The 57,671-nt window shown below is 40.2% G+C and carries 44 protein-coding genes, 1 tRNA gene and 1 rRNA gene (1 of these 46 running past the window's edge); 18 read left to right on the top strand and 28 right to left on the bottom strand.

Annotation, left to right across the window (positions count from 1 at the left end; translation table 11 throughout):
- From BUC20_RS07605 to BUC20_RS07550, 12 genes are all read right to left on the bottom strand, one after another.
- Positions 1-371, bottom strand: the 5' end (the start) of a protein-coding gene (locus BUC20_RS07605; RefSeq protein ID WP_073229702.1) for a SusC/RagA family TonB-linked outer membrane protein. It extends 2,740 nt beyond the left edge of the window; the window shows 371 of its 3,111 coding nt (coding positions 1-371); its start codon is at positions 369-371; the stop codon falls past the left edge of the window.
- Between the two features lie 102 nt (positions 372-473).
- Positions 474-1,664, bottom strand: coding sequence for an ROK family transcriptional regulator (locus tag BUC20_RS07600; protein WP_073229700.1), 1,191 nt, complete (start codon positions 1,662-1,664; stop codon positions 474-476).
- Between the two features lie 231 nt (positions 1,665-1,895).
- On the bottom strand, positions 1,896-3,215 hold the full coding sequence (locus tag BUC20_RS07595) for a monooxygenase (protein WP_073229698.1): 1,320 nt from the start codon (positions 3,213-3,215) through the stop codon (positions 1,896-1,898).
- 31 nt (positions 3,216-3,246) lie between these two features.
- On the bottom strand, positions 3,247-3,831 hold the full coding sequence (locus tag BUC20_RS07590; RefSeq protein WP_073229696.1) for a redoxin family protein: 585 nt from the start codon (positions 3,829-3,831) through the stop codon (positions 3,247-3,249).
- 68 nt (positions 3,832-3,899) lie between these two features.
- Entirely contained in the window at positions 3,900-5,501 is a 1,602-nt protein-coding gene (locus BUC20_RS07585; protein ID WP_073229694.1) for a SusD/RagB family nutrient-binding outer membrane lipoprotein, read from the bottom strand.
- A gap of 19 nt (positions 5,502-5,520) precedes the next feature.
- Entirely contained in the window at positions 5,521-8,880 is a 3,360-nt protein-coding gene (locus BUC20_RS07580) for a SusC/RagA family TonB-linked outer membrane protein (protein ID WP_200800908.1), read from the bottom strand.
- Between the two features lie 103 nt (positions 8,881-8,983).
- The gene (locus tag BUC20_RS07575) at positions 8,984-10,192 is read right to left on the bottom strand and encodes an ROK family protein (RefSeq protein WP_073229690.1); all 1,209 of its coding nucleotides are present in this window, start codon (positions 10,190-10,192) and stop codon (positions 8,984-8,986) included.
- A gap of 196 nt (positions 10,193-10,388) precedes the next feature.
- The gene (gene lepB, locus BUC20_RS07570; protein ID WP_073229688.1) at positions 10,389-11,585 is read right to left on the bottom strand and encodes a signal peptidase I; all 1,197 of its coding nucleotides are present in this window, start codon (positions 11,583-11,585) and stop codon (positions 10,389-10,391) included.
- Between the two features lie 6 nt (positions 11,586-11,591).
- On the bottom strand, positions 11,592-12,332 hold the full coding sequence (gene dapB / locus BUC20_RS07565; protein WP_073229686.1) for a 4-hydroxy-tetrahydrodipicolinate reductase: 741 nt from the start codon (positions 12,330-12,332) through the stop codon (positions 11,592-11,594).
- A gap of 121 nt (positions 12,333-12,453) precedes the next feature.
- Positions 12,454-13,083: a DUF5683 domain-containing protein gene (locus tag BUC20_RS07560; RefSeq protein WP_073229684.1), complete on the bottom strand. Its 630-nt coding sequence runs from the start codon at positions 13,081-13,083 to the stop codon at positions 12,454-12,456.
- Positions 13,083-14,003 (bottom strand): ParB/RepB/Spo0J family partition protein, encoded by a 921-nt coding sequence (locus tag BUC20_RS07555; protein ID WP_073229683.1) that lies wholly within the window; start codon positions 14,001-14,003, stop codon positions 13,083-13,085. The genes BUC20_RS07560 and BUC20_RS07555 overlap by 1 nt, the downstream gene beginning before the upstream one ends.
- A 10-nt stretch (positions 14,004-14,013) precedes the next feature.
- Entirely contained in the window at positions 14,014-14,817 is an 804-nt protein-coding gene (locus BUC20_RS07550; protein WP_073229681.1) for a ParA family protein, read from the bottom strand.
- 183 nt (positions 14,818-15,000) lie between these two features.
- On the opposite strand from BUC20_RS07550, the gene BUC20_RS07545 reads away from it, so the two are divergent.
- Positions 15,001-15,522, top strand: coding sequence for an NADPH-dependent FMN reductase (locus BUC20_RS07545; RefSeq protein WP_073229679.1), 522 nt, complete (start codon positions 15,001-15,003; stop codon positions 15,520-15,522).
- A gap of 16 nt (positions 15,523-15,538) precedes the next feature.
- Here BUC20_RS07545 and BUC20_RS07540 read toward each other — a convergent pair whose 3' ends face one another.
- The gene (locus BUC20_RS07540; RefSeq protein WP_073229677.1) at positions 15,539-15,994 is read right to left on the bottom strand and encodes a substrate-binding domain-containing protein; all 456 of its coding nucleotides are present in this window, start codon (positions 15,992-15,994) and stop codon (positions 15,539-15,541) included.
- 144 nt (positions 15,995-16,138) lie between these two features.
- Between BUC20_RS07540 and BUC20_RS07535 the strand changes: the two genes are divergently transcribed.
- Positions 16,139-17,671 (top strand): ABC transporter substrate-binding protein, encoded by a 1,533-nt coding sequence (locus tag BUC20_RS07535; protein ID WP_234994477.1) that lies wholly within the window; start codon positions 16,139-16,141, stop codon positions 17,669-17,671.
- Positions 17,672-17,730: 59 nt separating this feature from the next.
- Here the strand turns inward: BUC20_RS07535 and BUC20_RS07530 are convergent, their stop codons facing one another.
- From BUC20_RS07530 to BUC20_RS07505, 6 genes are all read right to left on the bottom strand, one after another.
- Positions 17,731-20,181 carry a TonB-dependent receptor gene (locus BUC20_RS07530; protein ID WP_073229674.1) on the bottom strand — a complete coding sequence of 817 codons (2,451 nt, stop codon included), beginning with the start codon at positions 20,179-20,181 and terminating at the stop codon, positions 17,731-17,733.
- Between the two features lie 137 nt (positions 20,182-20,318).
- The gene (locus BUC20_RS07525; RefSeq protein ID WP_073231714.1) at positions 20,319-22,667 is read right to left on the bottom strand and encodes a glycoside hydrolase family 3 N-terminal domain-containing protein; all 2,349 of its coding nucleotides are present in this window, start codon (positions 22,665-22,667) and stop codon (positions 20,319-20,321) included.
- Positions 22,668-22,824: 157 nt separating this feature from the next.
- Positions 22,825-24,252, bottom strand: coding sequence for an alpha-L-fucosidase (locus tag BUC20_RS07520; RefSeq protein ID WP_073229672.1), 1,428 nt, complete (start codon positions 24,250-24,252; stop codon positions 22,825-22,827).
- 251 nt (positions 24,253-24,503) lie between these two features.
- A complete protein-coding gene (gene leuS, locus BUC20_RS07515; protein WP_073229670.1) occupies positions 24,504-27,311 on the bottom strand; it encodes a leucine--tRNA ligase in 2,808 nt (935 codons plus the stop codon).
- Positions 27,312-27,374: 63 nt separating this feature from the next.
- Complete coding sequence (locus BUC20_RS07510) at positions 27,375-28,652, bottom strand: chloride channel protein (protein WP_084528667.1); 1,278 nt, start codon at positions 28,650-28,652, stop codon at positions 27,375-27,377.
- Between the two features lie 123 nt (positions 28,653-28,775).
- Complete coding sequence (locus tag BUC20_RS07505) at positions 28,776-29,192, bottom strand: lipocalin family protein (protein WP_073229668.1); 417 nt, start codon at positions 29,190-29,192, stop codon at positions 28,776-28,778.
- 309 nt (positions 29,193-29,501) lie between these two features.
- Between BUC20_RS07505 and BUC20_RS07500 the strand changes: the two genes are divergently transcribed.
- The 9 genes from BUC20_RS07500 to BUC20_RS07460 all read left to right on the top strand — a co-directional run bounded on the left by BUC20_RS07500 (position 29,502) and on the right by BUC20_RS07460 (position 38,005).
- Positions 29,502-30,380 carry a cell division protein FtsX gene (locus tag BUC20_RS07500; protein ID WP_073229666.1) on the top strand — a complete coding sequence of 293 codons (879 nt, stop codon included), beginning with the start codon at positions 29,502-29,504 and terminating at the stop codon, positions 30,378-30,380.
- Positions 30,380-30,604, top strand: coding sequence for a DUF3098 domain-containing protein (locus BUC20_RS07495; RefSeq protein ID WP_073229664.1), 225 nt, complete (start codon positions 30,380-30,382; stop codon positions 30,602-30,604). The genes BUC20_RS07500 and BUC20_RS07495 overlap by 1 nt, the downstream gene beginning before the upstream one ends.
- A 7-nt stretch (positions 30,605-30,611) precedes the next feature.
- On the top strand, positions 30,612-31,406 hold the full coding sequence (locus BUC20_RS07490; protein ID WP_073229662.1) for an undecaprenyl-diphosphate phosphatase: 795 nt from the start codon (positions 30,612-30,614) through the stop codon (positions 31,404-31,406).
- 76 nt (positions 31,407-31,482) lie between these two features.
- On the top strand, positions 31,483-32,232 hold the full coding sequence (truB, locus tag BUC20_RS07485) for a tRNA pseudouridine(55) synthase TruB (protein WP_073229660.1): 750 nt from the start codon (positions 31,483-31,485) through the stop codon (positions 32,230-32,232).
- A 6-nt stretch (positions 32,233-32,238) separates the two neighbouring features.
- On the top strand, positions 32,239-33,105 hold the full coding sequence (locus tag BUC20_RS07480) for a YitT family protein (RefSeq protein ID WP_073229658.1): 867 nt from the start codon (positions 32,239-32,241) through the stop codon (positions 33,103-33,105).
- Between the two features lie 109 nt (positions 33,106-33,214).
- Positions 33,215-34,150, top strand: a complete 936-nt coding sequence (locus tag BUC20_RS07475; RefSeq protein ID WP_073229656.1) for a bifunctional riboflavin kinase/FAD synthetase — start codon at positions 33,215-33,217, stop codon at positions 34,148-34,150.
- Positions 34,151-34,209: 59 nt separating this feature from the next.
- Complete coding sequence (locus BUC20_RS07470) at positions 34,210-34,572, top strand: hypothetical protein (RefSeq protein WP_143166742.1); 363 nt, start codon at positions 34,210-34,212, stop codon at positions 34,570-34,572.
- Between the two features lie 59 nt (positions 34,573-34,631).
- Positions 34,632-36,857: a cation:proton antiporter domain-containing protein gene (locus BUC20_RS07465; protein WP_073229652.1), complete on the top strand. Its 2,226-nt coding sequence runs from the start codon at positions 34,632-34,634 to the stop codon at positions 36,855-36,857.
- Between the two features lie 110 nt (positions 36,858-36,967).
- Complete coding sequence (locus BUC20_RS07460) at positions 36,968-38,005, top strand: DUF2157 domain-containing protein (protein WP_073229650.1); 1,038 nt, start codon at positions 36,968-36,970, stop codon at positions 38,003-38,005.
- Positions 38,006-38,010: 5 nt separating this feature from the next.
- Here the strand turns inward: BUC20_RS07460 and BUC20_RS07455 are convergent, their stop codons facing one another.
- Both BUC20_RS07455 and uvrA read right to left on the bottom strand, forming a co-directional pair.
- Positions 38,011-38,631 carry a lysine transporter LysE gene (locus tag BUC20_RS07455; protein ID WP_073229648.1) on the bottom strand — a complete coding sequence of 207 codons (621 nt, stop codon included), beginning with the start codon at positions 38,629-38,631 and terminating at the stop codon, positions 38,011-38,013.
- Between the two features lie 14 nt (positions 38,632-38,645).
- The gene (uvrA, locus tag BUC20_RS07450) at positions 38,646-41,447 is read right to left on the bottom strand and encodes an excinuclease ABC subunit UvrA (RefSeq protein WP_073229646.1); all 2,802 of its coding nucleotides are present in this window, start codon (positions 41,445-41,447) and stop codon (positions 38,646-38,648) included.
- Positions 41,448-41,705: 258 nt separating this feature from the next.
- On the opposite strand from uvrA, the gene BUC20_RS07445 reads away from it, so the two are divergent.
- The 4 genes from BUC20_RS07445 (at position 41,706) to recA (ending at position 44,532) form a co-directional block, all read left to right on the top strand.
- Positions 41,706-42,281, top strand: coding sequence for an RNA polymerase sigma factor (locus tag BUC20_RS07445; protein ID WP_073229645.1), 576 nt, complete (start codon positions 41,706-41,708; stop codon positions 42,279-42,281).
- A gap of 99 nt (positions 42,282-42,380) precedes the next feature.
- Positions 42,381-42,572 carry a hypothetical protein gene (locus BUC20_RS07440; RefSeq protein ID WP_073229643.1) on the top strand — a complete coding sequence of 64 codons (192 nt, stop codon included), beginning with the start codon at positions 42,381-42,383 and terminating at the stop codon, positions 42,570-42,572.
- Between the two features lie 143 nt (positions 42,573-42,715).
- Positions 42,716-43,384 (top strand): endonuclease III, encoded by a 669-nt coding sequence (gene nth / locus BUC20_RS07435; RefSeq protein WP_073229640.1) that lies wholly within the window; start codon positions 42,716-42,718, stop codon positions 43,382-43,384.
- 131 nt (positions 43,385-43,515) lie between these two features.
- Positions 43,516-44,532, top strand: a complete 1,017-nt coding sequence (gene recA, locus BUC20_RS07430; protein ID WP_073229638.1) for a recombinase RecA — start codon at positions 43,516-43,518, stop codon at positions 44,530-44,532.
- Between the two features lie 153 nt (positions 44,533-44,685).
- Here the strand turns inward: recA and BUC20_RS07425 are convergent, their stop codons facing one another.
- Positions 44,686-44,868: a hypothetical protein gene (locus BUC20_RS07425; protein ID WP_073229635.1), complete on the bottom strand. Its 183-nt coding sequence runs from the start codon at positions 44,866-44,868 to the stop codon at positions 44,686-44,688.
- An 18-nt stretch (positions 44,869-44,886) separates the two neighbouring features.
- On the bottom strand, positions 44,887-45,888 hold the full coding sequence (tsaD, locus tag BUC20_RS07420) for a tRNA (adenosine(37)-N6)-threonylcarbamoyltransferase complex transferase subunit TsaD (protein ID WP_073229632.1): 1,002 nt from the start codon (positions 45,886-45,888) through the stop codon (positions 44,887-44,889).
- 116 nt (positions 45,889-46,004) lie between these two features.
- Between tsaD and BUC20_RS07415 the strand changes: the two genes are divergently transcribed.
- Positions 46,005-50,390, top strand: coding sequence for a translocation/assembly module TamB domain-containing protein (locus tag BUC20_RS07415; protein WP_234994476.1), 4,386 nt, complete (start codon positions 46,005-46,007; stop codon positions 50,388-50,390).
- 8 nt (positions 50,391-50,398) lie between these two features.
- On the opposite strand, the gene BUC20_RS07410 is transcribed toward BUC20_RS07415, so the two are convergent.
- The 3 genes from BUC20_RS07410 to BUC20_RS07400 all read right to left on the bottom strand — a co-directional run bounded on the left by BUC20_RS07410 (position 50,399) and on the right by BUC20_RS07400 (position 53,618).
- Complete coding sequence (locus tag BUC20_RS07410) at positions 50,399-51,610, bottom strand: bifunctional 3,4-dihydroxy-2-butanone-4-phosphate synthase/GTP cyclohydrolase II (protein WP_073229627.1); 1,212 nt, start codon at positions 51,608-51,610, stop codon at positions 50,399-50,401.
- A gap of 157 nt (positions 51,611-51,767) precedes the next feature.
- On the bottom strand, positions 51,768-53,207 hold the full coding sequence (locus BUC20_RS07405) for an LptF/LptG family permease (RefSeq protein WP_073229624.1): 1,440 nt from the start codon (positions 53,205-53,207) through the stop codon (positions 51,768-51,770).
- Between the two features lie 30 nt (positions 53,208-53,237).
- Positions 53,238-53,618, bottom strand: a complete 381-nt coding sequence (locus tag BUC20_RS07400) for an START-like domain-containing protein (RefSeq protein ID WP_073229621.1) — start codon at positions 53,616-53,618, stop codon at positions 53,238-53,240.
- Positions 53,619-53,723: 105 nt separating this feature from the next.
- Here BUC20_RS07400 and BUC20_RS07395 point away from each other — a divergent pair.
- Both BUC20_RS07395 and BUC20_RS07390 read left to right on the top strand, forming a co-directional pair.
- A tRNA-Met gene (locus tag BUC20_RS07395) sits at positions 53,724-53,797 on the top strand.
- A 466-nt stretch (positions 53,798-54,263) separates the two neighbouring features.
- Entirely contained in the window at positions 54,264-55,220 is a 957-nt protein-coding gene (locus BUC20_RS07390; protein WP_073229617.1) for a hypothetical protein, read from the top strand.
- A gap of 9 nt (positions 55,221-55,229) precedes the next feature.
- Here the strand turns inward: BUC20_RS07390 and BUC20_RS07385 are convergent, their stop codons facing one another.
- Positions 55,230-56,993, bottom strand: a complete 1,764-nt coding sequence (locus tag BUC20_RS07385; RefSeq protein ID WP_073229615.1) for a S8 family peptidase — start codon at positions 56,991-56,993, stop codon at positions 55,230-55,232.
- Positions 56,994-57,395: 402 nt separating this feature from the next.
- Positions 57,396-57,507, bottom strand: a 5S ribosomal RNA gene (gene rrf / locus BUC20_RS07380).
- Positions 57,508-57,671: the final 164 nt, after the last annotated feature.

Here is a 57,671-nt window from a genome sequence, read left to right as displayed (position 1 = left end):
TGCATCGCGTATCCCAAAGATTTCTTTTCTCTTTTAATACCCAATGCGGTCACTACGACCTCATTCAGCACTTTTTCATCATCCTGAAGGATCACCGTCAGGGTTGCAGATTGTCCTACTGCCACTTCTTTGGTGGATAACCCAATGGAAGTAAAAGTAAGTATTGCACCTGGCTTCACTGAAATCGTGAATTTTCCATCACCATTGGTAGAGCTGCCATTTTTAGTGCCCTTTTCAGTAACACTTACCCCAGGAATGGGCAAGCCCGACTTCTCCGTCACCGTTCCTGTAACTTTTTGTTGGGCATACGCTGATATTGTTATTGCGCTCAATAGCAGAACTGCCACACACTTTAAGTACATGTGTTTCATTTTCAATAAAATTAATTGTTAAAATTTAGGTTAATTGACTCGTATTGCATTGGTATTTAAAAGGTTTTAGCTCATCCCTAAACTAAAAGCCGTATTTGTATTCTAATTAAAATTACAGTTCTCTATAACCAGTGTTGCTGCCCCTAACAGTCCTGATTCTTTTGATATTTCGGAGACTTGAATGTCTGTGTATTCCGCCAGTCTTGGAATACAAAACTCGTTAATAGCTTGTTGTACCGGGGCCATAATTATTTTACTGGCAACAGCCGCCCGACCGCTCAAGACAATTAATTTCGGATTGATGATGTGAATTAAAGTGGCCAGACCTTTTCCGATCAGGAAAGCAGCATCAGACAGAATGGAAACGGCAAGCGGGTCTCCACCTTTAGCCGCATCCAGAAAATGATCTCCGGCTAACTTAGTTTCATCCAAAAACAACTGCTCCAGGCTTGAATTTACACCTGAGCTGATCTTGGCCTTAGCCTTGTCGACCAATACGAGGATAGAGGTATCTACCTCCAGGCAGCCTCTTTTACCACAGGAACACAGCTTATTACTCTCTGATAACGGAATATGACTGAATTCACCTGCATAGCCGCTATGTCCTCTGAACAAGGTACCATTGATCACCATTCCCAGTCCGATGCCCCATCCGATATTAACGACCATGACATCTTTAATTCCCTTACCAGCTCCGAATTTCAATTCCGCCAAAGCGATGATACTCGAATCATTGTCTATGAAGACAGGGATTCCCAATGCCTTGGTTAAATAACTCCTCAGGTTACCATCGCCCTCTACCTTGAAAAAAGTATGGTTGATTCCAAAATCTGCATTCACAAAGCCAGGCATACCTATCCCCACACCGAGAATTTCCTCCACAGGAATCCCGGAATTGGAAATATAGTTCTTTAAAAATTGTATCAGTATTTTAGTACCGTTAGGATATTCACTAAGCGATAGTTTCATTGTTTCCGGTGCCATTTGCACCTGATTCAGTAAATCATAGATGACCACCTGGGTAACCAGCTGATCCATTGATACCGCAATTGTATACCGGTGTTTTTTTTGATTCAACAGAAAAGTAAGCGCCCTTCTTCCACCGGTCGAAGGAGCCAGACCAGATTCCAGTACATACCCTTCTGCTACCAGATCGTTTACTGTCGTTGTAACTAAAGGAAGACTCTTATTAGTTAACTTGCTTAACTCCGTTAAGGTAAGCATGTTATTGTAATACAAGCACTTGATCACCTCCCTACGGAGCTGATGGTATTTTTTCTTTGTCGCAGTCACAAGTTTCGGTTTGTCGGCCCAAACTTAAATATTTTTTCGATAAACACAGTTAACTTATTAAAATAATTTTTAAGTGTATAAGAAAAAATACATTCAAATAAAAGGAAATTGAGATGACAAAAAAAATCCAGGATATTCATATGAAATATCCTGGATAAAATTTACGTTGTAATTAAAGATGAGTTATCGTTAATCCTGCTTATCTACCTAAGCAACAATTATTTCCTGTCGCTATTTATCATCCAGGACAAGCGTTTCATCACCTTCCTTATAAGGAAGAAAGACCATCACCAGTGTCATCATCTCATCAGTAGACTTCATATCTTTCGCGGAGAATACCATTTTGGGTGGATGATTGGGATTATTGGGATTTTCCTTTGTATTGTCGTAAGTTCCTTCGATCGTAAGAATTGCCCCTTTAGGGATTTTCACCAGTTTTTTTAACCTGTAAATCTCCTGCCATCTGAAGTCCCATGAAGGAATAGAAACCAGTTTAATCGTATCTCCTTGTGGTGATACTGCATAGGCCTTAAAATCTTTACCCAACAGGTGCATATGTGGCCATACATATAACAACGACTGATCTTCAGGTGTGGTAATCTTAAGATTAAACTTTCTGACAGAATCTGCAGGGATCATAAAATAAGGTTCAATAGACTTTTCTCCTATTCCACCGGAACCTAAACTGATCACACTGACCTTTCTGTTTATTGGGGTCTTTTTATAAAAGAAGTTGATTCCCGAGATGTCTTCCATATCCACAGCTGCTGGCGCATAATGGATGGTCAATAAAACCACGCCTCTTTTGGGCATGATCCATCCCATATCGTTTGGATAGGATTCAAAAGAAGTTCCCGGAATCCAGCCCCCGTAATAAGTCATTGTTTTTTTAAACGGGAAATACATGGCATATTTTGTCCGGTCGTCATCGGTCAGGTTCAGGTAATCATCCCCCTGGTTGATGTCAATTCCATCTTCTACCGGGTGAACGGCAAAATTAGCATGATGAATGATTTTTTTGTTACTGGACTCAAATTCTATTGCCTCCACATTTTGCATCTGAGCCTGTTCAAAAGGGATTTTGAACACGATGAAGCGCTCTTTGTTATCTCCCTTCACCAGAAAAGCTTTTTTCATTTTGATCACATAATCAGGCTTCCTGTGCAACTGTGTTTCTGTCGCACTTAAGGAAAGTGTTTCTGATTGCCCCTTACCGGCCTTCCCTTCAGGAGCCTTTTGATCCACCCATGCTGCGATCAATTGTTTCTCATTTTCTGAAAGAGAGCGGTCATTTTGAAAATCCCGGTAATGGGTGTCAGGTTTCCAAGGTGGCATATATCCCGACTGGGTAACTTTTTTAATGAAACCCGCTCTTTTGGCTACATCCTGATACGTAAGTAATGAAAAAGGGGCGGCATCCCCGGGCCGGTGACAAGGGGCACATTTGGTCTTTATAATCGGAGCTATATGCTGGTAATAAGTAATTTTCTGGGCGGAAACAGCTGTATTAAGCAGCAGTACCAGGCTAATTATCAAAGTATATTTTTTCATTCAAATGTTTTTTTGGCTGGGATTCGGTGAGCTATAAATCATTAATCAGGCAGCCAACAGGCTTGGTTTCCTTATAACTACTTGTTTTTGCAGTTATGAGTTGCGATAAGGCATCATCTAAATAGTTTTCGGTGATCACCTGTCGTTTTTTTCCCAGACTCACGGCCCAATTGTCAATCAAACCTCTGTAAGTGATTGCCCCCATGCGATTGATGACCAGCACTTCAGGCGTAGTTGTTCCTTTAATGTATTTGGTGAGTGAATGATTTTTATCAATTAAAACCGGAAAATTAACCTTGTATTTCCGGCTAAATTCGTCCACTTCTTTTGCGGTATACGCTGCTCCGGGAATGATTCCATAAAATGCGACACCAGGATATTTAAGCTGAAGTTTAGCCGTTACCGGGGCGTAGTTTTGACACAATGGACATTCTGGAGACAACAGTAACAATACGGTTAATTTTTCAGAGGTCAGACTGGTGTTTTTTCCATTCTTATCCATCAAATGAAAAGAAGACAGTTTAGACCAGGACAATATCTTGGGGCCTATAGTTGCTGAAATGCTCATTGCTCCTGCAAACCATAAGATCAGTACGATCGATTTATTAGATTTCATAGCCGTTGAAAATAGAAAGAACTCCGGATTGCATCCGGAGTTCCTTAAAATTAATGATTTTTCATTGATTATTTTTTATCCCACCAAACACGGCCGAAAGGATCATTTGGCCCCTGTCCGAAGTCGGGATTAGTAGCCATTTCCGCAAATGCCGCCTGTTGGTTGCTAAAGTTTAAATTTGATGGAAGCAAATTCGTCAGACCAGCTCTTCTGATCAGTTTTAGCTCAGAACCATTTGCCTTTAAAGCTGACCATGCCAGAACGGAAGTTGTATTCGGGAATCCTGTACGTTTCCACCATGCCCATGCTTCTAATGGCTGTCTGAAAAAGTCAAGATAAGCTTGAACAGCAATCTGTTCTGTTGCTTTCGAAGCATCAAATTTTACTCCTGTGGCATTGTAATAAGCATCAATTTCGGGTGCTTTTACTTCTACATAGTCACTGATTTTTGCATCCAAAGCTCTTTCATTATAAAACTGAACAGATGCATAAACTCCTTTTTTATACCAATCTTCAGCCACATCAGATGTGATATTTCTTGCGGCAAGATCTGCACGTATAAAGCAATATTCAGGATAAGTAAGTATAGGAAAAAAGCCTTTCCCTTTCCCATCCCGAAACCCATCATTCTCATCGAAATTTGGGGTAAACAAACGATGTTGTAATTCTGACAAAGTATCTTTCACCTTGTAGAGCGCGGCATTCTGAGGAAGTTTGGCGTCATCCGGACTTGGAAAACTGCCTACATATAGCGTATCCTTATTAGTTCTGTAATAGATTCTCAATCTTGGATCCTTTTTAGTCACCATAAAATCAACAACAGGTTTTGCGGCAACGAAATTATCCGGATTCCAGTTGGAGCCTGCATCTGCATAAGTCGGACCAACCTTAACCATCCAGGAATCTACGTTACCTGCCATTTGTACATTATCAGCTAAGACTTCAGTTGCGATCGCTTTTAGTTTAGCCGGATCGACCTTGATTAAACGAAGCGCTACTTTCAAACGAAGCGCATTAGCTGCTTTGATCCAATTGGTCACCGCACCATTAAACATTGGATCATTACCACCAAGATCCACCTGTCCGGTTGCTCCTGATCTTAAAGCTGTAACCGATGCTTTCAGCTGCGCGTCAACGGTTGCAAAAACCTCACTTTGCTTATCGTATTTTGGTGTAAAAGTGCCCCCATAACGTCCCTGAAATGCTTCAGTATATGGAATACTTCCATTGATATCACTGGTATAAAATGCATAATAACTCAGCAGTATCTGGCTGATCGCGCGAGCATTATTATGTTTTGCTTTTTCTGCTTCAGGCATCGCATCAATTGTATTAATACCATCAACTAAAGCAGCACCAACATTATTATAAAAATTCCCATAACGGGTATTAAATTGTGAGCCTACATTGTTAAAGTTTGCTGAATTCCCAGTAGTAAGTGTTGCATACTGCATCCATAAATTTGCAGCACGATAGACATCTGCAAAATACTCAAAGTCATTTGGTATGCTCGAAGATGCTTTTAAGAACTGATCTCCAGGTTTAACGCTATAGAGTGTTTCAGGATTTAAATTGGCATCCACAAAGGCCTGTTTCTTACATGACACCGCTGATATCATGACTACCAATAGTAGTGATAGATATTTTGTGTTTTTCTTTATATTTTTCATGTCAATATTTTTAATTTGATTAAAACGCTGCTTTTATGTTAAACCCTAAACTCCTTACATAAGGCCATCCCCCATATTCAGCAAAAGCACCTGCCCTATTGCTAAATATACCTTCCGGATTAATTCCATTTTTAGCAGTTTTATACAGATAGCCCAAATTTCTACCCGTCAGTGTTACCCTAAGGCTATTGATTTTGAAATTTGAAAGTAACTTTTTAGGTAAAGAATAACCCACAGACACTTCTCTTAAGGCTACCCATGTGTTTTCGAATACAGAATATTCCCTGATACCACTAGACCATTGGCTTAAGTTCTCATAATAAGCATAAGCAGGAATCGGCTGCAATAGCCCTTTACTGACCGCCTCTGCATAAGTCATGCCGCCCATATCTACTCCTTTTGAGATCAACCCATCATTCAACACACCATCAGGAATAATACCATCATGCTTAACGACACCTGCCGCATCAGTGTAAGTAACACCACCAGTGGCTTCATCACGACCAAATAATGAATTCTCCAAAGAACCATTTGCAGAACCATATTGATGTGTTCCTGAAGCCATTAAACCACCAACTTTAGCATCAACCTGAAAACTAAGTGAGAAGTCTTTATAAGTGAATTGCTGGGTTGTACTTGCAAGGAATTTTTCCATCATCGTACCCAATTCCTTTCTTTCTCCATTATAATCCTGAGAGCGAACGAAAGTATAATAACCTCCCGTTGTTCCGTATCCTGTATTTCCTAATACTTTTTTACCATTATTAGGATTTGCAATAGGGTTACCACTCGCATCTTTCTTTTGATAATAAGAGAAAGCTGAACCTGTTACCAATGTACCATAGTCTCCGCCAACTTTTGCAACGGAAACGATGTCATTACCAAAAGCATAATCCATCTCATAGGTATCTACACCTGAGTAAAGGGATATAATTTTATTCTTATTTCTTGTAAAGTTAATGCTTGAGCTCCAGCTGAAATCTTTTGTAACAACAGGTTTTGCAGTCATTAAGATCTCTATCCCCTGATTTTGCACATTTCCGGCATTCAGTGAGCGTGAGGTTACCCCTGACTCCATTGGAAGAGATAAGCTCAGGATCTGATTAGTTGAATTTCTTTTGTAATAAGAGACATCAAATCCCAGACGATCACCAAAGAATTTTAAATCTGTACCGATCTCCAGCTCTTTAGTTAACTGATTCTTAAGATCAGGGTTTTTCAAAATTCTATCAGAGAAACCAAATATTGATTGATTGCTGTTACCTGAATTATTGAAAGTTCCATTCAGGTTATAATATCCAGCTTTATTTGTGAACTGCGCTTCTGCATCCAAACCGGTATAAGAATATGCTGCTCTTAATTTACCGAAAGATAAGATAGAATTTTCTCCTTTAAATAAAGGTAATTCAGTAAAAGTCCAGGCCATACCTACACTAGGATAGAAATAAGAATGATCACCCGAACCATCTCTGTAAGTCAATGTTGAAGACCAGTCATTCCTGGCACTATAGTTCAAAGTCAACATATTTTTCCAGGTAAAGTCACCATAAATATATACCGCATCTGTACGTTTACCCGGATTTGGATAAGATTTGGTGGTTGCCGGGTTCAATGAATTTGAAATGGCATACAGATCAGGAGCATTCAAACCTCCATTGGTGTAAGATGAACTGAAATATCCTGAATTATTAACATTTAAACGATAGGTTTCTCCTCCTAAAGCGAAGTTAGTTTCCAGGTCTTCTGTAATTTTACGGCTTCCACTTAACAAGCCTTGTACACGGTAAGATTTATTACTGGATTGATCTATCTGGTAGTCTCCGCCAGCAAAACCGATCCTTGCACCTCTGTTTTTTCGCTCATATTGAGTAGTATAAGCATTTGTATTTGCCTTCACCAAGCCTGTCAACCAAGGCGTCAATTTGATATTAAAATCAATATTAGCAATCAGGTTATTTTCTTTTTGTATTCTATTGTCTTCAAAAAAAGCATAAGCCCAGCTTCCCAAACGATAGGGGTCATTAATATCAGCATCAACAGAGCTTAATGCACCACCAGCAGGATTGGTGTAATTTTTAGTATAGTAATTAATGTCAGCGTGTCGAGGCATATAATAAGTAAATGCAAACAGAGGATTATTCCTACTTCCCTGTCTTCCAGGATTTTTAGACTCCGACATTGTGTAATTTACACTTGCATCAACAGAAATTGTTCTGGATATATTCTGAGTACCCCTAAATGCGAAAGTGTTTCTATTCAGCGCATTATCCGGAAGGATACTGGTATTGTGAAGATTGGTATAAGACAAGCGAAAACTATTGTTTTCTCCGGCTTTTTCAATTGCAACGTTTGTATTGATAAACTTACCAGTTTCAAAGAAATCAAGTGGATCATTTGCGCTCCATGGAACCATGCGTCCATTCAGGTCTTTTACCATATGACCATCGAATTTTGGCCCGAAGGAATACCCCCCCTGATTAATTGCAGAAATATCCTCTATTTTATCAACCCCATTTGCATCTTTCTCAAATTGCGGCAAAATACCACCACCATATTGATTTTGAAAATTAACAATTTTATAGGCCTGATCAAAAGATGAAGTTTGTGAAACATTAATCCCTAATCCATCAGTCTTACGACCTTTTTTAGTAGCAATTAACAACACCCCATTCTGCGCCTTAGAGCCATATAACGCAGAGGCTGCAGCTCCTTTTAAGACTGTTAGGCTTTCATAATCATCAGCATTCAGGTTCTTCATGATATTACCAAAATCGGCATTGTCACCCCAGGAATCCGCGCCGGTTGTTCCTGGTTCAATTAGAACTCCATCGATCACCACTAAAGGCTGCGTATTGTTACCAAGCGAAGCATTACCGCGGATTCTGATTCTTGAGGAAGACTGAGGACCACTGGCTCCCTGGTTGATCATCACACCGGCAACCTTTCCTTGTAAAGCATTCACCACATTTGCGCTGTTCGTTTTAGTAAGCTCTTCTCCTTTCACCTCCGTTACTGAATAACTGATCTTCCTGGTATTGGTTTTAGTACCAAAACCGGTCACGATCACCTCTGATAAAGCTTTTGCATCATCCAGCATTGTCACATTTAAAGTACTTTTATCTTCTACAGTTAACTGTTGCGTCAGCAAACCAATAGAAGAAAAAGTAAGTACTGCACCTGGTTTTACCGAAATAGAATACCTTCCACTTGCGTCGGTGGCCGTGCCATTTTTACTGCCCTTCTCAGTCACACTTACACCAGGGATGGGCTCCCCTGATTTCTCAGTTACCCTTCCGGTAACTTTTTGCTGCGCATAAGCTGATATTGTTATTACGCTTAATAACAAAACTGCCATACACTTTAAGTACATGTGTTTCATCTTCGATAAATTTAATTAGTTAGAATTTAGGTTAATTGTTTAGTATTGCATTGATCTTTAAAAGGTTTTAGCTTATCCCTAGGCTAAAATTCTTCTGTATATTTTAGTTAAAATTACAATTCTCTACTACCAGTGTTGCTGCGCCCAGGAGCCCGGCATCTGTGACTAATTCAGAGACTTTTATATCTGTATGTTCTGCCAAACGGGGAATACAAAATTCGTGAATGGCCTGTTGTATAGGGGCCATTAAAATTTTGCCTGCAGTTGCCCCTCTACCGCTTAAAACAATAAGCTTAGGGTTGATGATGTGAATTAAAGTGGCCAGGCCTTTTCCAATAAGAAAAGCGGCATCGGCAAGAATAGAAACAGCTAAGGGATCCCCCGCCTTAGCTGCTTCCAGAAAATGATCACCAGGCAGTTTGCTACTGTCCTGAAACAAATGTTCCAGGCTTGAGCTTACGCCATCTGCAATCTGAGATTTGGCCCTTTCCACCAATACCAGCAAAGAGGTATCGACTTCCAGACAGCCACGTTTACCACAAGAGCAAAGTTTATTGCTCTGGGACAAAGGAATATGGCTGAACTCGCCAGCATATCCACTATGTCCCCTAAACAAACTACCATTGATCACCATTCCCAAACCGATCCCCCAACCGATATTTACTACCATTACGTCTTTAAGGTCCTTTCCTGCACCAAATTTCAACTCTGCCAATGCGATGATGCTGGAATCGTTGTCTATGAATACAGGCAATCCAAGTTCCTTACTTAAATATTTTTTTAGATTTCCATCTCCGTTTACTTTGAAAAAGGTATGGTTTACCCCATGTTCTGCATTTACAAATCCCGGCATTCCGATCCCTACACCCAAAATCTGGGCTACAGGAATACCCGATCTCAAAATATAATCCTTCAGAAAAGTGATCAATGCAGCCGTGACCTCAGGACTGTCCTTTAGCGTGAGCTTCAGGAGCTCAGGTTCCGTTTGTACCTGATTTAACAAATCGTAGATCTGCACCTGTGTAACCAGCTGGTCCATAGCTACTGCAACAGTATATCTTTGCTTCTCTTTGTTGAGCAGAAAGGTGAGTGCTCTTCTCCCACCGGTAGATGGAGCCAGTCCATGCTCCAACACATATCCATCAGCGACCAAATCATTAACCACACTGGTAATTAATGGTAAGCTCTTATGCGTAAGATGACTTAACTCAGTAAGAGTTAACATCTTACTGTAGTACAAATGTTTGATCACATCTGTCCTTAAGTGCTGATATTTTTTAATGCTGGCGGTCAAAGTTTGAGGTTTTGTCATATCAAACTTAAAATATTTTTACGAATTACAAGCATACTTATTAAATTATTTTTTAAGTATGGTGCACTTAAATAACAAAAAAATAAGATTTATGCCCGTAATTATGCCGGAAATGCAATTTTCAGCGACAAAAATATTTACAAAAAAAAAGCGGGTGATGCCATGCATCACCCGCTTTTAAGCCAATCCTATTGGCTTAATGTATTCCTTTAAGCAAGCGGTTCCATCTGATTTTACTGAAGAAAGATCCATTGGTATCATAGCTCATCCAGATAAACAAGGCTTTTCCAACAATATGATCTTCCGGAACAAAGCCCCAATAACGCGAATCCAGGGATCTGTGACGATTATCTCCCATCATCCAATAGTAATTCATCTTAAATGTATAACTATCGGCAGCAACACCATTAATCAACCAGCCTTTACCTGATTTCTCTACTTTATTTCCTTCATAGATCCGGATACTTCTTTCATAAAGCGGCATCGTTGCACTGTCCAGTTTCACTGTCCAGCCTTTTTTAGGAAGGATGATCGGGCCGAAATTATCTACATTCCAGTTTCTGTTCGGATCGAAAGGGAAGATATCCGCATCTCTTTTCTGATCAACTTCTGTCAACTCCTTCACTGATTGCACAAAATCCAGTTTCTTCACCTTGTCCATCATCGGCTCTGTACCTGTAAACTGGTAAGAATTCTGACTCATCGGAGCAATTTCATCGGAAACATTAAAGCCTATCTCCTTAAAAACATCGAAATTAACATCCGGAGTCTTAAAGACTACTTCATAGGCAATCTGTCCTGTATTTTTCAGCTTTTCAGCTTTACCATTGATGTAAACCAATCCATTTTTCATGCTCACCGTATCACCGGCAATTCCTATACATCTTTTGATATAATTTTCTCTTTTATCTACAGGCCGGCTAACAACTGTAAACTGGCTGTTCACCTTTTGCCAACCCAGAGATCTTACCATCTGATAATAGTCCTGATCCTGATATTCCAATGCTACAGTATCTCCCTGAGGATAGTTAAAGACTACCACATCATTTCTTTTGATATCAGATAAGCCTGGCAGTCTGCGGTAATCCCACTGAACGCCATCCCAATAGGCTTTAGTACCTGTAATAGGCATGGTATGGTGTGCAAAAGGAAAAGCAACCGGGGTCATAGGAATTCTTGCGCCGTAATTCACCTTGCTTACAAAAAGAAAATCACCTACCAGCAATGATCTTTCCATAGAGGCAGTAGGGATCGTATAAGCTTCAATAAAAAACACTCTGATAATCGTGGCAGCTATTACCGCAAATAAGATGGCATCAAACCATTCGCGGCTTTTAGTTTTTTTTGTTCTTGGCTTGGCATCTTTGTTTTTTTGCCAGAATTTCCAATTCATACTTCTTTATTTAAAATTAAATATATCGGCTATGTTATAAAAGCCTTGTTTATTTTGCAACCACTCCGCTGCAACTATAGCACCCAAAGCAAAACCGGCACGACTATGTGCAGTGTGTTTGATTTCAATATCGTCCACTTCTGAACTATACACAACAGTATGTGTTCCAGGAACGTTCTCAATGCGGTGCGATTCAATCAGCACCTCTTCTTTTTTAATTACATCCTCAAAAGGGTTTCCCACCAGCTCATTTACCCATTCGCTTTTGCCATCCAGTTCTTCAATGATCCCTTCTGCAATCGTCATTGCAGTTCCACTTGGGGAGTCCAGCTTTTGGGTATGGTGAATTTCCTCTACCTGTACATCATAAGCAGGAAAGTTATTCATCAGTTTTGCCAGCACTTTGTTAATGTGAAAGAAGATGTTGACACCTATACTGAAGTTTGATCCATATAACAAAGTATTGTTACTGCTCAAACACTCATTTTTAACTTCCTGTAATTGTCCATACCAACCAGTAGTTCCCACTACAATCGGAAGGTTTGCCTCAAAACAGGCGTAAATATTACCAATAGCAGCATCAGGAGCACTAAAATCAATGGCAACATCAGCCTTTGACAAACTTGATTTGGTCATATCGCCCAGATTATCTGCGTTAATTTTCAAAACCACCTCATGGCCTCTTTCCAAAGCAAAACGTTCAATAATTTGTCCCATTTTACCATAACCCAATAATGCTATTTTCATCAGTCTATAATTGTTTTTTTAATGGATATGAAGCTTTCATCTTGATAAAGCTTTCATAAATCCTGAAGGTTTCATCGTTGCTTCTATTTGTATTATGTTATTAGTATATAAAAACCAGCGCCTAAAAGGCAATTTTAACTTTAACCCCTGGCACAGGCATGTTTAAACCATACATGGTATTGGTATTCATATTGATAACTGTTGGAGAAAACTTAATGGCTACATCTCCAACATCAAAATACTTCAACCTCGCATCGATATAAGCTTCTACTGCATTTAAAAGATACAAACCTCCTAAAGAAAAAATGATGATCTGTTTATTTCTCTTATAGAGATCCTTCGCATTTACCAATCCTGTTTCTCCCACAGAGACAAATAAAGCATCATTAGTTTTTCCGGGGTTGGCTAAACGGTAGTTTAATTCAGCCATAATCCGATTATAGCTCTTGCTATTGTCGATATAGGAGAGGGTAAGCAAGGTAGCACCGGTATAGATTCCGGCAACTTTTAATCCCCGGTAGAAGGTGAAACCATTTCTGATCTGTCCCAGACCAGGGAGCATTAAGGAGCGGAGAAAAGCCCTCCTTCCGGCGATTTTACCAGGGTTTACATACTTGGGCTGTAAGGTATCTATTTTTTTGGGAACAGGCTTTAAGGCCGTGCTGTCTTTCTTATTGACCAATACTTCCTGCGATTTAACCGCAAAAGAAGTAAGCAACAATACGACCGACAGCAGAAAAACTTTTGACATTACCAATCCAATAATTCTAAGATTCTGCTCAGGTCATCCTCAGACATAAAAGGAATTTCTATCGCTCCCTTTCCATTCTCCCCTACTTTGAGCTTCACTTTAGTGGCGAACTTAGAAGCCAGGTCTCTCTGTAATTTCTGATATTCGAAAGACACCCCTTTAGGTTGTTTTGGAAACTTGGATTTTACTTCAACGCTGTTGATGCTTCTTACCAGTTCTTCTACTTTTCTTACGGAAAGGCCTTTATCAATAATTTCCTGGTGGATAAAAAGTTGTTTGTCGACTTCTTCAACATTGATCAGCGCACGTGCATGTCCCATAGATATTTTCTGGTCCCTGATGGAAATCTGAATGACAGGTGGCAATTTTAAGAGGCGAAGGTAATTGGTCACTGTAGTCCGGTTTTTACCAACACGTTCCCCCAGTTGTTCCTGCTTCAGGTTACATTCTTCCAGCATCCGCTGAAAACTCAGGGCAACCTCAATTGCGTTCAGGTTTTCACGTTGAATGTTTTCGATAAGTGCCATCTCCAGCATTTGCTGATCATTGGCACTACGGACATAAGCGGGTATTTCAGTCAGTCCGGCAAGCCTGGAAGCACGTAGTCTTCTTTCACCTGAGATCAGCTGATATCTGTTTCCAGTCTGTTTCCTTACCGTAATTGGCTGGATCAGCCCCTGAATCTTGATGGATTCAGAAAGTTCAATTAAAGCTACCTGATCAAACTCCGTACGCGGCTGGAAAGGGTTGGTATCAATATCAGAGATTTTGATATTCCCAATCGCACTGTTATTGCTGGTTTCCTGCCTGGTTTCGCTTACAGGGTTGACTCCGTTTTTCGGTGGATTAACCGAGTCGCTGTCATCTAAAAGCGCACTTAACCCTTTACCTAAACCTGTTTTTCGCTGAAAAGATGTCATTAAAATAATTTTATATAATAGCTGTATTTACATCCTGCACTTCTTTCACCAATCCGTTTTTGCGGACGATTTCCCGTGCCAGGTTCAGATAGTTTATCGCTCCTTTACAGTTTGCATCATGCATAATTACCGATATACCATAACTAGGTGCTTCACTTAAGCGGGTATTTCTTTGGATGATCGTTTCAAAAACCAGTTCCTGAAAATGCGTCCTCACTTCTTCTACCACCTGGTTTGACAAACGTAAGCGTACGTCGTACATGGTCAGTAAAATACCTTCAATTTCCAATTCAGTATTTAAACGGTTTTGAACAATTTTAATTGTATTTAATAATTTACCCAAGCCCTCAAGCGCGAAATACTCACATTGAACAGGAATGATCACGGAGTCCGCAGCAGTAAGTGCATTAATGGTAATTAAACCCAGGGAAGGAGAACAATCAATAATGATAAAATCATACTGATCCTTGATCTTCTCCAGAACGGCCTTCATTTTATATTCCCTGTTGGTCAGATTGATCATTTCAATCTCCGCACCGACCAGGTCGATGTGCGCAGGTAAAAGGTCCAAATTCGGGGTTTCGGTTTTCTGTATGGCATCTGTCGGTTCGATATCATTGATGATACACTCGTAGATGCTGTTCTTTATACTTCTTGGATCAAAGCCAATACCAGAGGTAGAGTTTGCCTGAGGATCTGCGTCAACCAATAAAGTTCTGTATTCCAGTACGGCTAAACTTGCGGCTAAGTTTATAGATGAAGTTGTTTTACCTACACCACCTTTTTGATTTGCCAATGCAATAATTTTACTCATTTATCTTTTTAATAATTACCAATTATTTACTGAAGGCTTGCTGTTTACTTGATTTAAGTCTATAAAAAATGCTATTTTTGTATTGATTTAGGCACATTTTAATGATTAGCTAAGATACAAACAATTTAACACATACGGCATATAGGTCTTAAGTGTTTTACACATCTTATTAACAATTTATCCATGGTAACGATCATCTCAGGAACAAACAGACCTGGAAGTAATACGCTGAAAGTAGCAAAATATTACCAGAAAGTACTGGCAGAAAAAGGATTACAAGCAAATATTTTTAGTTTAGAGCAGTTACCAGACAACCTGATTTCCTCTGATTTATATGGAAAAAGAAGCCCTGAATTTGAACCTGTTCAGGAATTAATGACCAAAACCAGCAAGTTTTTATTTATCATTCCGGAGTATAACGGCAGTTTCCCTGGCGTACTGAAAACCTTTATTGATGCCTGTCAGTTTCCGGATAGTTTTTACGATAAAAAAGCGGCTATGGTAGGTCTTTCTTCAGGTAAGTATGGCAATATCAGAGGTCTTGATCATTTTGGCGGAGTTTGCAGTTACCTTCACCTGAATGTACTTCCTTTAAGGATCCACATTTCTACCATTAAAATGGAGCTGAATGAACTGGAAGATTTCTTCAAAGAAGACACCTTAAAATTCACGAATCAGCAAATGGATAAATTTATCGCTTTCTAATCTTTTCTAAAAAGCCTTAAACACCAAAGCTGCTCCAGTTTTTACCTTCATTTCCAAAAACAAAATATCCGGGGTATAACATCTCTGCAATATCTTCCAGCAAAGCCACCATGGCCTGTGGATCTTTGGCCGCCGCAGCCTGATCATCCAGGAGGTAAACCCTGTTGTATTCTACCGCCGGCCATTCTTTACTCAGAAGAGAAGGCAAAAGCCCCATCATCTCCAGCATACTCGCGTCCTTTTCAGTGTAAATTAAGACCCTCGCCTGGTTAACATCTTCCTGCAAAACACCCCCGGCATCATTAATGATCCCTTCCAGGTTGCGGTTTAAATGATTCTCCGTATCCAGGCAAGCAACAGTTACCGGCTCCATAAATTTTATTTTATGCTGAATAAGGTCCACCCGCTCCTGAAGTTCTTCACTTAAGACTTCGTCCTCCACCTTATTTATAACCGCATTTAAAAAAGACATATTGATTTATTTATTACTTTGTGCAAAATTAGTATTCCTACACTGATGCATCGTATTATCACACATATTTTTTACGGATTATTACTTCTGGGCATTACGGCTTGTACACAGCACAACTCTGACAAAGAGAAAAAAGTGTTTAACATGAACCTTGATCAAAACCTGACTTCCCTTGATCCGGCATTTGCACGCAACCAGAATGCACTTTGGATGGTCAATCAGATCTTCAATGGCCTGGTACAGATAGACAGTAATTTAAATACACTTCCCTGCATTGCCAAAAGCTGGAAGATCTCTGATGATGGGCTGAACTACACGTTTAACCTCAGGAATGATGTTTACTTTCACGATGACCCTACTTTTCCGGGCGGAAAAGGGAGAAAAGTAATTGCCTCAGATTTCGTGTACAGCTTTTTCCGGTTGATCGACCCAAAGGTAGCTTCTTCAGGAAGCTGGATCTTTAGTGATAAGGTAAAGGATATCCATAATTTCGTCGCTTTAAATGACACGACCTTTCAGATCAGGCTGATCAAACCATTTCCACCATTTCTAAGCCTGTTAACAGCACAATATTGTTCCGTGGTTCCAAAAGAAGTGGTTAGCCATTACGGAAAAGATTTCCGCAGTCATCCAATAGGCACCGGGCCTTTCAAATTCAGGTATTGGAAAGAAGATGAAATATTGGTAATGGTAAAAAATGAAAACTACTGGGAAAAGGAAAATGGACAGGCACTCCCCTATCTTGACGCAGTGAAAGTGACCTTTATCAGTGATAAACAGAGCGCATTCATGAATTTCATCAAGAAAGAACTCGATTTTTTCGACAAAGTTGATGGCAGTTACCGAGATGATATCCTCACTAAAAGCGGACATATGACCAGCAAATACAAAGGAAAGTTCAAGCTTCGAAAGGGGGCATACCTCTGCACAGAATACGCTGGATTTCTGGTAGATACCTCAAAGTCTATTGCCAAAAATTCTCCATTAAAATATAAAAAAGTACGACAGGCGATTAATTATGCCATTGACAAGCCCAAGCTGATCAAATACCTTAGAAACAGCATTGGGATTCCCGCCACTTCCGGTTTTATTCCTCAGGGAATGCCAGGCTTTGACAGCACGGCTGTAAAGGGATATCATTATGATCCGGAAAAGGCAGCGAAGTTATTGGCGGAGGCTGGTTTCCCGGATGGAAAAGGGATGCCACAGATTACCCTGAGCACCTCTACCACTTATAAGGACCTGATGGAATTTATTCAGGGAGAACTAAATACCATCGGAATCAAAGTAAAGGTGGATGTGAGTCCGAATGCCAGTTTAAGGGATATGATGTCTAAAAATGCCGTAAACTTTTTCAGGGGTTCCTGGATTGCCGATTATGGTGATGCAGAGAACTACCTCGCCATGTTTTACTCGAAGAATAAGGTTCCTGATGGCCCTAACTATACTGGTTATTTCAACAAAGAATTTGACCGCTTATTTGAAAGCAGTTATTTTGAAAATGATCCAAAGAAACGTTTTCTCCTGAATCAGAAAATGGACAGAATGGTGATGGAATACGCCAATATAGTTCCCATACTTTATGACCAGTCGATCGTAATGACTCAAAATAACATCAGTGGTTATCCCCTAAACCCATTGAACCTGATGATCCTGAAATCGGTGAAGAAGAAATAAAAAAGCCTTTCCGTTATAACGGAAAGGCTTTTTCACTGAAGTATCAATGCTTTCAGCATCTAGTTCTGAACACCTCCCATTCCTCCTTGATCTTCTTTTTTCAAATCGTCATTTTTAATCCCCTTCTTAGGTTGGGTGAATTTCAATTTACCAAAGTTATAGCTCAGGTTGATTCCGAATGAGCGTAAAGGATAATGGATATTTGTTGTTTGCTCGTATTTTGAACCATTTTTTGCATTTGTTCCGTTATTCACAGTATTGATCACCAGATCACGGCTAAACGGATTCAGAACGTTCAAACCAATGGTTGCTTTTTTCTTCCAGATTTCTTTCTTCACAGCACCACCATAGAAGTACATCGCATCAGTTTTACCCTGGAATGTACGGCGTGGAGAATTAATCACGCCCCATAGCTCTGTGTTCCATCCACCCGGGAATGCATAAGCCGAACGCGCAAATGCAGTATAATTCAGGAATGTACCCGTATTCACCATATTCTCAGCACTACCATTGTTCACGTTATAGGTATTTAAACCAATATTTGCCATTAATGTCCATTTTGGTTTAGGATTGTAACTTCCAAAAAGATTCATACCATAAGATTCACTTCTCCCTATGTTGGCATAACTGGTCATGAACGCCTGAGGTGCTCCTGCAGGGACAGGGAGAGGAGTAACGATACTTTCGATCACATTTTTAGTGGAACGGTAGAATACCGAAGCATTAATCACAGACCCTTTGATAAAAGTGGAGTATCCCATTTCGATGTTATCACTTAACTCAGGATTCAGATCAGGATTACCCCTCATGATGTTAAACTGATCACTTTTATTTTCAAATGGGTTTAAGTAGAACAAACTCGGGCGTTGAATTCTTCTGTTGTAGCTTACTTTAATCGTACTTGCACCTTTTAAAGTTTGAGAAAGGATCAAGCTTGGAAACAGGTTAAAGTAGTCGTTATTGAATTTTGTTCCATCTCCTGATAATCCTTTTATCTTGGTGTATTCTGTTCTAAGGCCTGCTTTTGCAGTAATCTTTTTAGTCAGCTTAAAGCCAAGCACACCATAAGCAGATGCAACATTCTGATCGTAATCAAAATCCTGTGCGATATTGCTACCATAGTTACTGATGATATTTCTAAAAATCCCCTTTAAGCCAGTTTCTAAAGTCGTGGTTTTACTAAAAGGGTAAACATAATCTGTCTGTACGGTATATTCATTATTCTTTCCTGTGTTTGATCCTAATTCCGTTATTCCTGCCGGATCCTTTAGCTCGTTTATAGTGCGGTTAGAAAAATCACTGGTATTTCTTCCCGCAGATAACTGTGCTGAAACGCTAAATTCCTCTCCTTCTTTTTTACTCGTCTTGCGGTAATCGACACTCCAGTCTATATTATTAAATCCCATATCCATATCGCGGATATTCTTAAGAAGAAGTGTATCAATCTGAACGGCTGATTCACCAGGACCACCATTAGAAAACCGATTAATTTTCACATTTGTGCTAATGTTATGGTAATTATTGAAATCATAGTCCAATCCGGCACTTCCGTTATATCCTACTCTTGACCATTTAGAAAATCCATTCTGTAACACACTACTCAGGATTTTCCCGGTATTATCTCTCAATATATTTGAAGACAGTACTTTTGAATTTTGAGGATAGGCATGATTTACACCCAGGCTCCCCGTTAAAGACAAACGCCCTGTTTTGGCATTTAAATTAAAAGCACCATTGTTTGAACGCGTACCAACTGAAGCATTTACACTTCCACTGGTTCCTTCGGCATTTTTCTTTTTAGTAATGATATTGACAATCCCTCCTGAACCTTCTGCATCATATTTTGCTGAAGGACTGGTGATCACTTCCACACTTTTAATCTGTTCTGCCGGAATCATTTTCAGCGCGTCTGCGACACTATTGGCCATCGTTCCTGAAGGCTTTCCGTTGATCAATACCCTTACCGCACTCCCTCTCATTTGCAGGTTACCATTAACGTCTACAGACAACATCGGCACTTTACGCATCACATCTGTTGCATCTCCACCAGCGTTGGTGATGTCCTGTTCTGCATTGTAGACCAGTTTATCTACTTTATTTTCAATTAAGGCCTGCTGTCCGCTGATTTCTACTTCTTTCAGGTTACTTGCTGTTGGACTCAGGTAAATCGCTCCTGCATTTAAATCTGGTTTTTCAGGCGTGGTTTTTACGGTCATCACTTTCGTTTTATACCCCATAAAACCAATCGATAATTTATATTCTTCAGGGCTAACATTCGATAAACTTAGTTTTCCGCGTTCATCAGTTACCGCTCCGTTTACTGACTTGCTGTCCTTAGATTTCATTAAGGACACTGTTGCGTAATCTATTGGCTTTTTAGTCACAGAATCCAGGATGGTTGCCGTAATTCTACCTGTGACCATCTTTTTTGCCGGACCTCCCATAGGAAATTGTGCCTTCGCCCCCAGCATTAAGATTAAACCAACAAATAATAGTATAGATTTTTTCATAATAGTTTTCATTTCTTCAATTAGTCTGCGCAAGGTAAACTTTGTTACACATTGGGGCCATAGATTTTAGGTTTCCCCCAATTATTTGACGGTGAACTACGTTTTTTTATCGGTGAAAAGAAAGACTATTTCTCGTTTTACTGAACGTTAAAATCACGCTGCAGTCGGACATCATCAGATGAGCCACCCAGGATCAGCGTAAAATCACCAGGCTCCAGCACCCAGTTCATCTGCTGATTAAACAACTTCAGGTCATCTGCATTCAGTTCAAATTCAAGTACCTGTTGTTCCCCTGATTTCAAGGAAAGCCGTTTAAATTTCTTCAGCTGTTTAACCGGAGTCACCACGGAGCTTACTTTGTCCACGATATATAACTGAACCACTTCATCGCCATCTCTTTTTCCGGTATTCTTAACCTCCAGTTTCACTTTAACCACCAGATTATCCTGCGCACCAGAAACTGCAATATTCAAATTACTATATTCAAAGCTGGTATAACTTAATCCATATCCAAAAGGATACAAAGGTTTACCATCCACTTCTACGTAACTATGATTTGTTGGTTTCTTGAGATTATAGTATACAGGAAGCTGTCCCACTGACTTAGGAATAGAGATGGGTAATCTTCCTGCAGGATTAGACTTTCCGAACAATACATCAGCAATGGCATTTCCTCCCTCTTGCCCGGGATACCAGGCATCAACAATAGCATCCACATGATCCGCAGCCCAGTTCAGGTTTAAAGGCCGACCCTTGATCAGCACCAGCACCACCGGAGTTCCTGTGTTCACTATTTTTTGCAATAGTTCCAATTGTCTGCCCATCAGGTCTAAAGTTGCACGGTCATATCCTTCTCCACTTTCCATATCACTTACTGCAGCATCGGTTGCCTTAACCTGCGCTGCGCCAGTATTCAGATATTCTGTTTTAAAGTCCCGGGCGCTTGAACCTCCCAATACCACAACGGCAACTTCGGAATTCTTTGCCAGCGCCACAGCTTCAGCAATACCACTTGAAGTCGTGTCCCTGATGGCACATCCTTTGGCAAACTGAACTTCTAGCTCTTTTCCTGCATGGGCTTTTATTCCTTCCAGAACTGTAACTACAGCATTTTCATCCTGAGGGGCCGTATAATCACCCAACTGATTGTAAATGTTATCTGCATTCGGACCTATTACTGCGATTTTCTTAAGCTGACGACTTAGCGGAAGGACATTGTTTTTATTTTTAAGCAAGACCAGAGATGCGCTTGCCACTTTTCTCGCCAATGCGACATGAGCATCATTTCTTACTGTTTTTGCTGCTTTTTTAACATCCACATAAGGATTTTCGAACAGCCCCATTTCAAATTTAATCCGAAGTACCCTGGCAACAGCCGTGTCCAAAACACTGGTGCTCACTAATCCTTTTTTGAAGGCATCCAGCAATGCAGGACCATAACCATAGCCACTCAGGTCGGCATCCAATCCGGCATTTATCGCCATCGAAGCTCCTTCTGTTGCATTTGAAGCTACCTGATGGTTACTGACCAACCCCGATATGCTTCCCAGATCAGACACCACAAAACCATTAAAATCCCATTGCTTTCTCAAAAGATCAGTCAACAGGAAATGGTTTGCAGAACAAGGGATCCCATCAATAGAATTATAGGCTGTCATCACAGACAAAGCCCCGGCTTTTACCGCAGCTTTAAAAGGAGGTAAATAAGATTGAAACAATTCCCTTGTTCCGACAGCTACGCTTCCTCCGTTATGTCCCCCTTCCGGAACTCCATAGGCCGTAAAATGTTTAAGTGTCGATGCAATATTAAATCCGCTTTTCAGATTATTTCCCTGAAAGCCCCTGACCATTGCTTCTCCCATCCTGCTGTTGAGCACCGGATCTTCGCCATAAGTCTCCTCAACACGTGACCATCTCGGCTCACGTGCCAGATCAAGCACAGGACCATAGCCAATATGAGCTCCCTGAAGACGTGCTTCCATTGCAATTGCAGCAGCCATTTCCCGGATCAGATCAGGGTTCCAGGTACTGCTCTGCCCTATCGAAGTAGGAAAGACAGTTGTTCCGATAGCCATGTGCCCATGTGCACATTCTTCTGCCAGTAACATTGGAATATTCAACCTGCTGTTTTCAATTGCATATTTTTGAATGGCATTTGTTGCTTTTGCGGCCAATTCCGGTGTTAAGCCGGTTAACAAAGTTTTTTTTGTCCAGGGATCTGCCCTTAATGTAGCCCACAGCATCCCCGTATGTTGCTCAGCTATCGCTTTTTTAAACTCCTCACTTGCTTTTACCGCATTTCCGGTTTTGCTGTACATGTCCCAGCCAAGCAATACAGAAAGTTGTCCGACTTTCTCCTCCAGCGTCATTCTGCTGAGGAGGTCATTTATTCTTGATGTTACAGGAGCAGCAGGGTCCTTATATCCTGTTTTTTTCTGGGCGATACCAGATTGACAACAGGCAACCATCAGGACTGTTGTGATCATAACTATTTGAAAACCCTGTTTCATCACTATATGTTATTTATTATTGATTTTTAAAGACACTTAAGAGTAGGTAAACTCAGTTTGAAATGAGGAAACCACCATCAGCAGACCAGTTCTTATTGATAGGCCACATGCTGATGATGGTTTCATTTGATTACTAAATAGTAGAAAAAGAAAATGCCAGTGCAGGCAGATTTGCTGGAAGCCCTTTTGGCAGAATGACTTTAATCAGTTCATTCTCTTTTACCCATTTCACATTTTCTCCGGTTTGCAAAAGTTTGATTTTAGTTCCTTTAGCAGGCTCATTGCCAGCCCATGAAATTGTAGATGGCAGATTTTCGCCCTCTTTCAGGCATACCAATGCATATTTGGTTTTCGCATCTTTACTTTGTGTAAACCAGGTATTATTATGGTGATAGTTTTTGGTGATTCTCGTTCCATAAATCGCTTTCCCATTTTTAGTGACCCAATTTCCTATTTCTCCCAGACGACTAATTACGCCATCCGGCATGGTTCCATCTGGCTTTGGCCCAACACCAAGTAGTAAACTTCCTCCTTTAGCCGTGATTTCAATCAGGGAATGAATTACTGTTCCTGCAGATTTATACTGATCGTTGGCAGCAAATCCCCAGGCACCACCCAGCGTCATGCAACTTTCCCAGGGATGATCCAGTTGTTTTTCCGGAATGTGTTGTTCAGGGGTCTGGTAATTTTCATAAGGCCCATGCACCGTCCGGTCTACAATTAGCAAACCGGGTTGTGCTTTACGTCCCATTGCGGCAATCTTTGGCATATCAATGTCCTGGCTCCATGCCGGGATGGTTGCTCCCCAGGCACGCACCTCATCGGTTACGGTTTCCAGTGGCCTTACCCATCCGCCATCAAGCCAAAGGATATCGACAGTTCCGTAATTGTTCATCAGCTCAGAAATCTGATTAAAGGTCTGTGTTTTGAATTTATTCCACCTCCATGGGTTCTTCTTGATGTCGTAATTGTTATTGCGGTCTGCTGTTGCATATTTTGACCACCAGTAATATTGAGAATGCCAATCCGGTTTAGAAAAATAGGCACCGATCATAAAGTCCTGTTTCCTGAAAGCATCGAAAACATATTTAGCAACATCAGCTTTCGGATTTCCTTTAAAAGGACCGTTGGAGATTTTAAAATCACTCTCTTTAGTATCAAACATATTGAAGCCATCATGGTGTTTAGTAGTAAACACCAGATATTTCATCCCCGCAGACTTTCCTGCTTTTGCCCATTGTTCCGGATTAAAATTAACCGGGTTAAATTTTTCGCTTAAACCCCAGTACCATTTTTTATAGTCTTCGTAAGCGATGGTGCTATCTCTGGAAATCCAATCTTCAGAACAGAGGTTCCAGGACTCCATAATTCCCGGAACCGCATATAGGCCCCAGTGGATGATCATTCCGAATTTCTGGTCTTGCCATTTCTCCAGTTTGTTCTTTACCAAAGGATCCGAAGGCCATTGATAAGTGCTGGATTGGCCATGTACATTTGGCTGGCCGAAAGCAGTCATTTTAATCGATAAAATGATTGCAATTAATAGGGTTGATTTCTTCATTTTGTGTGGTTGTGTTTGGTTTAAGGTTGAGACCCGGAAAGAATAATCTCATAACAAAGCATTGTATTGCAAAAGGATAAACCCTTTTAGTATAGCTTCCCGGAAAACAAAAGACCTAAGATATGCAATTTTATGATACATGAGAACAACCAAAATCACCACTGAAGAAAGGATAAATATTGCCGGATAAAAGAAAAGCTCCGGACATTTGTCCGAAGCTTTTCTTATGATTAAATGAGCCGTTTTTAAAACTAGATCACAATATTTACGATACGACCTTTCACCACAATTACTTTTTTAGGTGTTTTTCCTTCCAGGTATTTCTGTACCTGTTCATCGGCCAAAATGGTTTCTTCGATTTCCTTAGGCTCTAAGGTCAGACTTAAATTCAGGTTTAACCTCGTTTTACCGTTTACGGATACCGGGTAACTAAATTCATCTTCGACCATATAAGCAGCGTTGAATTCCGGATATTTAACATAGGATAAACTACCGGCCTCATGTCCAAGGTTTGCCCAAAGTTCTTCACAAATGTGAGGAGCATAAGGCGACAATACGATCACCAGGTCTTCCAGAACCTGACGGTTTTTACACTTCAGGTCTGTCAGCTCATTCACGGCAATCATAAAGCTGGAAACAGAAGTATTAAAAGAGAAACGTTCTACATCATCCTGTACCTTTTTAATGATTTTATGTAAAGCTTTCAATTCGGCTTTTGAAGGCACAGAATCACTCACATTAAATACCCATTCTTCATTGTGGAACAAGCGCCAGAATTTGCGAAGGAATTTAAACACCCCTTCAATTCCGTTGGTATTCCATGGTTTACTTTGTTCTAATGGGCCCAGGAACATCTCATACATTCTTAAGGTATCTGCACCATAACTCGAGATCAGTACATCCGGGTTCACCACATTGAACTTGGATTTAGACATCTTCTCTACCTCTACACCGCAAATGTATTTTCCATTTTCCAGTATAAATTCTGCGTCAGCAAACTCGGGTCTGAAAGCTTTAAATTTTTCAAGATTTAAGATCTCATTCTCTACAATGTTTACATCTACATGAAGTGCCGATGTTTTATATTCTTTCCTTAGTCCATAAGATACTAAAGTGTTTGTTCCTCTTCCCTCTTCATCTACCACACGATATACAAAATTACTTCTGCCCTGGATCATTCCCTGATTGATCAGTTTTTTGAAAGGCTCTTCCTCAGTTACATGACCAAGGTCTTTCAGGAATTTATTCCAGAAACGGCTGTATAATAAATGTCCTGTTGCATGTTCTGCACCTCCGATATATAAATCCACATCTTTCCAGTACTCAATAGCATCCTTAGATGCAAAAGCTGATTTATTCTGCGCATCCATATAGCGGTACCAGTACCAGCTCGATCCTGCCCAACCCGGCATTGTGCTCAATTCATATTCATATTGATCGTCATAGCTCCAGTTTTCGGCTCTTCCCAAAGGAGGTTCACCGCTTTCTGTAGGCAGATACTTATCAATTTCTGGAAGCATCAGAGGCAATTCCTCTTCGTTGATCAGATAAGGCAATCCATCTTTGAAGTATACCGGAATCGGCTCTCCCCAATAACGCTGACGACCAAAGATCGCATCGCGCATGCGGTAATTGATTTTTGCTTTACCAACCTCCTGCTCTTCCAACCAGGTGTTTAGCGTTTGTGTTGCTTCGGCATAATTCATTCCATTGATAAAGCCGGAATTAATGTATTTACCTTCTTTGGTGGCATCAGCCTGGGTATCGATATCTTTCTGGCTATCCAGAATCTGAACGATTGGTAATTTGAAGTTTGTTGCAAATAGCCAGTCGCGCTGATCGCCACTAGGTACTCCCATAACTGCACCTGTACCATAACCTGCCAATACATAATCGGCAATCCATAGCTGAATCCGTTCTCCGCTTACCGGGTTGATCACATAACTTCCGGTAAAGGCTCCTGACACCGCTTTAACATCAGCCATACGGTCAAGTTCCGATTTCTTCTTCGTTTGGGCGATGTAATTATTTACTTCATCCAACTGCTCCGGAGTGGTCAAACCAATCACCAGTTCATGCTCAGGGGCAAGTACCAGGTAAGAAACACCAAATATAGTATCCACACGGGTGGTAAAAACTTCAATATAATCCTGACTAAGTGTGGCTACCTTTTCAGAAGGTTCGATCTTGAAACGTACGCTGGCTCCCACACTTTTCCCAATCCAGTTGCGTTGCATTTCTTTTACCGGCTCCGGCCAGTCTATGGTATTTAAGCCTTGCAACAGGCGTTCTGCATAGGCAGAAATCCTCATGCTCCACTGCATCATTTTCTTTTGCTCTACCGGATGACCACCACGTTCTGAGTAACCGTCTTTCACTTCATCATTTGCCAATACGGTTCCCAAAGCAGGGCACCAGTTGACAGTGCTTTCCCTTAGATAGGTTAAGCGGTATTTTAACAATTCTTCCTGTTTTTCTTCCTGGGTCATCGTTGCCCAGTCGGTCGGCAGGAAAGATTTGGTATCTTCATCACAAACGGCTTTCACATCTGCACTTCCCGAAGCATTAAACTTTTCCAATAAGCTGGTAATGTCTTCCGCACGATCTGTTTCCAGGTTATACCAGGAATTGAAAAGCTGCATAAAGATCCATTGCGTCCATTTATAATATTCAGGATCACTGGTCCTCACTTCCTTCGACCAGTCGAACGAGAAACCGATCTGGTCTAATTGCCTTCTGTAAGTATTGATGTTTACTTCTGTAGTAAGGGCTGGATGTTGTCCGGTTTGTATCGCATATTGTTCTGCAGGCAAACCAAAGGAATCGTATCCCATTGGATGCAATACATTATACCCTTTTAATCTTTTGTACCTGGTAAATATATCTGAAGCAATATAACCTAGTGGATGACCAACATGTAAACCTGCTCCAGAAGGATAAGGAAACATATCCAGTACGTAAAACTTAGGTTTGGAAGATTGCTCTTCTGCTTTAAACGTTTGATTTTGAGCCCAAAACTCTTGCCACTTTTGTTCTATTTCTTTAAATTGATAATCCATTACAGCTATGCCTTATATATAGCGCGAAAATAAGGAAATAAAGGTTGGATCAGAAACGCTTTCTCAAATACCTGATTTACCAAACAAAAAATGGCGGGGAGATTTGTTTTCCGGCGCATTATAAATGCTGTGATGCCCGGAAATCAGGAATGCGACGATACAGGCAATACAAACATATATCCAGCAGGAAACACCGAACAGTTCGAAGGCCATGATGCAACAGGCAAGGGGTGTTTTCGCCGCACCTGCAAATACCGCAACGAAGCCCATTCCGGCCAGTAAGCCCACTGGTAAAGGCAAGAAAACAGAGAGTGCACTGCCCAATGTGGCCCCTATAAAAAACAGTGGAGTGACTTCGCCTCCTTTAAATCCGGCACCAAGTGTAATGGCCGTCAGCAGGATTTTTATGGCGAAATCTTCATTACCGGAAGCCTGATTAAAAGCATCCACAATTACAGGAATCCCTAACCCGATATATTGATGAGTCCCTAATATCAGAACAAGCACAAGGACAATTATCCCACCGATGAAAGGGCGCAGTGGCGGATACTTCAATTTCTTGAATACACCGGAAAACAAATGGGTAAGCCTGACAAACAAAATCGCCGCAAGGCTAAACGCCAGACCGGCCAATATGCTATACCCTACACCCATCAACGAAATTGAAGGCACCATATTGATCTGGTAATGGGTATGTCCTACCCCCCAGAGTTCTGTAACATAAGCACCAATAAAAGCGGCAGCCAGTGCAGGAAGTACCGCTTTTTGAGGAATTCTTCCCAATAACAGCACTTCAATTCCAAATACTGCCCCGGCCCATGGCGTTCCAAAAACAGAGGCAAAACCAGCACTTAAACCGGCAATCAGTAAAATTCTCCGGTCGGCATGGTCTAATTGAAAAGGTTTGTGCAATTGATCAGCAGTTGAAGCCGCCATTTGTAAAGCCGTTCCTTCGCGTCCTGCAGATCCTCCGAATAAATGGGTAACTATAGTCCCCAGTAACACCAGTGGTGTCATTTTAAAAGGGATGATATCTTTGGGGTTATGAATGGTATCGAATATGAGGTTATTGCCTCTTTCCACCTCTTTTCCCCGATGGTGATACAATAAGCCTATCAGAAGCCCGGCAAGAGGAAGAAGATAAAGGAGGTAAGAATGGCTTTCCCTGAAATCGGTGGCCAGGTTTAATAAAGTCAAAAATAAGGCAGAAAGCGTGCCCGCAGCCAGTCCTGTCAATAAGCAAAGGATCGTCCATTTCAGCAGATAATGCGGTATGGACTCTCTGTTGAGAAACCCGGGCACAGACTTCAGAAAATTCGAATCTTTATCTCTTTTTACCATAGCAAGGCCTGAAACAGGAGGTCATAAATACAGGCTGATGGCAAATATAAAAAAAAGGCTGTCCTGAATATTTTTGAAACATCAGAACAGCCTTTTTTATTTGAATTTAATTGGTCAGATATGCTATCTGGTCAGAAAAAATTTCCTGGTTTCTGCAGGAGTAACACCATTTGATGTCGCTGTAAACTCCAGTTTATTGTCTGTAAGCGTATTGATCACACCGTTGAATAATTTTCCGGAAAACGACAGATTGATGCTTTCGATGCCGAAAACAACATAAGTCCCAAGCTCTCGCTTCGAACCGTAATTGAATTCCATCTGATCGTTCTCATCCCCTCTGAATTCGAAAAAGTCTCCTGCAACTCCGGGATAAGGAACCATAGCTGATCCTGTAACTGTAGTTTCTACTTTGGCAACCTGCCATCTTCCCACAATTTTTGCTTTCAGTGGGGCATCTTTGCCTGTTTCTTTTTTACATCCTGTTGCAATGCCAGCAATTATCATTAAGCAGACGGCAACTAAAGTAATTTGTTTTTTCATAGGTGATTTTTTAGTAATTAGTTTTTGTTTTTAGTATCCTTTTTCCTCAAAATCAACCTCAGCTCCCCCCTGGACACTTGCGTTTTTACACAAAAATAACGCCCAAAATTCCCTTTTGGTACAATAATGTTACAAAACGCTTACATAAAAAAGATTTTTTATGGCGGTAAATTGGGTCAAAAGCAGCCTGGACAAACTATTTCTAAGGATAAAGCGTTGTAGTTTTAAAGATTAAAAAGGGATAAAGGCCTATAATTTTAAATTAGTTGCTTATATTTTTTTATTTTCGCAAAACATAAAAACAAATACATGGAAGAATTTGAAGTAAGCGATGCTTCTAAGAAGACAAAAACCATTTATATTTCTACTATTTTCAGCATAGCATTGGTTTTATTAATGCTGGGCATGTTGGGGTTGATATTAGTACATGCTAAAAATCTTTCCAACTATGTTAAAGAAAATATTGTGTTAAACATTATTGTGGATGAAGGTGCAAAGGAGGCGGATGTTTTGGCTTTTCAAAAAGAGCTGAATGCCAATCCGGCGATTAAAACCACACAATATGTGAACAAAGAAATGGCTGCCAGAAACCTGACCACTGATCTTGGGGAGGATTTCGTGAACTTCTTAGGCTACAACCCATTGCTTTCTACCATTGATGTGTATTTAAAAGCAGACTATGCAAATAACAAAAGTATAGATGCATTAAAAGCAAGTATCAGCAAAAACCCGGCGGTAAAGGAAGTCATTTATCAAAGCTCCTTAATTGATATGGTGAATAAGAATATCAACACCATTGGTCTGATTATTCTGGCCTTCGCAGCGATCTTATTGATTATTTCCATCGCTCTGATTAACAATACGATCCGCCTTGCCATTTACTCACAGCGCTTCTTAATTAAAAGTATGCAACTGGTAGGTGCAACCAGGAATTTCATCCGTAAACCTTTCATTCTGTTTGCAGCATTGCATGGACTGATCGCTGCTTTCATTGCCATTCTGATCCTTTTGGGGATTTTATATTATGCACAAAGAGAGATTCCTGAAATTGTGATCTTAAGAAACTATACTGAATTTGGTATTGTTTTATTGGGTCTGGTGGGTGTCGGAATCTTTATTACGGCCATCAGTACCTCTTTTGCTGTCAGCAAATATTTACGTCTAAAAATTTACGACCTTTACAGATAATGATAGAGAAAAAAAACACTCCTGTAAATCAGGAAAGCAAATCTGAACTTGTATTTACAAAAAAGAACTATCAATTGCTATTGATCAGCATTGCGATTGTAGTACTTGGCTTTATCCTGATGATTGGTACGACAGACATTTACGATTTCAGAAAAACTTTACTGGCACCAATGACAGTACTTTTTGGATTCGGATTTGGCGTTTATGCTATTCTAAAAAAATAAAGCTTTCATGAATTATTTACAGGCCTTTATTCTCGCAATCATTGAGGGGATAACTGAATTTTTACCGGTTTCATCAACCGGCCACATGGTTATTGCAAGTGCAATCATGGGAATTGGGAAAGATGAGTTTGTGAAGCTATTTGAAATTGCCATTCAGTTGGGTGCGATCCTTGCTGTTGTAGTCCTTTACTGGAAAAAGTTTTTTGACTTCAGTAAGTGGCAATTTTATGTAAAACTGATTATTGCAGTCATTCCAGCCCTTGTTTTCGGGAAATTATTAAATGATTTCATTGATGAAAAATTAGGCAATCCTATATTTATAGCTGTTGTTTTATTGGTGGGTGGTATTATCCTCCTCTTTATTGATAAAGTATTTACGAAACCGGAAGTTCATCATGAAGCAGAAATTACCAATATGTCTGCTTTCAAGATTGGCTGTTTCCAGGTTTTGGCAGTTGTATTTCCGGGTTTAAGCAGAAGTGCAGCCACCATCATCGGGGGGATGCAACAAAAATTAAGCAGACATGCTGCTGCCGAATTCTCCTTCTTCCTGGCCGTACCAACCATGTGTGCAGCAACAGGCTATAAGCTACTTAAAGGATACCATTTGCTAAATGCAGAGAATGTTAAACTCCTGCTTTTCGGTAACCTGATTGCTTTCATTGTTGCGATTATTGCCATCAAATCATTTATCGGATTCTTGTCTAAGCATGGTTTCCGCGTATTTGGCTGGTATAGAATCATTATAGCTGTGGTGATCCTTGCCTTATATTATTCCGGCATCCCGTTGCACGTATCTTAATCCAAAATCATCAAAATCCAAACCTTAGGCAACCTTACATCTTACAAAGAAAACGTATTAAAAAGCGTGTACTGAAATGACAGAGAGTGAAAACATATTAAATACGAAAACCTTTCCAGACTTTAATTTTGCTGAGGGAGAACTATTACTCATCAACAAGCCCTATAAATGGACCAGCTTTGATGTAGTAGGAAAAATCAGAAATTCCTTAAAACCCCTGAAACTGAAAGTAGGACATGCAGGAACACTGGACCCTCTGGCAACAGGTCTGCTGATCCTTTGTACAGGTAAACTAACCAAGCAGATCGATACCTTTCAGGCAGAAGAGAAAGAATATACAGGTACCATGATCCTGGGTGCTTCTACCCCATCTTTCGATATGGAGACGGTGGTTGATCAGGAGTATCCTTTAGACGGCATTACCGAAGATGCTATTTATGCAGCTACAGTTCCTTTTACAGGGGAAATTCAACAGTATCCACCTGCGCATTCGGCAGTAAAAGTAAACGGAGAACGTTTATACGTCAAGGCCCGTCGCGGGGAAGAAACGGAATTACGTCTGAGGTTTGTTTCTGTACCGACCTTTGAAATCACGAGGATCGCACTTCCTGAAATTGATTTCAGGATCGTTTGCAGCAAAGGGACCTATATCAGGTCTTTAATTTCGGACTTTGGAAAGCATTTAAACAATGGTGCTTACCTGTCAAAATTAACACGTACCCGCAGTGGTAGCTTCCTTCTTGAAAATGCATTTGAAGTAACAGATTTAGTCAACTATCTTCGCAGTAAAAGAGACTCGGACAATCCGACAGCACCTCAATCTTAATCAATTATGCAAAGCCACTTCAAAAGTAAAAATGCAAGGTCGGTAAAAGACTTCCTTTTGATTACATGTGGTATTGTTTCGGCTTGTTTTGGCTTGAAAAGCTTTTTAATCCCCAATCATTTTATTGATGGAGGGGTTACTGGTATTTCGTTATTGATCAGCAGCCTGACGGGATTAAAACTATCCTATCTGATCATTCTGATCAACATCCCATTTATTATTCTTGGCTTCAGACAGATTGGTAAAGGCTTTGCCATTAAAACTGCCATTGCCATTTCAGCATTGGCGGTGTTTTTAATCGTATTGCCGTTTAAGCCGGTTACCGATGTGCCCTTATTGATCGCCTTCTTTGGTGGTTTCTTCCTTGGTGGAGGGATTGGCCTGGCCATGCGTGGTGGTTGTGTCATTGACGGGACAGAAGTCCTTGCCCTCTATATCAGCAGAAAAAGCATGCTCACTGTAGGTAATATCATCCTGGTATTAAATATCATCATCTTCTCTTTTGCGGCTATTTTCCTGGGTGTAGAAACGGCCATGTATGCCATCCTTACCTATCTTTCAGCTTCCAACACCATCGACTTTGTGGTGAACGGACTGGAGCAGTATACCGGTGTAACCATCATATCTGATAAAAGCGCAGAGATAAAAGAATTTATCATTGAAAAGATGAAACGCGGGGTTACCATTTACAAGGGAGAAGGTGGCTACGGAATAAAAAAAGACATAGATATTTTATATACGGTATTGACTAAACTGGAAATGGGGAAACTACAGACAGAAATCAGGAACATTGATCCGGATGCTTTTGTAGTCCAGCAACAAATTGCAGATATAAAGGGTGGAGTGGTATTAAAACGCCAGTCCCTGCATTAGTTAAATTTAGATACCATTAAGATTAACGCTTAAAAATTAACAGCTCAAACTAATTTCTCCCCTAGAAGGAGGAAATGGTAGGGCGTATTTACGAAATATTGATTTTCTAATGAAAACATATCACCATTTATCTGAGTTTAAAAAACTTGACAATGCCGTTGCGACCATAGGGACTTTTGACGGGGTTCATTTCGGACACCAGAAGATCATCAAAAGACTTTGTGAGTTGGCAAAATCAACTGGTGGAGAAAGTGTAATTCTAACCTTCTTCCCTCATCCAAGGATGATCATTGATCCGGAAAATCAAGACCTTAAATTAATCAACACGGTAGATGAAAAGATAAAGATCCTTGCAGAATTGGGTGTAGATCATTTGATCATCACCCCTTTTACCCGGGATTTCTCTAACCTCAGCCCTGCTGAATACATCAAAAACATCCTCGTTGATACCATTGGCATCAAGCAATTGATCGTTGGCTATGATCACCGATTTGGCAAAGACCGCAAAGGAGGAATGCAGGAACTGGAGATGTTTTCCAGGCAGTTTGACTATCAAATCGAGGAAATTGCCAAGCAAGATATTGATGATGTAGCGGTAAGCTCTACAAAAATCCGGAAAGCATTGCTGAACGGAGAAGTTGCTTTGGCAGCCAGTTACCTTGGCTATCATTTTTCTCTGCACGGAAGGGTGATTAAGGGGGATAAAATCGGAAGGACCATTGGCTTCCCTACCGCAAACATTTTTCTTGAGGAAACGTATAAGCTCATCCCTTCGGATGGAATTTATGCGGTAACGGTGGATATGGGAACGGAATCTTATAAGGGGATGGCTTACATCGGACAAAGGCCAACCATTAACGGCATGACCAGAAATATTGAAGTCAACATCTTTGACTTCAACAAGGAAATTTATGGCCAGAACATCACCATGACTTTCCTTGAATTCTTAAGACATGATGTGAAATTTACCGGACTGGAAGCCCTGAAAATCCAACTGCAAAAGGACAAAGAAGATACCCTCAGCTATTTTAGCAAAATCGGCTAAACGTCATTTAAATGCCTTTTTACTCTGTAAAAAGGCATTTTTTTATTATATTTACCTCAATGAGGTTTTTGTTATCTGCCATTCTTTTCTTTTTCAGTCATGTAATTTTCTTACAAAATGTACAGGGAAAAGGGCATGACGCGGTCAGTCCTTATGTTAGTAAATCAAATTTCAACACCAAAAAACTTTATTTCAATCCCCCTTCAAAAGCCCGTACTTCCCTAAAAAAAGCTTTTTTAGAAGACCTTACTTTTATCAGCCATGCCACTGCGAAACAAGGAAACAATCCCTGGTTCTTTCTGCGTGGCCAGGAAAAAGAACATTATATACCACTTGTAATCATCCGATATTATCACGTATTCCAGAATTTTGGATATGCTTATATATTCGATTTCCTGTACCCTAAACATGTCTTCTGGTAGTTATAAATAATCGAAATCCGATCAATACAATTTTATAACTTTAAAAAAAGACATTATCTATGATACATTTACCCGTATTAATCACTGATTTAGGTTTAATACTTGCCGCTGCCGGGATTACCACATTACTATTTAAAAGAATCAAACAACCACTGGTTTTAGGCTATATTCTTGCCGGATTACTGGTTGGCCCTCATATCAAATTTATCCCAACAGTTACCGACAACGCCAGTATCCATATCTGGGCAGAGATTGGGGTGATCTTTTTACTTTTCAGTCTGGGACTGGAATTCAGTTTCAAAAAACTGGTTAAGGTGGGCGGCTCAGCCTCCATTACCGCAATTGTGGAAGTGGTATTCATGCTCCTGATTGGTTTTGTTGCCGGACTAGCGATGGGCTGGTCTACGATGGACAGCATCTTTCTGGGGGGTATTCTCTCTGTTTCTTCTACTACAATTATCATCAGGGCCTTTGAAGAACTGGGCGTAAAGCATAAGAAGTTTGCCGGATTGGTTTTCGGCGTACTGATCGTAGAAGATCTGGTGGCCATCTTGTTATTGGTATTGCTTTCTACCCTTGCGGTAAGTCAGCAGTTTGCCGGTGCCGATATGTTGATCTCCATCCTTAAACTATGTTTCTTCCTTGTGCTATGGTTTATTGGAGGGATATTCCTGGTTCCTACTTTCTTAAAGGCTACGAAAAAGCTGATGAATGATGAGACCATGCTGATTGTATCCATTGCATTGTGTTTATTAATGGTATTACTGGCTGTAAAAGTAGGGTTCTCCCCTGCCTTAGGTGCCTTTATCATGGGATCCATACTGGCAGAAACAACACAGGCTGAACGCATCGAACACCTGACAAAATCCGTTAAAGACCTCTTTGCAGCCATCTTCTTTGTCTCTGTGGGGATGATGATCGATCCAAGTATTTTAATTGATTACGCCGTTCCTATCCTGGTGATTACCATTGCCACCGTACTGGGGAAATTTTTAAGTTCTGGAATGGGGGCATTACTTTCCGGTCAGCCGCTAAAAACATCGGTTCAGACAGGTTTAAGTCTGGCACAAATCGGAGAGTTCTCCTTTATCATTGCCACACTTGGTTTAACCTTAAAAGTAACCAGCGACTTTCTCTATCCAATTGCCGTAGCCGTATCCGCCATCACCACCTTTACCACTCCATATTTAATCAAGGCATCCGAGCCCTTTTACCTCTTCCTGGAACGCAGACTTCCTAAACGATGGGTAGAGGCCATCAACAGATATAGCTCCAGTACAGCGGGCATTACCACGCTTAGCGATTGGAAGATTTTATTAAAATCCTATACTTTTAACACCATTATCCATTCGGTGATCATTATTGCAATTGTCTTTCTGGGTTCCAGATACCTGCAACCCTTCATGACAAAAAACATCATCAATGGAAATAATGGAATCATCATCAGCTTAATACTTACCCTGATTTTCATGACGCCTTTCCTATGGGCATTGGCCATCAGAAAGATCGAAAAGAAAGCCTATTCTCATTTATGGCTAAACAAAAAATATACCCGTGGCCCATTGGTAGCACTGGAGGTTTTAAGGATTTCGTTAGCCCTTTTCTTTGTTGGTTTCCTCATTTATCAGTTCTATAGTACCTGGGTCGCTGTGGTCATCGCCATTGTGTTAATGATTGTGGGGATGTTCATCTTCTCCAGAAAACTACAAGGATTCTATAACAAGATGGAGAGCCGCTTCCTGTTGAACCTGAATGCACGTGAAGCTCAAAATGCACAACCCGAAATATTGCCATGGGATACCCACCTTGCGGAATTAATTGTTGCCCCGGAATCGGCACTCGTTGGAAAAACACTGATAGAACTCTCTATCAGAGAAAAATATGGGGTAAACATCGCATTGATAGAACGTGGAAAAATCATGATCCCCACTCCCGGAAGAGATGAAAGACTTTATCCGAACGACAAAGTACTGGTGATTGGTACAGATAACCAACTAGCAGCAATCAAAGAGTTATTTGAAGGCGCCAAAGAGGAAATTCCTGAAGAATCAAGTTTCCCTAAAAAGGACATGACACTTCAAAAGATTGTCATCAACAGCAGTTCTCCTGTCTACATGCAGAGCATCCGCAGTTCCGGCATCCGGGAAAAAACCCAGGGACTGGTTGTTGGAATAGAACGTAAAGGAGAACGTATTCTCAATCCGGATTCTAACCTCATCTTTGAGAATGAAGATGTGGTATGGATCGTAGGTAACAGCAAAAAAGTACCGGATCTATTGAAGTAATCCCGGAAAAAATAGCTAATCTTACCCTAACAATAAAACCCTGCCAGCAAACCTGTTGGCAGGGTTTTAGCTATAAACAAACATAAACCAACCACCACCAGCGACTAAAAATGAAAATAGATTCGGAAAAGAGTGAATTTTTAGATGAAATGCTGGAACACTGGCAGGAAGAAAAATTGCTCAGCGAAGCAGATGTTCAACGCTTACGCGCCAGCTATGAAACTAAAAATTTCGACTGGAGAAGGCTGGCTCAATATTCTTTCTGGATCGCAATGGCTTGTGGGGTAATCTCCCTTGGGGCATTACTGGTAGATGATACGATTTTAAAGTACCTGGAGCGCATCTATGACACCTCTGACGGCATCATTAGCTTTCTTTCCATCACCGGTGCCACTTATCTCTTTTACCTCAGCTTCAAAAGAAAGAAAACTAAATCACATCAGGTATTCAGTAATGAGGCTCTAATCTTTACCGCAGTGATGCTTACCGCCAATGCCATCGCTTATTTAGGCAAGGCGATAGGTACCGGCAGCAGTCATTTTTCAATCCTGTTGCTCATTGCGGTCGTCATTTATGGGCTACTGGCCTATTTCTTTAAATCAAGACTGATCTGGGTTTTCGCGCTCATCTCTCTTGGCGCATGGTTCGGAACAGAAACGGGTTACCTCTCCAGATGGAACTGGTATTTCGCAGGCATGAATTATCCTTTACGTTTTGTTTGCTTCGGAGCTGTACTCACCGGACTGTCGTTTTTAATGAAAGGGCATAAAAAGACGGACCATTTCTTCCCGGTTACTTATATCAGCGGAATGGTGTATTTATTTGTATCCCTATGGCTGCTTTCGGTATTTGGCAACTTCGGTACCCTGGAAGCCTGGTATGGCGTCAGACAAATCAGCCTCTTCTATTGGGCTATTGTTTCTGCTGCAGCTTGTATCATCAGTATTTTTGCCGGTTTAAAATATAGAGACGACATTGCCCGTGAATTCGGGATTACCTTTCTTTTCATCAATCTTTATACCCGTTATTTTGAATATTTCTGGGACAACTGGCATAAAGCACTCTTCTTTTGCGTTCTTGCGGCCTCCTTCTGGATCATTGGAAGAAGAGCCGAAAAGATCTGGAATGTAGAGTTTCTGAAAAAGTAGAGCCCTTATTTTATCCAGTGAACGTAGGCAATTTTACAGACATGGTATGCCGATAGCGCAAAAAACAATAGCGCAATCCCTTTATTCACCAGGTAACTGCTCAAGGCAAATTTCTCCTGTATATATTGAGCGAAACGGGCAAATCCATATAAAGCTACTGCTGCTCCTATCCCTGATCCGATACTAAAAATAGTGAGGGAAAGATAGCCAATGTCGATCCACTCATGAGAGATCAGGTAAGTACCTACAAATAACCAGTAAGGAATCTGCATGGGATTAATTACACCCAAAAGCATTCCGTACCTGATGCTGTCCTTTTTAGAATAATCTGCCTTCGGCATTTCTTTTCTTGATCTCCAGGTGATGAAACCTAAAATACCAAACATCAACACCATGATGACATCAATGATGTCTCCCAGCTTGATCTCACTGGAAAGCCATTGCACAAAACGCATGACACCAAAAGTGAAGAGGATTTCGATCGCGGAAAAGGCGCCTATAAAATATAGCGCCTGCCTGATTCCTCTGGTAATCGTGATCTGAACTACCGTAAGGTTAATATTTCCAGGTGGGATGTATCCCACCATATTCAGTATTACCCCTAAAAAGAGTGTTAAAAAAAGCATGTGCGAAGATACAATTATTTCATGTGTGCAGTTAAATACTTCGCAGTATACGAAGAATTTGAGGAAACCATATCTTCTGGTGTTCCTTCAAAAACGATGTTACCGCCTTTATCTCCCCCTTCAGGGCCTATGTCAATGATCCAGTCTGCAGATTTTATCATGTCCATATTGTGCTCAATTACCAAAATTGTATTGCCTTGCTCAATCAAGGTGTTCAATGCAATCAATAGTTTTTTAATATCGTGGAAATGTAAACCTGTCGTAGGCTCATCAAAAATAAATAAGGTTTTATTGGCATTATTCCCCTTAATCAGGAATGAAGCCAGCTTTATACGCTGTGCTTCCCCACCCGATAAAGTATTGGAAGACTGCCCCAGATGAACATAACCCAGACCAACATCTACCAGTGGCTGAAGTTTAGTCATGATCTTTGGTTCCCCTTTAAAAAAGTCAACCGCCTCATCGATGGTCAGATCCAGAATATCTGCAACGTTTTTATCCTGATAAGTGATGTCCAGGACCTGTTGTTTAAACCTTCTTCCTCCACAAGCTTCACATGGCAGGTAAATATCCGCCATAAACTGCATTTCAATCTTCACCTCTCCTTCCCCCTGACAAACATCACACCTTCCACCTTCTACGTTGAACGAGAATGCAGCCGGTTTCAATCCTGCGGCCTTTGCAGCAGGCAAAGCAGAGAACAAGGCTCTTACATCATCCCAGGCTTTTACATAAGTTACAGGATTTGATCTGGATGATCTTCCAATCGGATTCTGATCCACCATTTCTACCTGACTAACCAGGTCGTAATTTCCATAAATCCCATCATAGGCTCCGGTTTGTTCTCCGGAATAATTGCCGATTGCCTTTTGTAAGGCAGGATAAAGGATTTTTTTGATTAAACTGGTTTTACCGCTTCCGGAAACACCACTTACCACTGTAAACACCCCCAAAGGGAATTTCACATCAATATTTTTAAGGTTATTCTCCCTTGCACCTTTAATCAGCACATGGTCTTTCCAGCCTCTTCTTTTAGCAGGTATCGCGATCTTCTCGTCGCCGGAAAGGTAACGCCCGGTAAGGCTTTTCTTATCCTTTATAATCTCTTCATAGGTTCCACTGAAAACCAGGTTACCTCCATGAGTTCCTGCTTCCGGACCAATATCAATGATATGATCTGCAGCTTTCATCATCTCCTCCTCATGTTCTACCACAAGCACTGTATTTCCTACATTACGAAGGGAAAGCAATACCTCTATCAATTTATTCGTATCCCTGGGATGTAAGCCAATACTTGGCTCATCCAGCACATATACAGAGCCCACAAGACTACTACCCAATGAGGTTGCCAGGTTAATCCTTTGCGATTCTCCACCAGATAAAGTATTGGAAAGCCTGTTTAAAGTCAGGTATCCCAGACCCACATTGTTCAGATATAAAACACGGTTAACGATTTCCGCAAGCAGCCTTTTTGCAATCTTCTCATCATTTGATGACAGCTTCAGGTTGTCAAAGAAATCCAGAATGGTCGCCAATGGCATCAATACCACATCCATGATCGACTTTTCATTGATCTTCACATAAGACGCGTCTTTGCGCAACCGGGAACCTTTACAGTCCGGGCAAACCGTTTTTCCACGATACCTGGACAACATTACCCGGTATTGAATCTTAAAGGTCTGCTCTTCCAGCTCCTTGAAAAAAGCATCCAGACCTTCAAAATATTTATTCCCTGTCCAGATGAGTCTTTGCTCTTTCTCTGTCAGCTCATTATATGGACGGTGAATAGGGAAATTAAACTTATCGGCATTCTTGATCAGTTTATTTAACCATTCCCGCATTTTTTCACCACGCCATGGGGCGACGGCATTATCGTACAAACTCTTGCTTTTATCCGGGACCACCAGGTCTTCATCGATGCCAATCACATTCCCATAGCCTTCACATCTTTTACAAGCGCCATAAGGATTGTTAAAACTGAAGAAATTTGGTGTAGGCTCATCAAAACGAATCCCATCAAGCTCAAAGCGGTCGCAGAAATGTGTTGACTTCCCTTCCTGCTCTACATACAGGTCACCTTTGCCTTCAAAAAATCCGGTTTGTACTGAATCCGCAATACGGCTTAAAGTTTCCTCCTCGTTGTTCACCACAATTCTGTCGATCAAAATCCTTACGGTATCCGCATCGGCCAGTTCAAAGTCAACAAAGGACTCATCTTCCAGGATATTTTCAATCTTTAAAATCTCCTCTTTATAGAAGATTCTCAGAAATCCTTTTTGAAGCAGCACCGCTAATTCTTCTTTTATAGAGCGGTTATTGTGAGGGAATAAAGGGCAAAACAAAGTCACCACGCTTTCAGGTTCAAGCCCTGAAATGAAATCGACTACTGTACTCACGGTATCCTTCTTAACGATCTTTCCTGATACAGGAGAATAGGTTTTCCCTATTCTGGAGAACAACAGTTTCAGGTAATCATAAATTTCAGTAGAGGTTCCAACTGTAGATCTCGGGTTAGAGGTGATTACTTTTTGTTCAATGGCAATCGCAGGAGCAATACCTTTAATATAATCTACATCGGGTTTATTCATTCTCCCCATAAACTGTCTTGCATAAGAAGACAAACTCTCTACGTACCTCCGTTGACCTTCGGCATATAAAGTATCAAAAGCTAAAGAAGATTTCCCTGATCCTGACATTCCGGTGATGACTACCAGCTTATTTTTGGGGATTGCGACATCTATATTCTTCAGATTATGGACTCTGGCACCTTTTATGATTATATGTTTATGTGGATCTTTATTGATTTCGTTATTCATTGACTTCTGGATAGAATAGTGCTAATATAACCCAAAAAAAGCAATATTACCGTTTTTGGGAAGATGCAAAAATAAGGCTCTCAGCGCAGTTTTAATTTTTTTTAACACTTTTTATATTGTATTGTAATAAAAAAATGCTTCTTTTGGAGATTCAACGGACAAACTAAACCACTAACTAACAGGAGAAAGATATCGAAAAAAACATCTACTAAGTATTTTATAGCAATTAGCAGGGAACTTTTTAGTACGGATACTCCTATGAAATTAGAATTATATAGTGACCAAGACTTGGTGAAGTTATATCTTACCGGTGATGAATCGGTTTTGGAAGAACTTCTGAGAAGACATAAGTCGAAAATATACACATCTATCTATTTATTAGTTAAGGATCAATACCTCGCGGAGGATATTTTCCAGGATGCATTTATAAAAGTCATCAATACGCTCAGATCGGGTCGTTATAACGAAGAAGGTAAATTTTTACCTTGGGTGATGCGAATTGCACACAACCTTGTGATCGATTATTTCAGACGCGAAAAACGTGCGCCTGTCATTACGAGTGCTGACGGGACAGACATTTTCAACCTTCTTCAGATTCACGAAGAAAGCGCAGAAGAAAAAATGCTGAGAGAGCAAACACATTTCGACCTTCGTGCGATGATTCACTTATTACCGGATGACCAGAAGGAAGTTTTAATCATGCGTCATTATGCAGATCTTAGTTTTAAAGAGATTGCAGATCTGACCGATGTGAGTATAAATACGGCTTTAGGACGAATGCGCTATGCTTTAAGCAATCTTCGGAAGATGATGAAGGTGAAAGAAATCTCCTGATTTTTAACACTATAAAATCTCTCTAAAAAATTGTAGTTTAGGTTAAAATAAATTTATAACAATAACGTTTACTTAGTAAACATATATTTTTTATTGCTTATGATGGAAACCTTTACTTCACTTAACAGATTGAATTGCACACAGCCGAAGCAGGAAAAGCCTGCAGTTGATGCAGTTATAGAACTCGATATGATGTTCTATGACCATATCAGGCCGCAACTGGACCGCTTAACAAGAAATCCTTCCGATGAAACCATCGAGAAAATTTTAGCCTACTCCAGAGCGAAGTAATTCAAAAAAAACGAACTGAAGCTGCCCCCAAAAGGCAGCTTTTTTATTTAACGGGCTCCCGGGATCCGGAACTTTAGTTTTCTTTTCTTTTTTTCCTTCCCTTTTTTTTAACCTTGTCTTAGTTCTTCTGTTTATATTTGCCTATGCTCAAAAAAGACAGATACAAACTTTTTGTTGCCCACTTTTCTGCAAAACAGCCCGATGCTGAAACAGAACTACATTACAATAATCCGTACCAATTATTAGTTGCAGTGATCCTGTCCGCACAATGTACGGACAAGCGCATCAACCAGGTAACCCCGGCACTATTTCAACGTTTTCCAAATGCAAAAGCACTGGCCGATGTGACTCCCGATATTGTGTTTGACTATATCAGAAGTGTAAGTTATCCTAATAATAAAGCCAAACACCTGGTAGGAATGGCAAAAATGTTGTTAAATGATTTCAACAATGAAGTCCCTTCCGATATTGACCAGCTACAAAAGATGCCAGGTGTTGGCCGGAAAACCGCAAATGTAATTGCCTCTGTAATTTACAATGCCCCGGCTATGGCGGTAGACACCCATGTCTTCAGAGTATCCAGAAGAATTGGCTTATCTTCGGGCAAAACACCTTTGGCAGTAGAAAAAGAATTGGTAAAGAACCTGCCGGAGCACACCATTCATGTGGCACACCATTGGCTGATCCTTCATGGCAGGTATGTTTGTCTGGCCAGATCTCCCAAATGCAGCATTTGTGACATTACCAATATTTGTAAATATTTTCAACAAAACAATAAAATAACTAAAATAATTAGCGAAAAACCGGACTAATCAAAAAAAATATTTTTATTTCTTGCATTAGATTAAAGATTAGCTATATTTGCTAATATAATTAGCACGTAAGTAAGAGTTATTGATTCTTCCAACGGTAATATTTTATCTTACTCCCAGAATTTAATAATATGAGCGTAAACGCAGACAAATTAAAAGCATTACAACTTACTTTAGATAAGTTAGAGAAATCGTATGGTAAAGGTACCGTAATGAAATTAGGTGATAACGCTGTAGAGCCTATTGAATCTATTTCTACAGGATCAATTAGTTTAGATATTGCCTTAGGCATAGGTGGTGTTCCAAAAGGAAGGGTGATCGAAATCTACGGCCCTGAATCCTCTGGTAAAACGACTTTAGCTACTCATATTATTGCAGAAGCACAAAAAACGGGTGGAATTGCAGCTTTCATAGATGCAGAACATGCTTTCGATAAAACTTATGCAAAAAAACTAGGAGTAGATGTAGATAACTTATTGATATCTCAACCGGACAATGGAGAACAAGCCCTGGAAATTGCAGATAACCTGATCAGATCCGGTGCAATAGACGTGATCGTGATTGACTCTGTTGCTGCGCTTGTACCAAAAGCAGAGATTGAAGGTGAAATGGGAGATTCAAAAATGGGATTACAAGCCCGTTTAATGTCTCAGGCCCTTCGTAAATTAACAGGAACAATTGCAAAAACCGGATGCTGCTGTATCTTCATCAACCAATTACGTGAAAAAATTGGGGTGATGTTTGGAAATCCTGAAACCACTACTGGTGGTAATGCCTTGAAATTCTATGCTTCAGTACGCTTAGACATTCGCAGAACCTCGCAGATTAAAGATTCTGATGAAGTTTCAGGAAACAGGGTAAAAGTAAAAATTGTAAAAAACAAAGTTGCTCCTCCTTTCCGAATTGCAGAATTCGACATTATGTTTGGTGAAGGTATTTCTAAAACCGGAGAGATCATCGATTTAGGTGTAGATTTCAACATCATCAAGAAAGCAGGCTCATGGTTCTCTTATGGAGAGACTAAGCTTGGTCAGGGAAGAGATGCCGTTAAACAATTGTTATTGGATAACCCGGAACTTTCTGAAGAAATAGAAGCTAAGATCAGAGCCGAAGTAACTGGCGAAAAATTAGAAGAAAGAGTTGTTTAATATTCTTGTGTCCGATCCTGAAAATGGTTGACTATTTTCAGGACGGGGCACCTGGTGCCAGACACAAATACTAGAAAAGGCCCTGCTTTGTCAATGACAAGGCAGGGCCTTTTTGTATTTTTTTTAAGTGTACGTGTAGTGTTCAGTTCTGCGTTATTGCAGCTTCATATATTTTGCATCCACATAGATTGCCACAATAACTGCAACAACAATCGCAGCAAGCAACACTGCTAATCCAAGGTAATTCCGCTTTTTATCCTGTTTGATCAACCATACGATAAAAGCAATAAAAGGAATCAGCATTAAACCGAAAAAAATAAAACTCGTTGCACTCATAATTTGCTGTTATTAATATTAAAAATTCATCCTGGACATCGGAGATACGTCCTGTTCAACAAAATCACCGTTCAAATATTTCTGATATCCTGCAATGGCAATCATCGCTGCATTATCTGTACAATATTCAAAAGCAGGGATATATACATTCCAGCCATTTTCTACTGCCGTTTGCTGTAATGCAGCTCTTAGTCCGCTATTTGCTGAAACTCCTCCGGCAATTGCAATCTCCTTAATTCCGTATTGTTTAGCCGCCTTTTTCAACTTATTGAGCAGAATATGCACAATACTATGTTGAACAGATGCGCAAATATCATTCAAATGTTCCGATATAAAGTCAGGATTTTCTTTTTCTTGCTTTCTGATGAAATATAATATTGCGGTTTTTAATCCGCTAAAACTATAATTCAAATCTTTGATCTGTGGCTCTGGAAATTTAAAGGCCAGTGGATTTCCAAGTTTTGCCTGCTTGTCTACCAATGGGCCACCAGGGTACGGAAGGTTTAAAATCTTAGCCGTTTTATCAAAGGCCTCTCCTGCTGCATCATCCAAAGTTTCCCCAACAATTTCCATATCAAAATAATCTCTCACAAGAACGATTTGGGTATGCCCGCCAGAAACGGTCAGGCAAATAAAAGGAAAGGCAGGTTTCGGATCATCAATAAAATGAGCCAGAATATGGGCGTGCATGTGGTTCACAGACACCAATGGTAAATCCAATGCCAAAGCGAAAGATTTAGCAAATGAAACCCCAACCAATAAAGAGCCTAATAAGCCCGGGCCACGAGTAAAAGCAACCGCATTTAGCTCCTTTTTGTCTACATTAGCATCTGTTAAGGCCTGCTGTATCACAGGCACAATATTTTGTTGATGTACTCTTGAAGCAAGTTCAGGAATTACACCACCATAATTTTCATGAATTGTTTGGTTTGCAATAACATTGGCAGTAATTTTGCCGTTGTTACAGATAGCAACCGAAGTTTCATCACAAGAAGATTCAATAGCGAGTATTACTGGCACAATGATTATTATTAAGCTACAAAACTATTAAAAAACTATTAAAAATACTTCTTTGGTTTGTTGCATCAGTGTTATTACTAGTTGCGATCCTGTTATTCGCGCTTCAATTCAAGCCTGTGCAGACTTTTGTCGCAAAAAAAGCAGCAGCATATTTATCAAAAGAGCTCAATACCACCATCTCATTAACCGGAATATACATCAAACCATTTAAATCTGTTGTTCTGGAAAACCTGCTTGTTCTCGATCAACAGAAAGATACGCTTTTAAATACGCCCAAACTTATGGTAGACATCAACCAGCTCTCTTTAGAAAAAAGGGTTATTGATGTAAACACCGTACAGCTCAATGATGGCATATTTTTCCTCAAATCATATAAAGACGAATCTACCAACCTGGACTTCATCATTGACTATTTCGATTCCGGCCCGCCTCCTGTAAAAAAGAAGAAGAAAAAACCCTATAAAATTACGTTTGACCGGGTCATTCTGAACAACATCAATTTTAAATATAAAAACCTTAAGATCGATACGATCATGAAAGGGGTAAATTTTGAAGATGTTCATCTGAGCAACCTGAATGGCATTTTTGAAAAGCTAAATACCAGCGATCATATTATACAGGCAGACATCAAAAATCTGACTTTTAAAGAAAAAAGCGGATTCTACCTTAAAAATTTAACGGCCTTTACTACGGTTGACACCAATAAGATAGAACTTCAGAAATTGCTATTGGAAACCAACCATAGTAAACTTCAGGACTACTTTAAAATGAGCTTTAACCGTTTTAAAGACTTCAATGATTATGTCAACAAGGTAAGGATGAAAGCCAATTTCAAAAATAGTCATATCGCCTCACGTGATGTCTCTTTCTTTACTTCCGAGCTGGACCAGATGAACCTAAATCTGGATGTTGACGGGCAGATTACAGGCCTGGTAAATAACCTGAGGGCGAAAAAACTAGCCATTAAGGCCGGTAAGGCGACCCATATCAAAGGAGATTTCGCACTCAAAGGTCTTCCTGTTCTAAAAGAGACTTTTATGGACCTCAAAATTGAGATGGCGGGAACGAATAAACAAGATCTTGACCTGTTGCTAACAGGAATTACCGGGAAAAAGGCAAAGCAAATTCCTAAAATAGTTTCCAAATTCGGCAATGTTAATTTCAATGGTTCCTTTACCGGATTTCAGAATGACTTTATCGCCTATGGCGAGTTCAAGACCAAACTAGGACGCCTGGTTTCTGATGTAAACATGAAAATCGACAAAAAGGGAACACCTTCTTATTCAGGAAATGTAAAAACTTACGATTTTAACCTGGGTGATCTGATTGATGAAAGCACACTAGGAAGAATTACCGCATCTCTGAATGTAAAAGGCCGTGGAACAGAGATCAAAAGCCTTTACGAAAAACTAGACGGCGATATTGATTATATTGATTTCAACAATTACCGGTATAGAAATGTGAACATTGACGGTACTTTTGAAAAGAAATACTTTGATGGAAGTTTAAAGATCGACGACAAAAATGTGAAGCTTAATTTTGATGGCGGAGTAAACCTGAACGGAAAACTTCCCGAGTTCAACTTTAAGGCCGACATCAAGAAAGCCAGGCTGAGGGCACTTAAATTGTATAAAGACTCTCTTCAGGTCGATGCTTCCTTTAGCACGAACTTTTCGGGAACCAATCTGGACAACATTCAGGGAAGCTTACTTGTACAGCACATACAACTCAACAATGTAAAGGGTATTTATTATATTGATTCCATACAACTAAATGCCAATGGAATTGGAAAAGACAGAACACTGGCGATCAACTCCGATATACTGGACGCCAGCATAAAAGGGCAATATGATCTGAATACGCTCCCCTCTTATTTCAAGGCACTGGCGAAAACATATATCCCTTCCCTGAAAGCAGAAATCGTCAACTATAAGGACCAGATCTTTCAGTTTAACTTAAAGATCAAGAAGTTTGAACCGGTGGCTCAGCTCCTTGCGCCGGGTCTGGAGATTGAGGATCAGGCCATCTTTATTGGAAATTTCGATTCACAAAAGAAGACCGCAACGGTAAATGGCTTTGTAAAAAAACTAAAATACGATGGAATCATTGTGAACAACATCATTGTGGATGAAAATACCTCAGTGAATCAGCTACAGGCGATTATCACTTCAGACCGGGTGGATATCAATGACAGTTTATACATCAAGAATGTCAACATTTCAAATATCCTGAGAAATGACAGTCTGACGCTCAACGTTAAACTGGCCAATTCTGATGATGCAAATTCACTCGATTTAAACGGACTTGTAGAATTTGCAACAGACACTGTCGGCCGGGTCAGTATACTGCCTTCCATTTTGAAAATCAACAATGAGGATTGGAAAATCCAGGAGAAAGTAAGGATCAGCTTTCATGAAGGCAAAACACAGATCAATAACTTTGACCTGAGTAATGGCCATCAGCTGTTAAAAATTGATGGGATCCTTTCAAAGGATCCGGAAGATCTACTCCTTGTTGGATTTGAGAAATTCGATCTGGAAACTTTAAATCCTTTTGTCAAGGGGCTTGGTGTTAAGTTATCAGGACATCTGAATGGGGAAACCAAACTATATCAGGTATTAAAATCTCCCAGAATCTCAGATAACATCACCATTGATTCCCTTAGCTTCAACAATACTTATATCGGAAGTTTAACGGACACCTCTTCTTATCATAAAGCCAACAACCTGATCAACATTTATACGACCATTGAGGCATTGGATAAGGAGACACTCAGAGCAAGGGGTAGTGTAGACCTGGAGAAAAAAGAATTGGATGTTCAGCTGAGGCTGGATGAAACTGAGCTGGCAGTTTTGGAACCTTTCGTAAAGAAACTGGTCTCCAAATTGAAAGGAAACATCTCTGCTGACCTAACAGTCAAGGGGCCTTTTGAGAAACCTGCGATCAATGGAGAAGTGGCGTTTGACAAAGGCAAAATGACCATTAACTACCTCCAGACCGCATACACCCTCAATGACCAGGTGGTGATCGACAATAGTGTGATTAAGATCAATGACCTTAAATTAGTCGATGTCGACAACAATCAGGCGATCGCAAACGGAACCGTAGACCTCAATAACATTGACAATCCAACTATTGATGTGGTCGTGAAAGCCAAGAATTTCATGGCATTGAACACGACTGAAAAAGACAATCCGGTTTATTATGGACAGGCTTATGGAACAGGAACATTTATATTCAAAGGACCTACCAACCGGATGTTCATTGATATTGATGCAAAAACAGAAAAAGGAACAGTATTCAATCTCCCACTAAACAGCTCTGAAACCATTTCAAGTAAGGATTTCATCACCTTCGTGAGTAAAGACACGACCAAAACCGTTAAAAAACAAACCAGCTTTGACGGCCTGACCATGAACTTAAAACTGGATGTTGACCCCAACAGTGTCGCTAATATCTTCACCAGTCTTGGGAACCTTAGCGGAAGAGGAAATGCAACAGATCTGACCTTAAAGATCAATAGCCTCGGTGATTTCGACATGTCAGGAGATTATATCATTGAAAATGGTAGTTTCGATTTCACCGCACAGGAAGTCATCAACAAGAAATTCAATATCCGGCAAGGTGGAACGATTCGCTGGACGGGCAACCCAACTGCTGCCCAAATACAATTGAAAGCCATATACGCGCTTAGAACAGGCTTAGGGGACCTCTATACTGCAGCCAATAGAGACCAGAGTAACAACAAAAACGAAAGGGTATTGACTGAAGTAGAAATGGGGCTTTCCGGACTGCTATTGAAACCTGATATTAAACTGGACATATTCTTCCCCTCAAACCCTGCAATTAAGGAGGAGATGCAAGCTTATTTCAACGATTCCAATAACCTGAACCTGCAGGCCCTAAGCTTAATTATCAGAAGAAGCTTTGCCCCAGGTACAGGAAATGAGGATTTAGGAAAACAATTGACCAGTGGGGTAACCAGCACCGCAACTGAGCTCTTGTTCAATCAGCTGAACAATGTACTGTCGTCCTTAAACCTGGACTTCGTAGACTTTAACGTGCGTTCACTAACGGAAGCAAATGCCTCATTCAGGCTATTTAATGACCGGGTGATCCTGAACGCAGGGATTGTAAACAGAGGGGGTACAAATGATTTATCCCTTTCCGGATTCACAAGAAACAACGTGGGGGGTGAAGTGGAGATCCTTGGTCTGATCAAAAAAGATGGTACACTGATCGGTAAAGTATCAAACAAGCCTCCTACACAGCAAACCATCTTTACTGCTTCCGGCATCAATCAAAACAACAATGTAACCTCTTTGGGATTAGTCTATACCCAGCAGTTTGACAGCTTTAGAGAATTCCTCCGGAAAATAACCGGCCAATACAAAAGGGACCTAAAGAAAAAAGCCCAGCATGGGGAAACTCCCAAAACCAGGCAATTAATTAATAAAGAGGCCATTCTTAACGAACAGCAAAAGAACAACCCTAAAAAATAGGAAGCGCTTTATCCCTTCATGATCTGATGTCCCATTTTATCACGTTTGGTCCTCAGGTATTGTTCATTATGAATATTACTTTCAATTTCTATCGAAATGTTTTCTAAGATCTCCAATCCATAACCGATCAGGCCGGCACGTTTTGTAGGGTTGTTAGACATCAGCCTCATTTTAGAAATGCCCTGGGCTCTCAAAATCTGAGCACCTACCCCATAGTCTCTTTCGTCTCCTTTAAAACCCAACTTAATATTGGCTTCAACAGTATCCAGGCCGGCATCCTGAAGGTTGTAAGAGCGCAACTTGTTTACCAGTCCAATACCACGGCCTTCCTGGTTCATGTAGACAATAAGGCCTTTACCTTCTTTATCAATCATTTCCATTGCTTTATGCAATTGCGGACCGCAATCGCAACGGCAGGACCCGAAAATATCTCCGGTAACGCAAGAACTGTGTACCCTTACCATCACTGGTTCATCAGGTAACCATTCGCCTTTACTGATCGCCAGATGGGTCGCTCCAGTATCCAGTTGCGTATAGGCAGTCATCTTAAAATCTCCCCAGTCTGTAGGAAGGTTAACGGTTACTTCTTCTTTGATCAGGCTTTCTTTGCTCAACCTATAAGCGATCAGATCCTTGATTGAAATGATTTTCAATTGGTGCTGAGCAGCAATTTTAATTAAGTCAGGTAACCGGGCCATTTCTCCATCATCTTTCATGATTTCGACTAAAACCCCTGCAGGTTCCATTCCAGCCAATCTGGCTAAATCTACAGAAGCTTCCGTATGTCCGGACCGTCTCAAGACACCCCCATCCTTAGATCGTAAGGGAAAGATGTGCCCTGGTCTTCCCAGTTCTGCAGGATCGATCTTAGGGTTAATCAATGCCTGAATAGTTTTGGACCTATCAGAAGCAGAGATTCCGGTTGTACAGCCATAACCTATTAAATCAACAGAAACTGTAAAGTTTGTTTCGTAAGCTGCAGTATTCTTTCCAACCATTAACTCCAATCCGAGTTCATCACATCGCTGTTCAGTTAAAGCAGCGCAGATCAATCCTCTGCCGTAAGTGGCCATAAAGTTAATTACTTCAGGCGTTGCATTTGCAGCAGCGGTCAGGAAGTCTCCCTCATTCTCTCTATCTTCATCATCAACAACAATAACGACTTTACCAGCTTGTATTTCAGCAATAGCTTCTTCTATCGCATTTAGTTTGATTTCCATTTTTTGAAATATATCGATAAACAAACACTATGATCAGCTGCTTGTTCAGCTATTAAGATTAAGTACAAAGTTACAACCTTCCCACACAAATTCCTGCGTTAAAATATCATAAATAAGTAAGGAATAATTAAGGGTTATCAAGCCTGATTTTTAGGGATTAAGGTTTTACCTGAGGCTTCTCTTTTTTCTTTTTAAACAGGTTTACCACTAATTGTTTAAGGTTATTTACATCAAATAAGGCAGAGTCTACTGTAGCTTTATAAGTGAGGAAAGCACCAACCGGAGATAAAATAATGATGGCCAGCCAGGGTCCAAAAAATGGAGCCAGGGTCCCCGTAGTAGCCGACTTCTCTGCCACAGTGGCTATAATATGGTAAATTAAAAAGAATACAATTGCCATCACCACCGGTAATCCCAAACCACCTTTTCTAATGATTGCTCCAAGAGGCGCTCCAATGAAAAATAAAAGAAGGCAGGATGCAGCGAGTGTAAACTTCTTCTGATACTCAATCTGGACCTTTATAATGTTTTTAGCCCGTTCGGTATAATCATCAAGCCTGCCTGAAGTTGTTTGTTTGATAGAATTCGCCTGATCTAAAGCGCTTTGGATCACTGACAGCTTTTGATTTGCAGGTAATAAGCTCAATACAGGCTTATTAATCTGTTTTTCTGCGGCTTTAACTTTACTGTAGCCTTTAACATAATTATTCTGTTTAAAATAGCTTGAAACAGTCATAGCGGCAAATTTATTCACACTATCCAATTCTTTGCTTAAAGAATCTTCTTTCTTGACAAGCCCTTTAAGATTGAGCATCTGGGTATTATTTCTAAAGCCCTGCTCATCCGTTCTGTTCATCTTGAAACTGGAAATGTCGAACTTCTGATCGGTTTCTTTAAACCTCATCCTGGTAAACTTCTGCCTTGGGTTATAGGAAGAATTTTCTCCACTGGCCTCTTCATACCTCACTCCATTCTTTAGCTTCAGCAGAAGGTTCTTATCATCACTGGCCATTTTACCCTCCTTGGCAATAATGATCTTCGCAATCCCATTGTTACTGGTGTGGTCATAGATCATTACTCCTTCCAGAGAAATGCCATCTGAACCTTTTTTATCTACCCTGATTGAATATCCTGGAATGCTGTTGTTGAATACCCCTTCTTTCATTAGAAAAGAAAGTTTTTTATTTCTGATATCCCAGAGCAGGGAGCCGAATTTCAAATTGGCCTTTGGCAACATGACATCAGAGAATAAAAAGGAACCAATTGCAAAAAATCCAATCAGGACCAACAACGGCATCATCGCCTTTTGTAAGGATACCCCGGCAGATTTTATCGCCACCAATTCATAGTTCTCCCCTAACGTCCCGAAGGTCATAATAGAGGACAATAAGATGGAAAGTGGTAGCGCCATGGAAACATTTGCCGCTGAGGCATAATACATCAGTTCCAGAATCACATACCATTCAAAGCCTTTCCCGATTAAATCATCAACGTATTTAAACAGGAAAAACATCAATAAGATAAACATCACAATAAAAAATGTGACGATGAAGGGCCTAATAAATGCTTTGAGCAGAAGTAAATGAATCTTTTTCAATATACAAAGGTAATCAAAGCAAGCGAAAAATTATGCCCCAAGTACACTATGTAAATAGGTAATCTGGTTATCCCAGATCAAAGTACGTTCTGCCAGTGTATCTTCAGTAGCAAAGTCAGTAATGGATAATGCCACATCATTTGTTAACTCGTCCTGAACGATTTCCATTTCGAAGTAACAGTGAGGCTCATCATCGATCCATTTAAACTTCACCAGTTTATTCTCTTTAATACTCAAAAGCTTCGCTTTTTGTATTTCGTCATCCCATGTAAATGTATAAAGCTGATCGCGGAAAATCACATCATCAGCAAACCATTGAGATAAGCCATTTGGCTCACTAATGAAGCTAAACAAAATACGTGGAGACGACCTCAATTCATATTCTAACGTAAACTTTTTCTTTTCTGACATCGATGGATCCTTATATTTTGAACTATTAGACTATTTTTTTTAATATTTATTTCTAAAGAAAAGTAATTTATTCTATATTTGCAACTCTTTAGAAAAAAGACGCCCGGCGGGGTAGCTCAGATGGTTAGAGCGCAGGATTCATAACCCTGAGGTCGGCAGTTCGATCCTGCTCCCCGCTACTGATAAAAGCTCATCGAAAGATGGGCTTTTTTACGTTTAAAAGCTCTTTATAATCAGCTATTTACAACATTCTGAATTCCTGAAAGGCCTTTCTTCCATAGACTAAGCAAATTAGAATACCTCCGAAAATTGATTTGAATACCCCCTCTTATTGAGAAGCATTTCCACATAAAATCCCGGATTTTTAGCTTCTATCCAAAAGCTACAATTACAATTTACAACTAAATTATTCCTTCAATATATGATTAAATTGAGCATTTATTGAAAAAAACTGACCAAATAAGCCGGACAAACAAATAATTTTGGGGCATGTAAAAAAAATCAGCACTTTTTTAACCTCCTCTTCTTTCAGCGTAATGTTTATTACGATCTTAATCTTTATAATAAAGACAACCTATCGATTAGCAGAAAAAGAAGTAATGAGTTTTGATAAAAATGCATATAATTGATTGAAAAACTACACCTATGAAATCAGTATTATTTCTTTTATTATTCACATCAGCAATCTTTAGTACCTGTTATGCACAAAATGAGGAAGAGGATCTAAAAAAGATAGCCCTGAGCGACACGATACTAAAAACCCGTAGCCTCCTAATTCCCGGGCCTTTTGACGCGCAAAAAGCGTTGTTAAAATTGTTCCCTGGTCAATACTATAACCTTTCAAAAAAAGCCGGATACCAAAATGAATTGATCAATTGGGAGATCAAAAAAACTGTCAGAAAACCTTACACTGACGTAAATGGAGATGAGGGAGATCTCCTATTCCCTTTTGAAAGAGGTGTAGCCACCCGCTTAATGAATGTAATGGACTTTAAAGACTCTACAGGATTACAATATAAGGTCATCAGTTTCAATCACTCAGAATACGATGAGGAAGGACTCCAAACCTCCAGATTTACAGGAGGGCTCTTGGGATTGGCAAAATTTGCCTTAACAAAAGAAGGCTGGAAATTAAGAATATTTCAACCGGCAATCGCAGGTTACGGAGCATTTTCAAATTGCCCAATTCCTAAACCCTTATTAATTGGGGATGATCAATATGCTTTTATGATTGAACACCTGAATGGCGGAGGCGGAGGCCCCTTCTTTGGCGCATTATTTCTCATTGCCGGAACAAATGGTACTTATCAGCAAATCATGTCCGCATATGGCGTTAAAAAGACAACTGGATCGGATGAGGAAGAGCCTACTACCTGGTCAAGTGAGTATTCAGTTCCCCCTGCTAAGAAAAAATACTTCAGGGATATCATCGTTACAACCAAAGGGACCTATACATCCTCAAATCATGATGGTCTGCCTGACTCCGTTTCCTCCAGAATAAAAGCCGGAAAAAAAGGGACATACACCATTACAACACGCTATATCTATAAGGGAAGTAAAGGATATGAGGCCCAACTCCCTGCAGCTATTGTTGTGAAATAAACAGGAAAGTTATTTCTTTTTAGCGTAGCTTTCTGCCAGTTTCAAGGCTTCATAAGCATTCACAATTCCACCACTCACACAAAGATCAGAGAATACCGCCCTGGTGTTCTCCCCTTTTTCGTTGGTTAGCTTCACTTTTTGTATGACTTTAGTAACCGATTTCATGATAATTTCTCTTACCTGTGGAGCAGTCAATTCCGGATGGTAACTTAAAATAAGTGCAGCCAATCCGGAAACAACAGGAGCTGCCATACTTGTGCCATCCAATTCTTCATATTTTGAATCAGGAACTGTAGAATTAATCATAAATCCGGGAGCAAAAACATCTACATTATACTTTCCATAATTTGAAAAAGAAGCCTTTAGCGTTGCATCATTCTTATAGGCACTTGCACCTACTTCAATCCAGTTTGAAGCATGCGGAAGGTTGAATTTAGTAAGATCAGCGACTGGCTTTGCAGTTGAACGTGGAGATGGGCGTACCATTCCCTGGTTTTGCATCCGGCTATTTAAAGGCACCAATGGAATTGGCTTGGGCGCCTCTTTTTCCATTTTTTTTCTATAGGCAATGGCTTCAGGACTATCGTAATATTTATTAGGATAATTATCCTCCAAATCGACATTTAAGTTATCGTTACCAGCCGCATGAACCAGCAAAACACCCTTCTCTTCTGCATACTTTACCGCTTCATCAACCACTTCCTTGTTCCATTTGTAACCTTTACCAAAGCTCATGTTAATTACACGGGCACCATTGTCAACTGCATACCTGATTCCATTAGCTACATCTTTATCTCTTTCATCACCTTCAGGAACCACCCGAATACCCATTATGCTAACCTCAGCTGCAACCCCGTTAATACCAATTGTATTTTTCCTATTGGCCCCGATGATTCCGGATACGTGTGAACCATGCTCCGCATTTGGGCCCATGATATCGTTGTTTCCATAAAACTTCTCTCTCGCATTTGAATAATCATCTCCTACAAGTTCTGCCCTTTGATCATATTTAGGATTAAGGTTATATTTCAGCATCACATCATACTGCTTGTAAGCATCTTTTATTTCTTTATGAAATTTCTCAATACTTCCACTCTCTTTAGAACCAGATCTGATGATCTTTTTAACCTGCTCCTCCGTTTCATCCTCTGCTTTATAACTATCTATATCTTCAAGAGAGGGTATCGTTTTTTTATGGATCATTGCCACAGAATCCATTAGTTTATTAATGGCCACAATAACACTGAATGTTTGGTCTGCTTCATTATATTTTTTACCAAATTCTGTAGTGACTTTGGTATACAACTCAAATTCTTTCTTTTGTGTGCTGTCAAGCACCGTTGATTTTATAGTAGATCTGTATTTTGGTACATACTCCCTGTAAATCCTCACCAATTCCAAATTATCATAAGCCAGATTTCCCTTTTTAGAACCTATAAAATTCCATCCGTGTACATCATCTACATAACCATTGCCATCATCATCTATACCATTTCCAGGAATCTCTTTCTTATTGGTCCATAAAATGTCTTTTAGATCTTCATGATTGATATCAATACCACCATCAATTACGGCTACAATGATTTTCTGCCTTGGCTTTTTATCCTTCAGCAATTCTTTATATGCTTTTTCAGTACTTATGCCAAAATAACCGTCCTGAGCAAGGTCAAGATTGAACCAGTTTGCAGGGAGCTTAACGTCCTTACTCTGAGCAAAAACCGAAGCATTAGTTAACAAAAATAGCGCTGTAAAAAATAATTGCCTGAATCTCATTTGAAATTGCTTTTATAAATTAACGTAAAATACAATAATACGGTTTTATTATATCAGGGATAAAGATTTAGCATTTTTTAACAATAAATAATCCAGCCTTCACCAGAGATATTCTGCTATTCATGGGATGCATCATCTCAGCTTAGATACTCAAGAAGCAGGAGAATTGAACTGTAGATCCTATGATCATCAAATAAGCAATAACTCACCATAAACCAGCTGCATAGCGTGGCGAAGGCTTCAGAGGTGAATAATTGGCTGCCCCAAAGGGTTCAGGTCTAATAAAAGAAGAGGAGATGGCGATCTGCTGCCCGGGATATGGAGATCTTGTAAATCAGTCTCTCTGAACAAAAAGCTGATAAACAAGAAAAGCCTGTAGTTTCCTACAGGCTTTCTTTTAAGATTTGGCACCGACCTACTCTCCCACGTGTTACCGCAGTACCATCGGCTCTGGTGGGCTTGACTTCTCTGTTCGGAATGGGAAGAGGTAGACACCACCGATATAGGCACCTAAATATTTTTATTGTTTGATCTTTTATCAGTGATCATGCTTTCGCATCCCACCATCAAACAGTGACATATTATTGAAAGAAGTTAAGTTAGGAAGAACAAACAACAGTTTATTGCTCTTGAAAGCTTCGGATTATTAGTATTACTCGACTTTGATGTCACCACCTT

Source organism: Pedobacter caeni, from assembly GCF_900129215.1.
Lineage (GTDB): Bacteria > Bacteroidota > Bacteroidia > Sphingobacteriales > Sphingobacteriaceae > Pedobacter > Pedobacter caeni.
This window is presented reverse-complemented; position numbering and strand designations above follow the sequence as displayed.

Coding starts and splice junctions, on each gene's coding strand:
- BUC20_RS07545 (WP_073229679.1), top strand. CDS start 15,001: ATGGTAACGATCATCTCAGGAACAAACAGACCTGGAAGTAATACGCTG.
- leuS (WP_073229670.1), bottom strand. CDS start 27,311: ATGGATTATCAATTTAAAGAAATAGAACAAAAGTGGCAAGAGTTTTGG.
- BUC20_RS07540 (WP_073229677.1), bottom strand. CDS start 15,994: ATGTCTTTTTTAAATGCGGTTATAAATAAGGTGGAGGACGAAGTCTTA.
- BUC20_RS07455 (WP_073229648.1), bottom strand. CDS start 38,631: ATGCTTTTTTTAACACTCTTTTTAGGGGTAATACTGAATATGGTGGGA.
- BUC20_RS07595 (WP_073229698.1), bottom strand. CDS start 3,215: ATGAAAAAATATACTTTGATAATTAGCCTGGTACTGCTGCTTAATACA.
- BUC20_RS07585 (WP_073229694.1), bottom strand. CDS start 5,501: ATGAAAAATATAAAGAAAAACACAAAATATCTATCACTACTATTGGTA.
- dapB (WP_073229686.1), bottom strand. CDS start 12,332: ATGAAAATAGCATTATTGGGTTATGGTAAAATGGGACAAATTATTGAA.
- BUC20_RS07410 (WP_073229627.1), bottom strand. CDS start 51,610: ATGGAAATCAAACTAAATGCGATAGAAGAAGCTATTGCTGAAATACAA.
- BUC20_RS07465 (WP_073229652.1), top strand. CDS start 34,632: ATGATACATTTACCCGTATTAATCACTGATTTAGGTTTAATACTTGCC.
- BUC20_RS07390 (WP_073229617.1), top strand. CDS start 54,264: ATGAAATCAGTATTATTTCTTTTATTATTCACATCAGCAATCTTTAGT.
- BUC20_RS07575 (WP_073229690.1), bottom strand. CDS start 10,192: ATGACAAAACCTCAAACTTTGACCGCCAGCATTAAAAAATATCAGCAC.
- BUC20_RS07475 (WP_073229656.1), top strand. CDS start 33,215: ATGAAAACATATCACCATTTATCTGAGTTTAAAAAACTTGACAATGCC.
- BUC20_RS07440 (WP_073229643.1), top strand. CDS start 42,381: ATGATGGAAACCTTTACTTCACTTAACAGATTGAATTGCACACAGCCG.
- BUC20_RS07505 (WP_073229668.1), bottom strand. CDS start 29,192: ATGAAAAAACAAATTACTTTAGTTGCCGTCTGCTTAATGATAATTGCT.
- BUC20_RS07520 (WP_073229672.1), bottom strand. CDS start 24,252: ATGAAGAAATCAACCCTATTAATTGCAATCATTTTATCGATTAAAATG.
- BUC20_RS07500 (WP_073229666.1), top strand. CDS start 29,502: ATGGAAGAATTTGAAGTAAGCGATGCTTCTAAGAAGACAAAAACCATT.
- BUC20_RS07470 (WP_143166742.1), top strand. CDS start 34,210: ATGAGGTTTTTGTTATCTGCCATTCTTTTCTTTTTCAGTCATGTAATT.
- BUC20_RS07580 (WP_200800908.1), bottom strand. CDS start 8,880: ATGAAACACATGTACTTAAAGTGTATGGCAGTTTTGTTATTAAGCGTA.
- BUC20_RS07530 (WP_073229674.1), bottom strand. CDS start 20,181: ATGAAAAAATCTATACTATTATTTGTTGGTTTAATCTTAATGCTGGGG.
- BUC20_RS07590 (WP_073229696.1), bottom strand. CDS start 3,831: ATGAAATCTAATAAATCGATCGTACTGATCTTATGGTTTGCAGGAGCA.
- BUC20_RS07555 (WP_073229683.1), bottom strand. CDS start 14,003: ATGACATCTTTTCAGCGAAAAACAGGTTTAGGTAAAGGGTTAAGTGCG.
- lepB (WP_073229688.1), bottom strand. CDS start 11,585: ATGAATTGGAAATTCTGGCAAAAAAACAAAGATGCCAAGCCAAGAACA.
- BUC20_RS07495 (WP_073229664.1), top strand. CDS start 30,380: ATGATAGAGAAAAAAAACACTCCTGTAAATCAGGAAAGCAAATCTGAA.
- BUC20_RS07535 (WP_234994477.1), top strand. CDS start 16,139: ATGAACCTTGATCAAAACCTGACTTCCCTTGATCCGGCATTTGCACGC.
- BUC20_RS07550 (WP_073229681.1), bottom strand. CDS start 14,817: ATGAGTAAAATTATTGCATTGGCAAATCAAAAAGGTGGTGTAGGTAAA.
- BUC20_RS07525 (WP_073231714.1), bottom strand. CDS start 22,667: ATGATCACAACAGTCCTGATGGTTGCCTGTTGTCAATCTGGTATCGCC.
- truB (WP_073229660.1), top strand. CDS start 31,483: ATGACAGAGAGTGAAAACATATTAAATACGAAAACCTTTCCAGACTTT.
- uvrA (WP_073229646.1), bottom strand. CDS start 41,447: ATGAATAACGAAATCAATAAAGATCCACATAAACATATAATCATAAAA.
- BUC20_RS07385 (WP_073229615.1), bottom strand. CDS start 56,993: ATGAGATTCAGGCAATTATTTTTTACAGCGCTATTTTTGTTAACTAAT.
- recA (WP_073229638.1), top strand. CDS start 43,516: ATGAGCGTAAACGCAGACAAATTAAAAGCATTACAACTTACTTTAGAT.
- nth (WP_073229640.1), top strand. CDS start 42,716: ATGCTCAAAAAAGACAGATACAAACTTTTTGTTGCCCACTTTTCTGCA.
- BUC20_RS07400 (WP_073229621.1), bottom strand. CDS start 53,618: ATGTCAGAAAAGAAAAAGTTTACGTTAGAATATGAATTGAGGTCGTCT.
- BUC20_RS07460 (WP_073229650.1), top strand. CDS start 36,968: ATGAAAATAGATTCGGAAAAGAGTGAATTTTTAGATGAAATGCTGGAA.
- BUC20_RS07510 (WP_084528667.1), bottom strand. CDS start 28,652: ATGGTAAAAAGAGATAAAGATTCGAATTTTCTGAAGTCTGTGCCCGGG.
- BUC20_RS07480 (WP_073229658.1), top strand. CDS start 32,239: ATGCAAAGCCACTTCAAAAGTAAAAATGCAAGGTCGGTAAAAGACTTC.
- BUC20_RS07445 (WP_073229645.1), top strand. CDS start 41,706: ATGAAATTAGAATTATATAGTGACCAAGACTTGGTGAAGTTATATCTT.
- BUC20_RS07490 (WP_073229662.1), top strand. CDS start 30,612: ATGAATTATTTACAGGCCTTTATTCTCGCAATCATTGAGGGGATAACT.
- BUC20_RS07425 (WP_073229635.1), bottom strand. CDS start 44,868: ATGAGTGCAACGAGTTTTATTTTTTTCGGTTTAATGCTGATTCCTTTT.
- BUC20_RS07560 (WP_073229684.1), bottom strand. CDS start 13,083: ATGTCAAAAGTTTTTCTGCTGTCGGTCGTATTGTTGCTTACTTCTTTT.